At 44.6% G+C, this 42,703-nt stretch carries 44 protein-coding genes and 1 pseudogene; 37 read left to right on the top strand and 8 right to left on the bottom strand.

Translation table 11 applies throughout. The features are described 5' to 3' along the window. The first annotated feature begins 94 nt into the window (after positions 1 to 94). Complete coding sequence (gene ilvA, locus Q7V21_RS12600) at positions 95 to 1,609, top strand: threonine ammonia-lyase, biosynthetic (RefSeq protein WP_304917634.1); 1,515 nt, start codon at positions 95 to 97, stop codon at positions 1,607 to 1,609. 311 nt (positions 1,610 to 1,920) lie between these two features. Here the strand turns inward: ilvA and secD are convergent, their stop codons facing one another. Both secD and Q7V21_RS12610 read right to left on the bottom strand, forming a co-directional pair. Next, positions 1,921 to 4,440: a protein translocase subunit SecD gene (gene secD / locus Q7V21_RS12605; protein WP_304917635.1), complete on the bottom strand. Its 2,520-nt coding sequence runs from the start codon at positions 4,438 to 4,440 to the stop codon at positions 1,921 to 1,923. A gap of 55 nt (positions 4,441 to 4,495) precedes the next feature. Continuing rightward, a complete protein-coding gene (locus Q7V21_RS12610) occupies positions 4,496 to 4,894 on the bottom strand; it encodes a hypothetical protein (protein WP_304917636.1) in 399 nt (132 codons plus the stop codon). Positions 4,895 to 4,980: 86 nt separating this feature from the next. Here Q7V21_RS12610 and Q7V21_RS12615 point away from each other — a divergent pair, with 86 nt between their 5' ends. From Q7V21_RS12615 to Q7V21_RS12685, 15 genes are all read left to right on the top strand, one after another. After that, positions 4,981 to 5,952, top strand: a complete 972-nt coding sequence (locus Q7V21_RS12615; protein ID WP_304917637.1) for a glutathione S-transferase family protein — start codon at positions 4,981 to 4,983, stop codon at positions 5,950 to 5,952. 543 nt (positions 5,953 to 6,495) lie between these two features. Continuing rightward, positions 6,496 to 6,858: a diacylglycerol kinase gene (locus Q7V21_RS12620; protein ID WP_304917638.1), complete on the top strand. Its 363-nt coding sequence runs from the start codon at positions 6,496 to 6,498 to the stop codon at positions 6,856 to 6,858. Beyond that, positions 6,855 to 8,843, top strand: coding sequence for an LTA synthase family protein (locus Q7V21_RS12625; RefSeq protein WP_304917639.1), 1,989 nt, complete (start codon positions 6,855 to 6,857; stop codon positions 8,841 to 8,843). The genes Q7V21_RS12620 and Q7V21_RS12625 overlap by 4 nt, the downstream gene beginning before the upstream one ends. Before the next feature lie 146 nt (positions 8,844 to 8,989). Beyond that, on the top strand, positions 8,990 to 9,685 hold the full coding sequence (locus Q7V21_RS12630; protein ID WP_304917640.1) for a thermostable hemolysin: 696 nt from the start codon (positions 8,990 to 8,992) through the stop codon (positions 9,683 to 9,685). Further along, positions 9,682 to 11,160 (top strand): AMP-binding protein, encoded by a 1,479-nt coding sequence (locus Q7V21_RS12635; protein ID WP_304917641.1) that lies wholly within the window; start codon positions 9,682 to 9,684, stop codon positions 11,158 to 11,160. Before Q7V21_RS12630 ends, Q7V21_RS12635 begins: the two co-directional genes overlap by 4 nt. After that, positions 11,147 to 11,794 (top strand): TenA family transcriptional regulator, encoded by a 648-nt coding sequence (locus tag Q7V21_RS12640; RefSeq protein ID WP_304917642.1) that lies wholly within the window; start codon positions 11,147 to 11,149, stop codon positions 11,792 to 11,794. Before Q7V21_RS12635 ends, Q7V21_RS12640 begins: the two co-directional genes overlap by 14 nt. Further along, a complete protein-coding gene (locus Q7V21_RS12645) occupies positions 11,791 to 12,603 on the top strand; it encodes an SDR family oxidoreductase (protein ID WP_304917643.1) in 813 nt (270 codons plus the stop codon). The genes Q7V21_RS12640 and Q7V21_RS12645 overlap by 4 nt, the downstream gene beginning before the upstream one ends. Then, a complete protein-coding gene (locus tag Q7V21_RS12650) occupies positions 12,600 to 13,268 on the top strand; it encodes a hypothetical protein (protein WP_304917644.1) in 669 nt (222 codons plus the stop codon). Before Q7V21_RS12645 ends, Q7V21_RS12650 begins: the two co-directional genes overlap by 4 nt. Further along, positions 13,249 to 13,908: a response regulator transcription factor gene (locus Q7V21_RS12655; protein WP_304917645.1), complete on the top strand. Its 660-nt coding sequence runs from the start codon at positions 13,249 to 13,251 to the stop codon at positions 13,906 to 13,908. The genes Q7V21_RS12650 and Q7V21_RS12655 overlap by 20 nt, the downstream gene beginning before the upstream one ends. After that, positions 13,905 to 15,230: an ATP-binding protein gene (locus tag Q7V21_RS12660; RefSeq protein WP_304917646.1), complete on the top strand. Its 1,326-nt coding sequence runs from the start codon at positions 13,905 to 13,907 to the stop codon at positions 15,228 to 15,230. The genes Q7V21_RS12655 and Q7V21_RS12660 overlap by 4 nt, the downstream gene beginning before the upstream one ends. After that, positions 15,227 to 15,565, top strand: coding sequence for a cupredoxin domain-containing protein (locus tag Q7V21_RS12665; RefSeq protein ID WP_304917647.1), 339 nt, complete (start codon positions 15,227 to 15,229; stop codon positions 15,563 to 15,565). The genes Q7V21_RS12660 and Q7V21_RS12665 overlap by 4 nt, the downstream gene beginning before the upstream one ends. A 2-nt stretch (positions 15,566 to 15,567) precedes the next feature. Further along, the gene (locus Q7V21_RS12670; protein WP_304917648.1) at positions 15,568 to 16,347 is read left to right on the top strand and encodes an FTR1 family protein; all 780 of its coding nucleotides are present in this window, start codon (positions 15,568 to 15,570) and stop codon (positions 16,345 to 16,347) included. After that, positions 16,340 to 17,029: a hypothetical protein gene (locus tag Q7V21_RS12675; RefSeq protein ID WP_304917649.1), complete on the top strand. Its 690-nt coding sequence runs from the start codon at positions 16,340 to 16,342 to the stop codon at positions 17,027 to 17,029. The genes Q7V21_RS12670 and Q7V21_RS12675 overlap by 8 nt, the downstream gene beginning before the upstream one ends. Positions 17,030 to 17,414: 385 nt before the next feature. Then, positions 17,415 to 18,137, top strand: a complete 723-nt coding sequence (locus Q7V21_RS12680; RefSeq protein ID WP_304917650.1) for a class I SAM-dependent methyltransferase — start codon at positions 17,415 to 17,417, stop codon at positions 18,135 to 18,137. After that, entirely contained in the window at positions 18,131 to 18,916 is a 786-nt protein-coding gene (locus Q7V21_RS12685; protein ID WP_304917651.1) for a lipopolysaccharide kinase InaA family protein, read from the top strand. Before Q7V21_RS12680 ends, Q7V21_RS12685 begins: the two co-directional genes overlap by 7 nt. Before the next feature lie 178 nt (positions 18,917 to 19,094). Here Q7V21_RS12685 and Q7V21_RS12690 read toward each other — a convergent pair whose 3' ends face one another. From Q7V21_RS12690 to Q7V21_RS12700, 3 genes are all read right to left on the bottom strand, one after another. Beyond that, positions 19,095 to 19,406, bottom strand: a complete 312-nt coding sequence (locus Q7V21_RS12690) for a hypothetical protein (RefSeq protein WP_304917652.1) — start codon at positions 19,404 to 19,406, stop codon at positions 19,095 to 19,097. A gap of 199 nt (positions 19,407 to 19,605) precedes the next feature. Further along, positions 19,606 to 20,652 carry an NAD(P)-dependent alcohol dehydrogenase gene (locus Q7V21_RS12695; protein WP_304917653.1) on the bottom strand — a complete coding sequence of 349 codons (1,047 nt, stop codon included), beginning with the start codon at positions 20,650 to 20,652 and terminating at the stop codon, positions 19,606 to 19,608. A 272-nt stretch (positions 20,653 to 20,924) separates the two neighbouring features. Then, positions 20,925 to 22,328: a PLP-dependent aminotransferase family protein gene (locus Q7V21_RS12700; protein WP_304917654.1), complete on the bottom strand. Its 1,404-nt coding sequence runs from the start codon at positions 22,326 to 22,328 to the stop codon at positions 20,925 to 20,927. A 298-nt stretch (positions 22,329 to 22,626) separates the two neighbouring features. On the opposite strand from Q7V21_RS12700, the gene Q7V21_RS12705 reads away from it, so the two are divergent. From Q7V21_RS12705 to Q7V21_RS12765, 13 genes are all read left to right on the top strand, one after another. After that, positions 22,627 to 23,109 (top strand): MSMEG_0572/Sll0783 family nitrogen starvation response protein, encoded by a 483-nt coding sequence (locus Q7V21_RS12705; protein WP_304917655.1) that lies wholly within the window; start codon positions 22,627 to 22,629, stop codon positions 23,107 to 23,109. Between the two features lie 12 nt (positions 23,110 to 23,121). Continuing rightward, positions 23,122 to 24,141 (top strand): Nit6803 family nitrilase, encoded by a 1,020-nt coding sequence (locus tag Q7V21_RS12710; RefSeq protein WP_304917656.1) that lies wholly within the window; start codon positions 23,122 to 23,124, stop codon positions 24,139 to 24,141. After that, on the top strand, positions 24,104 to 25,216 hold the full coding sequence (locus Q7V21_RS12715; RefSeq protein ID WP_304917657.1) for an MSMEG_0568 family radical SAM protein: 1,113 nt from the start codon (positions 24,104 to 24,106) through the stop codon (positions 25,214 to 25,216). Before Q7V21_RS12710 ends, Q7V21_RS12715 begins: the two co-directional genes overlap by 38 nt. Beyond that, on the top strand, positions 25,213 to 25,806 hold the full coding sequence (locus Q7V21_RS12720) for an MSMEG_0567/Sll0786 family nitrogen starvation N-acetyltransferase (protein ID WP_304917658.1): 594 nt from the start codon (positions 25,213 to 25,215) through the stop codon (positions 25,804 to 25,806). The genes Q7V21_RS12715 and Q7V21_RS12720 overlap by 4 nt, the downstream gene beginning before the upstream one ends. Positions 25,807 to 25,808: 2 nt before the next feature. Continuing rightward, on the top strand, positions 25,809 to 26,768 hold the full coding sequence (locus tag Q7V21_RS12725) for a sll0787 family AIR synthase-like protein (protein WP_304917659.1): 960 nt from the start codon (positions 25,809 to 25,811) through the stop codon (positions 26,766 to 26,768). A 13-nt stretch (positions 26,769 to 26,781) separates the two neighbouring features. Continuing rightward, positions 26,782 to 27,081: an MSMEG_0570 family nitrogen starvation response protein gene (locus Q7V21_RS12730; protein ID WP_304917660.1), complete on the top strand. Its 300-nt coding sequence runs from the start codon at positions 26,782 to 26,784 to the stop codon at positions 27,079 to 27,081. Between the two features lie 28 nt (positions 27,082 to 27,109). Next, positions 27,110 to 28,384 carry an MSMEG_0569 family flavin-dependent oxidoreductase gene (locus Q7V21_RS12735; RefSeq protein WP_304917661.1) on the top strand — a complete coding sequence of 425 codons (1,275 nt, stop codon included), beginning with the start codon at positions 27,110 to 27,112 and terminating at the stop codon, positions 28,382 to 28,384. Positions 28,385 to 28,801: 417 nt separating this feature from the next. Continuing rightward, entirely contained in the window at positions 28,802 to 29,098 is a 297-nt protein-coding gene (locus Q7V21_RS12740) for a hypothetical protein (protein ID WP_304917662.1), read from the top strand. Positions 29,099 to 29,409: 311 nt separating this feature from the next. Next, positions 29,410 to 30,084 carry a hypothetical protein gene (locus Q7V21_RS12745; RefSeq protein ID WP_304917663.1) on the top strand — a complete coding sequence of 225 codons (675 nt, stop codon included), beginning with the start codon at positions 29,410 to 29,412 and terminating at the stop codon, positions 30,082 to 30,084. A gap of 107 nt (positions 30,085 to 30,191) precedes the next feature. Beyond that, on the top strand, positions 30,192 to 30,683 hold the full coding sequence (locus tag Q7V21_RS12750; protein ID WP_304917664.1) for a hypothetical protein: 492 nt from the start codon (positions 30,192 to 30,194) through the stop codon (positions 30,681 to 30,683). A gap of 117 nt (positions 30,684 to 30,800) precedes the next feature. Beyond that, on the top strand, positions 30,801 to 31,445 hold the full coding sequence (locus Q7V21_RS12755; RefSeq protein ID WP_304917665.1) for a class I SAM-dependent methyltransferase: 645 nt from the start codon (positions 30,801 to 30,803) through the stop codon (positions 31,443 to 31,445). 30 nt (positions 31,446 to 31,475) lie between these two features. Next, positions 31,476 to 31,901, top strand: coding sequence for a GNAT family N-acetyltransferase (locus tag Q7V21_RS12760; RefSeq protein WP_304917666.1), 426 nt, complete (start codon positions 31,476 to 31,478; stop codon positions 31,899 to 31,901). Positions 31,902 to 32,014: 113 nt separating this feature from the next. After that, positions 32,015 to 32,881, top strand: coding sequence for a serine hydrolase (locus Q7V21_RS12765; protein WP_304917667.1), 867 nt, complete (start codon positions 32,015 to 32,017; stop codon positions 32,879 to 32,881). 20 nt (positions 32,882 to 32,901) lie between these two features. Here Q7V21_RS12765 and Q7V21_RS12770 read toward each other — a convergent pair whose 3' ends face one another. Further along, positions 32,902 to 33,882: an LLM class flavin-dependent oxidoreductase gene (locus Q7V21_RS12770; RefSeq protein WP_304917668.1), complete on the bottom strand. Its 981-nt coding sequence runs from the start codon at positions 33,880 to 33,882 to the stop codon at positions 32,902 to 32,904. 292 nt (positions 33,883 to 34,174) lie between these two features. Here Q7V21_RS12770 and Q7V21_RS12775 point away from each other — a divergent pair, with 292 nt between their 5' ends. Next, positions 34,175 to 35,920, top strand: a complete 1,746-nt coding sequence (locus tag Q7V21_RS12775; protein ID WP_304917669.1) for a YdiU family protein — start codon at positions 34,175 to 34,177, stop codon at positions 35,918 to 35,920. 302 nt (positions 35,921 to 36,222) lie between these two features. Here the strand turns inward: Q7V21_RS12775 and Q7V21_RS12780 are convergent, their stop codons facing one another. Beyond that, positions 36,223 to 36,645 carry a hypothetical protein gene (locus Q7V21_RS12780; RefSeq protein WP_304917670.1) on the bottom strand — a complete coding sequence of 141 codons (423 nt, stop codon included), beginning with the start codon at positions 36,643 to 36,645 and terminating at the stop codon, positions 36,223 to 36,225. Between the two features lie 288 nt (positions 36,646 to 36,933). Here Q7V21_RS12780 and Q7V21_RS12785 point away from each other — a divergent pair, with 288 nt between their 5' ends. From Q7V21_RS12785 to Q7V21_RS12810, 6 genes are all read left to right on the top strand, one after another. Continuing rightward, positions 36,934 to 37,830 (top strand): hypothetical protein, encoded by an 897-nt coding sequence (locus Q7V21_RS12785; RefSeq protein WP_304917671.1) that lies wholly within the window; start codon positions 36,934 to 36,936, stop codon positions 37,828 to 37,830. A 12-nt stretch (positions 37,831 to 37,842) separates the two neighbouring features. Further along, the gene (locus Q7V21_RS12790) at positions 37,843 to 38,157 is read left to right on the top strand and encodes a hypothetical protein (protein WP_304917672.1); all 315 of its coding nucleotides are present in this window, start codon (positions 37,843 to 37,845) and stop codon (positions 38,155 to 38,157) included. Positions 38,158 to 38,336: 179 nt separating this feature from the next. Next, complete coding sequence (locus Q7V21_RS12795; protein WP_304917673.1) at positions 38,337 to 38,552, top strand: major capsid protein; 216 nt, start codon at positions 38,337 to 38,339, stop codon at positions 38,550 to 38,552. 408 nt (positions 38,553 to 38,960) lie between these two features. Continuing rightward, the gene (locus Q7V21_RS12800; RefSeq protein WP_304917674.1) at positions 38,961 to 40,148 is read left to right on the top strand and encodes a virulence factor TspB C-terminal domain-related protein; all 1,188 of its coding nucleotides are present in this window, start codon (positions 38,961 to 38,963) and stop codon (positions 40,146 to 40,148) included. Beyond that, a complete protein-coding gene (locus Q7V21_RS12805) occupies positions 40,145 to 40,420 on the top strand; it encodes a DUF2523 family protein (RefSeq protein ID WP_304917675.1) in 276 nt (91 codons plus the stop codon). The genes Q7V21_RS12800 and Q7V21_RS12805 overlap by 4 nt, the downstream gene beginning before the upstream one ends. Beyond that, positions 40,417 to 41,466, top strand: a complete 1,050-nt coding sequence (locus Q7V21_RS12810) for a zonular occludens toxin family protein (RefSeq protein ID WP_304917676.1) — start codon at positions 40,417 to 40,419, stop codon at positions 41,464 to 41,466. Before Q7V21_RS12805 ends, Q7V21_RS12810 begins: the two co-directional genes overlap by 4 nt. A gap of 71 nt (positions 41,467 to 41,537) precedes the next feature. Here the strand turns inward: Q7V21_RS12810 and Q7V21_RS12815 are convergent, their stop codons facing one another. Beyond that, on the bottom strand, positions 41,538 to 41,981 hold the full coding sequence (locus Q7V21_RS12815) for a DUF3653 domain-containing protein (RefSeq protein ID WP_304917677.1): 444 nt from the start codon (positions 41,979 to 41,981) through the stop codon (positions 41,538 to 41,540). A gap of 585 nt (positions 41,982 to 42,566) precedes the next feature. On the opposite strand from Q7V21_RS12815, the pseudogene Q7V21_RS17915 reads away from it, so the two are divergent. Then, positions 42,567 to 42,703, top strand: a pseudogene (locus Q7V21_RS17915) (4a-hydroxytetrahydrobiopterin dehydratase); the annotation flags it as partial.

Genomic DNA, 42,703 nt, shown 5'->3' on the forward strand with positions numbered 1-42,703 from the left:
TGGCTTGATTTATCCGGCCAATTATAGAGATAAATGGTCGGCAATGGTAACGTAGTCATCTTTGTTTAACTTAACAGACTGAATCTGGAACCCCATGCTCACAGGCTATGTAGAAAAAATCCTCAAAGCGCGCGTTTATGACGTCGCTATCGAAACACCTTTGGATTTAATGCCAAGATTATCCAAGCGACTGGATAATCAGATTCTGATTAAGCGCGAAGACTTACAGTCTGTATTTTCCTTTAAGTTGCGTGGCGCTTATAACCGTATGAGCCATTTGACTGAAGCCGAGCGAAAGCAGGGTGTAGTTGCCGCTTCAGCAGGCAATCATGCACAAGGCGTGGCATTGGCGGCGAGTAAAATGGGTATTTCGGCAATGATTGTCATGCCGATCACCACACCACCAATCAAGGTTGAAGCTGTACGCATGCTGGGCGCTGAAATTACCCTGCACGGAAACAGCTATGACGAAGCTTTTGATTTTGCCCAGCAAGTATCCACTGACCAAGGCCGGGTGTTTATTCACCCATACGATGATCCTTTAGTGATCGCCGGGCAGGGCACCATTGCGATGGAAATCATGCGTCAGCATCCGGACCCGGTTTACGCGGTATTTATTCCGGTAGGTGGTGGCGGCTTGCTGGCTGGAATGGCGGCCTACATTAAAGCGATTTGGCCGGAAATCAAGATTATTGCCGTTGAGCCTGCTGATGCGGCCAGCCTAAAAGCGGCTTTGGATGCAGGCGAGCGAGTTAAATTAGACCAGGTTGGTTTGTTTGCCGATGGAACCGCTGTCAGACAGGTAGGTGAAGAGCCGTTTCGTATTGCACAAAAGACAGTCGATCATGTGGTCACCGTTGAAACCGATGAAATCTGCGCCGCGATTATGGATGTGTTTGACGACACCCGCTCGATAGCTGAACCGTCGGGTGCGCTGTCGATTGCCGGTGCTAAAAAATATATCCAGCAAAATGGTTTACGTAATAAAACCATGGTGGTTATTAACAGTGGCGCCAATATGAATTTCGATCGGCTACGGCATGTTGCTGAACGGGCGGAAATTGGTGAACGTCGGGAAGTGTTGTTTGCCGCAACCATTGATGAACAGCCGGGCAGTATCCAACGGATCTGCAAAGCTTTGGCCGATCGTGGTATTACCGAATTTAATTATCGTTATGCGGATAAACAGCAAGCGCAGGTATTTGTTGGTGTGAGGATGTCGGGCCGTGACGAAGAGCGGCAAATTTTGTTTGAGAATCTGACTCAGGCGGGTTATCAATGGATTGATTTCACTGATAACGAAATGGCTAAATTACATGTGCGTTATATGGTTGGCGGACATGCACCGCAAGCTGACAATGAGCGTTTGATTCGCTTTGAGTTTCCGGAACGTCCTGGTGCCTTATTACGTTTTCTAACGCATATCGGACAACGCTGGAATATCAGCCTGTTTCATTACCGTAATCATGGTGCTGCCTATGGCAGGGTGCTGGTGGGTATCCAGGTAACGCCTGAATTCAATGAAGAATTTCAGGCGTTTCTGGATAATCTGGGCTATAACTATTGGCTGGAAACTGATAACCCAGCATATGATTTATTTTTAAAATAAGCCTAGGACCTGTTTATCTCTCATATCCACCACTGCTGGCAACTATTTTTGTGTCCGACAAGGCGGAAAGCAAGCAGTGTAGCCATCCTACATAAGTGATTGACAACGCAGCCGGCCGCAAAAATAGTCCCAGCCCTACGGGTTGTGACTGAAAAAGCGCCACTCTGCGTTGCTTGTCGCTTATTTAGAATAACTAAAAGGCGCTCCTCGTGCCTTGATTGACGCTTTTTCAGCTCACAACAGAGGCGGAGATGAAAGATAAACAAGCCCTACTGCTTTATTAAAGGCTTACCAATATTCTCTTAAGTGATCTACATAATGGCATCCAGTTTCTTTTGCATTTCTTCTTTGGTTGGACGTAACTGTGACAATCCTTTACGCAGTCGATGTTGTCCCATCCAGAACACAATTGGTGCCGCGATAAACACCGATGAGCTGGTGCCAATCACAATGCCAAACAACATCGGCAATGCAAAGCTGGCCACTGCACTGCCTCCGGCAACCGCCATCGGGATCAATGCCAGAAACGTCGTGACCGAAGTAAATACGGTTCGGGTCAATGTTGAGGTGATACTTTCATTGAGCAATTGCAGCATCGGTTTATCAGGTGTGAGCCGTAAGTTTTCCCGGACCCGGTCAAACACCACCACTTTGTCATTAACCGAATAACCTATCAATGCCAGTAACGCGGCTACTGCAGTCAGATTAAATTCCACCCCGGTCAGTACAAAGAAACCAATGGTTTTGGTTAAATCCAAACCGATGGTCAATGTTGCTGCCAAGGCAAAGTGATATTCAAAGCGGATCCACAGATATGCCAGCATGCCAAACCCAGCAAAGATAATGGCAAGGATGGTGGCATCACGGAAATCACCACTGACTTTTGGGCCAACCATTTCAACCCTTGGAAAACTGGCATCCGCCGATATTTCCACCACGGCAGTTTTTATCTCTTCAACAGATTTGCCACTGGCAACTTGTTCAGCACCTTCCATTGGCAGACGGACCAGATAATAGTCATCATCACCAAATTCCTGAATCGATGCCTGACCAAATCCTTTAGCCTGCAGGGCATGACGCACCTGTTCAACATCCGTATTGGGCGCCTGGACTTCCATTACCGTGCCACCACTAAAGTCGATACCGTATTTCAAGCCCGGCTGAAAGAACAGACCAATTGCCGCCACAGACAAGATGGCAGACACGGCAATACCGATAAAACGGCCTCGCATAAAGTCGATTTTGCTGTTGCTCAGACGATCCAGCGCTTTGATACCCGAAATACTCAGTAAATCCTGTTTTGGCATCCGGTTGATACGCCATTCCATTAACAAGCGAGTGAATGAAATAGAGGTAAACATTGAGGTTAACAAACCAATGGCCATTGCCACCGCAAAACCTCGTACCGGTCCACTACCAAACATAAACAGCAAACTGATTGCTATCAGTGATGTGATATTGGAATCAAGAATAGTGCTGTAAGCACGTCTGAAACCGGCATCCAGTGCAATCAACGCTCGTTTACCACGACGGGTTTCTTCACGGATCCGTTCATTAATCAGAATATTGGCATCAACCGCCATACCAATACTCAAAATAATCCCGGCAATACCTGGCAGGGTTAGGGTAGCGCCCAACAAACTCAATACGCCAAAAATCAAACCGATATTAATGGTCAGACTCAAACTGGCAATTAATCCCCAACTGCCATAAATCGCCAGCATAAATATCAGTACCAATATGGCACCAATTACCCCGGTGGTAATGCCCATCGAAATAGAATCGCTCCCTAAATCCGGTCCGACAGTACGTTCTTCAATAACATTAAGTGGGGCAGGCAGGGCACCGGCGCGCAGTAACAATGCAAGTTCATTGGCTTCAGCAACGGTAAACGAGCCGCTTATTTCACCACGACCACCGGCAATCACACTGCGGATCACCGGTGCGGTAATGACCTTATCATCCAAAACAATTGCCAGAGAGCGACCAATATTGTTTTTGGTCATTTCACCAAATAATCGTGCACCTTCCTTATCCAACTCAAAGCTGACAACAGGCTGGCCGTTTTCTTGGCTGAATACCAGATTGGCGTCTTTAATATGCTGACCTTCAAGTGCAACCCGTTCCTCTAAAGTATAGACTTCACCCTCAGTCATACCCTGAGCTTTGATGACACCAGACGATTCTGCATTAGCTGCCCAGTGAAAAGTCATTTTGGCAGTAGTACCAAGCAGAGTGCGTATATAGCTTGGATCATCCACGCCAGGCAATTGCACCAGAATGCCGTCATTACCTTGTTTGGTAATGGTTGGATCAACCAGGCCGCTTTCATTAAGACGTTGACGAACCACTTTTAAACTGTGTTCAACTGCATCTTTAGTGAGTTTTTCGCTATGGGCTTTGGTCGGCGTAATCGTCAGCTGGTTATTTGCATCATCCAGTGAAAATAACGCCAGACCGCCTTTTGGATCGTTAATAAATGTTCTGGCAAGTTGTTTGATATCCGCTAATCGGCTTGGATCTTTTGGCGTGATAACAAGGTGATTTTTAGTCACAGCAATCGGCTGAATAAAGATCCGTGCCTCGCGTAATGCATCGGTGATCTGTTCTGCCAATTGCTGATGATCGTTAAGTTGTAAATCATTGGTATCCACCTGCATCAGCAAATGGGAACCACCACTCAGATCCAGCCCTAAAGCAAAAGTATTTTCAGTAAACCAGCCAGGTAAATGCTGTGTAGTTGAAGTAGGTAAGACGTTAGGCAATGCACTAAGCAAGCCCACAATAATAATCAGACTGAATACCACAGCCCGTGAAACGAATGAACGCATACATAATCCTCGAAGATAACTTCGTGTTTAAACAAAAAAAGGTTTAACAGTGGGATTAGTATTGGGTTGGGGGCGCGCGGTAGAGTGGTAAATGATATTTGCCGTGACTGAGGATCAGTACTGTCAAATAATGCAGATCAACAGCAAGCAATAACGCCGCTGCAGGAAGCTGTAAAGCCGTAGAATTGTTTAACCAAGGCTGTTCGGTATCGCCATCACCTGTATTTGGTGCAGCCAGATTTTTGATATCCAGCAGTGAACGGAAATGATCACGATGATTGGCTAAGGTAAGCTGATTGAATTCAGCAACGAAACCGGAATTGCCGGGAACGGTTGCCTGGCGGAAATCTACCCAGCCGGTAAAGGCCAGACTATTGAGCAATAAAAGTAATACACACAGCCGCCAGTAAGGCACTGGCCGTTGGTCAAGCTGCTGTGATTGAGTGTGATTCATGAACTTATTCGCAATGAAGTGCACAAATTGTGAGCTTAGCTGGTAAAACAGTCAATCAAATTCCACTTTTTTAAGGAAGGTATTTTATGGGTTTATTAATGGAAGGCCAGTGGGTCGATCGCTGGTATGACACCGATTCAAATCAAGGCAAATTTGTTCGCAGCAAATCGCAATTTCGCAATTGGGTCACAGCAGATGGTAGTGCCGGACCAAGTGGAGAGGGTGGTTTTAAAGCTGAAGCAGGTCGTTACCATTTATATGTTTCATTAGCCTGCCCGTGGGCACACCGCACCTTGATTTTTCGTAAGCTGAAAGGTCTTGAGGAAATGATTTCGCTGTCGGTGGTTAATCCATTAATGCTCGAACATGGCTGGACCTTTGACTATGCCGAAGGCGTTATTGAAGATCCGTTGCATCAGGCAAAATTTCTGCATCAGGTTTATACCACCGCTGATCCTGAATACAGTGGCCGGGTCACCGTACCGGTGTTATGGGACAAACAACAAAATGTGATGGTCAGCAATGAATCCGCTGAAATCATTCGCATGTTTAACTCAGCGTTTGATGGCATCGGTGCCAAAGCCGGTGATTATTATCCTGAGGCGTTAAGAGAACAGATTGATGCCATCAATGATGAGATCTACGACAACATCAATAATGGGGTGTATAAAGCAGGGTTTGCCACCACCCAACAAGCCTATGAAGAAGGAGTATTTCCGTTATTCAAAGCATTAGATAAGCTGGAAGAACGCCTCAGCAAAAACCGCTATCTGGCAGGCAATGAGATTACCGAGGCCGACTGGAGATTATTTACCACCCTGATTCGCTTTGATGCGGTGTATCACGGTCACTTTAAATGTAACCTGCAACGTATTGAAGATTATGAAAATATTTCTGAATATGTGCGTGAATTATATCAATGGCCAGGTGTTGCTGAAACGGTAAATATGCAGCATATCAAAGAACATTATTACTGTAGCCATAAAACCATCAATCCAACTGGCGTGGTGCCAGCCGGACCGATTTTAGAGTTCGACAGGGCACATAAAAGAGTCTGATCAGTACATTGTGGCAAGATAAAACATGACACTAGGGCTTATTGATCTTTCATATCCACCCCTGCTGGCGGCTATTTTTGTGTCCGACAAGGCGGAAAGCACGCCGTGTAGCCTTCCTACATAAGTGATTGACAACGCAGGCGGCCGCAAAAATAGTCCCAGCCCTACGGGTTGTGACTGAAAAAGCGCCACTCTGCGTTGCTCGTCACTTATTTAGAATAACTAAAAGGCGCTCCTCGTGCCTTGATTGACGCTTTTTCAGCTCACAACAGAGGCGGAGATGAAAGATCAACAAGCCCTGACATCAACAAAACCAAAAGCAATAATGCCCATAACCAGATAGTGCCAAAAAGTCAGTTTATGTTTCATGACAACCTTAATTTATAACGATGAATTTATTTATCAATAGACAGCCATGAAGTTAAAAAATTTAACTGAATGAAATGATTTGCAACGTTGCTTAATAAATATTTCGTTTCTTAAGGTTCAGTTAAGTTTTGGCGTTATACCATCAGCCTCCCTTAATGCTTGCGAGGCTGAATTTTGCAGAAACATACTGGATACAAGCGATTGTTTTATGCGTTTGGTTTTTCATTTCAAGGCTTGGTCGCTGCTCTCAGGATTGAAATAGCTTTTCGTCAGGCATTTCTGGTTTTGATTATTGCCAGCGGTTTCAGTTTTTTCCTCGACGTCTCTGCGGTTGAACGATTAGCGTTAATAGTGTCGTTGTTATTGCTGGTGCTGGTTGAGGCACTGAACTCGGCTATCGAGTGTGTAGTAGATCGCATTAGTCCTGAACATCACCTGTTATCCGGTAGAGCCAAGGATTACGGCTCTTTAGCCGTATTAATTGCCATCATTATTGCTCTGGCGACCTGGCTGACCATTCTCTGGCCATTAATATGATGGGCAGAATAATGAGTCGTTTTAAACATTTTTTCGGTCCATATCAGGTATTTATCAATCTGTTGCTGGCCGGATTGTTTATCCTCAGTTTTTCTCGATTGGGGCTTGTAATCTGGCAATCGGAACGTGTCAGTGCGGCGAGTGATTTAACGACTATTCTGCTACAAGGGGTACGGGCAGACTTGATCATAATGGGCATGTTATTAGCCCCCTTAGCTTTATTAATGCCGATACTGGTAAATCGTTTGGGCTGGAAGCTTTGGCAAAATCTGGTGCTGATATGGGGTGTCATTACCATCGTCATCATCAGCTTTATGGAAGCCTCAACCCCGGCATTTATCATGCAATATGATTTGCGTCCCAATCGTCTATTTGTCGAGTATCTGCAATATCCCAAAGAGGTTTTTGCCACATTATGGCAGGGGTTTCGCCTACCTTTATTTATTGGTATTACCCTGACAATACTGTTTGGCAGTGTCGCTGTTCTGTTGTTAAAACGTTGGCTGGCAGATTACCAATTGAACTGGCCAGTGTGGAAATTATGGTTAACCTGGCCAATATTAGTGATCATCTTGTTTCTGATGATTCGTTCATCTATCGGACACCGCCCGGCAAATCCTGCCAGCTTCGCCTTAACGCCTGATGCTATGGTAAACAGTCTGATTTTGAACTCCGCCTGGTCGGTATATTTTGCCATTTACAATATGCAGCATGAATCAAATGCTGCCGATGTGTATGGCACGATGAGTGATGCTGAAATCATGGCGGAACTCCATGAAAACTACCCATGGATCACCGCTGACAGCGAAAAACAATTTCCCACATTAAATGCCAGACAAGCGACCGTCCAACGCGACAAACCACTTAACTTAGTGATTATTCTGCAAGAAAGCATGGGCGCCACATTTGTCAAATCACTGGGTGGAGAACATGCCGTCACCCCGGAACTGGAACGGTTGAAAAATAAGGGGTGGTGGTTTGAGCAGCTTTATGCCACCGGCACTCGTTCAGTACGTGGAATTGAAGCGGTGGTCAGTGGCTATTTGCCAACCCCGGCACGCAGTGTGGTTAAACTTTCTTTATCGCAACAAAACTTTTTCACCATTGCAGATTTATTGAAACAAAAAGGTTACTTTACTGAATTTATCTATGGTGGTGAGTCACACTTTGACAATATGGCGAGTTTTTTTATCGGTAATGGCTTTGAGTCGATTATTGATCAACATGATTATGCCAACCCGGTATTTAAAGGTAGTTGGGGAGCTTCAGATGAGGATTTGCTGAATAAAGCCCATCAACAAATCCAGCAAATGCATGACCAAGGTCAGCCTTATTTCAGTCTGGTATTCACTTCCAGTAATCATTCACCTTATGAATTTCCGGATGGCCGTATTGAATTGGATAATCCAGTCAAACAAAGTCAGACCAACGCAGTAAAGTATGCCGATTATGCACTGGGGCAGTTCTTCGATAAAGCCATGCAAAGTGATTATTGGCAGGACACACTGTTTTTAGTGATTGCTGATCATGATTTGAATGTCTATGGCGATGCTTTAGTGCCTATTGAGCGTTTTCAGATCCCCGGACTGATTTTAGGTGCCGATATTCAACCGCGTAACATTTCGACTGTTGCCAGTCAGATTGATATGGCACCAACCCTATTGTCGTTAATGGGGATCAGTGCAGAAACGCCAATGATTGGACGTGATTTAACTCTGGAAACTGAACAGCAATCTATCGGCCGGGCAGTGATGCAGTTTGCTGATTATTACGCCCTTATGCAAGGTGAAAAAGTCACCGTTCTCAGGCCACAAAATTCTGCGCTTGAAGGGCATTATTCACCCATGACCCGACAATTGGAAATTGTCGGGCCAGCATCAACGAAAGATGAACGCAAAGCACTTTCCCATGTTTTATTGCCATCCTGGTTATATCGGGAACAACGCTATGATATGCCTATGGGGCGAACTGACTTAATACCTTAAATATGTATAAGCCTGAAAACTAATAATCATTATTGTTTTCAGGCTTTTTTATATTTTTCTCAAGTCGGAATGAATTAAAAACAGCTTAAGTTTTTCTTAAGTTTCTGACTTTATTCTAGGCAACCATAAACATCAGGAGATGATTTATGGAAGCCACCATATTAAATAGTTCGACATCCACCACAGCGAGACATTGGCAACAACGGTTGTTGTTTCCGCATAAATCACTGTGTTTAATTGATAATCAGTCAATTGAACATATGGCGGTGCAAGCCTTTATCAGCGAGCGTTTTAATCAGACTTTTGGCGCTGAAATACAGCATTTTTTACCGTATTTTATTGCCAGTCAGATGGATGATGTAATTGATTCGGCGATTGGTTTCCAACCGGTTCAGCAGCAACCATTGTTTCTTGAACAGTATCTTGCACACCCCATCGAAAAAACACTGAAACTGCATGGTATTCAAACCAGTCGCTCGGACATTGTGGAAATCGGTAATCTGGCCGCCAGTTTCAACAGTGGCAGTCCGTTATTGTTTATTTTGCTGGCTGCCGTTTTACAGCAGGCTAATTATAAGTGGGTTGTGTTTACCGCAACGCGTCAGGTCCGACATCTCATCGCCCGGCTACAGCTCACTACATTCACTTTAGGCGAAGCCGATCCTCAACTACTGATTGATAAAACTCAGCAGTGGGGAAGTTATTACTCTCATCAACCCGTCGTACTTGCCGGCAATTTGCCGACAGCAATCGAGCATTTGCTACAACATCATGTCATTCAATCGCTATTGGATACCCATAAGGATTTTGTCCAGAACACAGCCAGGATGATCAGCAAATGAGCAGCAAAATTTTGCAATTTCTGGAAATGCTGACAACAGAGCATCCCGACAAAATATGTGTGGGTGATGGTCTTCAGCAACTGACGCGCCAGCAATTGATGCAGCAGGTTGAATCAGTCGCTGCAGAATTAATGGAATATCAACATCAGGTTGTGGGATTACTGGCAGATAACAGCGTGCAATGGTTGATCATGGATCTGGCCGCACAACGTGCCGGTATTATTTTATTGCCTTTGCCATTATTTTTTACCCCGGATCAGTTACAACATGCCTTGCAGAGTGCTGGTGCTGTTGGACTGATTCATGATCGCCCTTTAACGATAGACGCCGATGTTCTGGCTGAAAGCCATTTTGTGAACAGTCTGATGATGAGCTTTACGGTCTGTCGAGGTAAGTCTTACATCACATTACCTGCAGGCACAGCAAAGATTACCTTCACCTCCGGATCAACAGCCGATCCAAAAGGAGTCTGCCTGAGTAATGACAATCAGTACCAAGTCAGTCAGAGTTTATTAAGCGTACTGCAAATGCAAAACGTGCGGCATATGGCATTACTGCCATTAAGTACATTGCTGGAAAACATTGCCGGACTTTACACACCATTATTAAGTGGTGGAGAAGTCATATTACTCAGCATGGAAGAAACCGGCTTTTCCGGTAGCCTTTCAGGCAATCTCCAGCCATTACTGAACACACTTTCCCATTACCAGCCAGAAAGTCTGATTCTGGTTCCGGAATTACTCTCAGCTTTGCTATTAGCAGCTGAACAGGGTTGGCAACCACCAGAATCCTTACAATTTATTGCTGTGGGGGGAAGCCGGGTTGCCAGCGAACTGATTGAACGTGCTCGCCAGTTTGGGCTGCCAGTGTATGAAGGCTATGGCTTGTCAGAGTGCAGCTCAGTAGTCAGTCTCAACACACCAGCACAAGACAAGCCTGGAACAGCGGGCAAGGTATTGCCACATGTCGACATCCAGATTGAAGAGGGTGAAATCATGGTCACTGGCAATGCTTTTCTGGGCTACATTGGTATCAACTCACCCCAACAAAATAGAGTATCTACCGGAGATATGGGCTATCTGGATCAGGATGGATTTTTAGTCATTCAAGGCCGTAAAAAACAGCTGCTGATTTCCAGTTATGGCCGAAATATCAATCCTGAGTGGGTGGAAAGCGAGGTACTGGCACACCCAGAAATCCTGCAATGCGTTTTATTTGGTGATGCAAAACCATATTGCAGCGCATTGATTTATACCCGTTTAAGCAATGCCGAACTTGAAAATTGGCTATTAAAGGTCAATCACAAGCTGCCTGCCTACGCACAAATTATCAAATGGCTGCGCATTGAACAGCCACTGACAGCGAAAGCTGGTCTGCTCACGGCCAATGGCCGACCACGGCGCAATCATATTTTTGCTTTGTTTCAAAATGAATTGGAATCCATCTACCAGGAGCCACAATATGGGATTTTTTGACACCCTCTGCCAGCAGACAGATGTTGAACGACAACATTTGTTTTCTGCCCCGATTATCGATCAGACAATGCGTGGGGAAGTCACGCTGGATCTGTATATCGCCTTTCTTACCCAGGCCTATCATCATGTAAAACATACCGTGCCGTTACTGATGGCAGTTGGATCGCAATTGCCAGAGCAATATGAGTGGTTGCGTGAAGCCGTTGCCGAATATATTGAGGAAGAGCTGGGGCATCAGGAGTGGATCCTGAATGATATCGCTGCTTGTGGTCACAATAAGGAATTGGTGCGAAACAGTCGTCCCAATCCTGCCACCGAGCTGATGGTGGCCTATGCCTACGATACGGTTTTTCGAGTTAACCCACTGGGATTTTTTGGCATGGTCCATGTCCTTGAGGGCACCAGTATTGCTACCGCAGATAATGCCGCGACAGCCATTCAGAATGCGTTATTTTTGCCGGACAAAGCCTTTAGTTATTTACGTTCACATGGCGCGTTGGATCAGGACCATGTGAAGTTTTTCGAAGGCTTGATGAATCGAATAGACGATCCATTGGCACAACAGCAGATAATTCACAGCGCAAAAATGTTTTATCAGTTGTACGGCGATATTTTTCGGAGCCTCACGATATGAGCACTTCGCTGAATTCAAAACCGCTGACTGTGGTGTTAACTGGTGCAACGGGCGGGCTGGGAAAGGCTTTGGCAAAGGCATTATCTGCTCAAGGGGTTTTACTGGTGTTATGTGGACGCGATAACGTCAGACTGGAACAGCTTAATCGGCAATTAGGTGGCCAGCATCATTATGTCGCCAGTGATTTAAGTACCAGTTCTGGTCGTCAGGCAGTACTTTCCTATTGCCAACAGTTTCCCCGTGGAATTGATGCGTTGATTAATAATGCCGCCAGCAATCATTTCGGTCCTCTTAAAGAGATGAACGAAATCACCGTGCAGCAAATGCTTATCACTAACTTAATAGTACCAATCGAATTAACCCGTTTATTACTGCCGCTAATGGGAAAAACAGATAAAGCTCAGATCATCAATATCGGTTCGGCTTTCAGCCGTCTCGGATTTCCGGGATTCAGTGTTTACAGCGCCTGCAAGTTTGGTCTGCGAGGATTTACCGAAGCGATGCGTCGTGAATTGGCTGATACCACTATCAAGGTTCGTTTATTTGCCCCGCGCACCATTAGCACAGCCATGAATGATGACAACGTGACGGCAATGAATAAAGCCCTGGGAAATCATAGTGATAGTGTTGAAAGCGTGGCGAACCAGTTCATCGATTTTTTCCAGCAGGCACAACGCAGTGAACAATTCTTAGGCTGGCCGGAACGATTTTTCGGTTGGCTGAATTCAATCAACAGTCGATGGGTAGACCAGGGTCTCGCCAAAAAACTACCGGTGATTCAACGTTATTGGACAGGAGCAGCAAAATGAAAAAAGTATATGTGACTTTTTATAGCCTGGCATTCGGGATTTTCAGTTTATCAGCCCAGGCAATATCGCCTGAAGCCTTGCCATTACAATCAGCCTGGGAACATGCCAATTATGAGTTAACGGACAAACAGCAGATCGAGGCATTTGAATTATTAACCGCCAAGGCGGACGAAATTAAAAAACAATCACCTCAACAACCTGATGTATTAATCTGGCGAGGGATTATTTATGCCAGTTATGCCGGTATAAAAGGCGGGCTTGGCGCGTTATCAATGGCCAAAACGGCCAAAGCCGATCTGGAAAAAGCCATTGAAATTGATGATCAGGCATTGAACGGTTCGGCCTATACTACCTTAGGCACACTTTATTATAAGGTGCCAGGCTGGCCGTTAGGTTTTGGGGATAAGGCAACTGCAGAAACGTTGTTAAAAAATGCATTGAGATTAAACCCGCAAGGCATTGATAGTAATTACTTTTATGCCTTGTTTTTATTGGATAAAAAGCAATACGAACAAGCTGATTCATATCTGTTATTCGCTAAAAAAGCAGCGCCCAGAGCAGATAGACCGCTGGCCGATAAAGGTCGTTTAATGGAAATTGATAAAGCTTTAGCTGAAGCAAAAAAACATATGAATGGCCAAACGCATGCAAATACTGTTAATTGAAGATGATCTTCTATTGGCGCAAGGACTTATCCGTTCCCTGCGCCATGATCGATTTACCGTCAATCATTTAACATTGGGCCGTCAGGCAATTAACAGTATTAAAACCACGCCACCTGATATGGTTATTCTGGATCTGGGATTACCCGATATGGATGGCACTGAAGTGCTGGCAGAGATCCGTAAGCACAATGCTGCCGTACCGATATTGGTGCTCACTGCACGCGGCAGCATTAATGATCGTGTTATCGGTCTGGATGCCGGTGCCGACGATTATCTGGCCAAACCGTTTGATATCGATGAACTACTGGCCAGGTTAAGAGTATTTGAGCGTCGTCTAAGCAGTAAGCAACATGCTGCGTTGCAAATTGGGTCAGTCAGCTTGGACAGTAAAACCATGCAATTACACGTCGATAATGTGCTGATTGAATTACCGCGACGTGAATTTATGTTGCTGAAAATCCTGATGGAAAATGTTGGCCGTGTGCAGACGCGGGATAGTCTGGAATCCAAGCTTTATAGCTGGGGCGAAGAGGTTGCCAGTAATGCAATAGAAGTGCATGTGCATCATTTACGCAAAAAGCTTCCAGAAGGCTTTATCAAAACCATCCGCGGTGTCGGCTACCAGATAAGTAATCAATGAAATCCATCCGACTGTATTTACTGCTGATATTGGTCGCCACATTAATATTGGTAATGTTTGTGTCCTTGCTCAAAGGCTATCAGTCCAGTATCGAAACGGCACAGCGGTTGTTTGATGAACGTTTAATCAATACGGCTGAATTAATTGCCTCTGCTCATACTGATCAAACTACTGCTGATTCATCCCAAAGTCCCACCAGTGATTATCTGTTTTTTCAGGTTTGGGATGCTAACGGTCAATTGTTAACTCGATCGAATACTGCGCCACATATAGCGCTAAGCCGTTTTGAAAAAGGCTTTTATGACGTTAATTTCAAAGGCTTTCGCTGGCATAATTATGTGCATCCTGACCCGCAGTCACAGCGGTGGATTATTGTCGGAGAACGTAGTGATGTTCGCAGTTCTATGGCAGAAGATATTGTTTTGGCGACGATTTTGCCAGCCTTTTTCGGCATTGTTATCGCCGCCATTTTAATCTGGTGGCTGATTGGGACAGGCTTAAAGCCCTTGAAAACACTTTCTGGTCAACTTGCCAGTAAACAGGCGGATGATTTAAAGCCAATTCAACTGGCTGATCTGCCAAAAGAAATGAGCCAATTAGTAAAAATTATTAACCAGCTATTCTGGCGACTTGATCAGAGTTTTCAACGTGAACAACGTTTTGCTGCAGATGCGGCGCACGAATTACGTACCCCTATCAGTGCTCTGCAAATACATCTACATAACCTGCGGCAGACCTATGGTGATGACAGCGAAGATTGGCAACTTATGCAAGCGTCAGTCGACAGAATGGGACATCTGGTAAATCAGATCCTGATGCTGTATCGCACAGCACCAGAGCAAATTGCTGCTAAAGCCGAAAGCATTGATATGTATAAATTGACCAGCGAGATCATTGCACGTGATTATCAGCAATTTGAAAAACGCCAGCAACATATTGAATTGATTGGTAAGTCAGCCATGCTACAAGGGCATGGTTTTGCATTGGAAACTTTGCTACAGAATCTGCTGGATAATGCCAGCAAATACGCTCCAGAAAAGGGGCATATATTGATTAATGTTCAGCCAACCGAAAAAGGCGTGCGTTTAATTGTTGAGGATGATGGACCGGGAATTCCTGCAGACCAGTATGAGCGTATTTTTGACCGGTTTTATCGCTACCAGAATGAAAACAGCGATCTGCAGTTACCCGGTTGCGGTCTTGGGCTGGCTATTGTTCAGCATATTATTGAAATGCACCATGCTGATATCAAACTTACCAATTCAACATTTAAAAGCGGCCTTAAGGTCGTGATTGATTTTCCTGCAGCGTTGAATACGTGATGAAAAAGTTATTTACATGCATTGCTATCTTTTTGATTTCATTGAATAGCTATGCTGAAGTGCCGATGTTTGAAATTATTATTAAGGATCATTTGTTCTATCCTGATGAACTGGTTATCCCCGCCAATACCAAAGTTAAATTACTGGTCAAAAATCAGGATGCAACGCCCGAAGAGTTTGAGAGTTATGAACTCAATCGCGAAAAGGTCATTCCCGGAAATACCCAGGCGATTATTTTTATTGGGCCTTTAAAACCCGGTGTTTATCCGTTTTTTGGAGAGTTTTTCCCCAAAACAGCTCAGGGCAGAATCATTGTCAAAGAGGACGGGGAATAACCATGCTGCTGAATAGCGTTATTCTGGTGTTACGTGAAGTACTTGAGGCGGCGATGGTGGTCAGTCTGTTTATGGCATTTACCACGGTTAGCCAGCAATCACGTCGCTTTCTGATCAAGGCCATTCTGCTGGGACTGATTGCCGGTGCAACGTATGCGTATTTCTTACCGGAAGTTTCAAACTGGCTGGAAGGGGTTGGTCAGGAAATAACCAATACTGCTATTCATATAGGTATCTATTGTTGCCTGACGATTTTTTTATGGCTGATATCAAGGGATATTAACTTACCAAACCAACTGGTCAAAGGCATGATGATGGCCGCAATTATTCTGGCCATCAGCCGGGAAAGTGCTGAAATCATGTTGTACATTTCCGGCTTTCGCAGTGACCACTTTTTAATGCAATCTGTATTGTCAGGCAGTTTGATTGGATTAGGTATTGGGGTCAGCTGCGGTATTTTTTTATATCACCTGATGATTGCTTTAAAACCTGCGGCAGCAACCAAATTTATCTGTGTTCTGGTGGTAATTGTGGGTGGCAGCATGATGTCTCAGGCCACTCAATTTCTGATTCAGGCCGACTGGTTGGCAGCGACAGAACCCGTTTGGGATAGCTCCCATATTATCAGCGAACATTCGTTACCCGGTCAGTTACTGTATGCCTTGATGGCCTATGAGGCCACGCCAACATGGAGCCAGATTCTGGTTTATCTGGCCAGCTTGTTGCTGATGCTGATTGTTATTATTTCCGGACGATTTTCCAGGCCTGTTCAACATGATTAATCTTCGAATCACCTTAGTTTTTTTAATCCTTGTCGCACCATCTAATAGCTATGCTGACGGTAATCCGGTCGATAAAGTCTATGCACCTTATGTACAGCCATTAGAACGCGAAATTGAATGGCGAATGACAGATTCTGATGGAAAACAAGTTCAACGTCTGGGTATAGGTAAAAGCCTGACGGATCGCCTGTTTATTGAAGGTTACTTGATTGGCGAAGATAACCAGAATAATGATCTACGCCTGCAGGCTTTTGAAATTGAAGCGCTCTGGCAACTCACCGAGCAAGGCGAATATAGTATCGACTGGGGATTGATTACCGAACTTGAGCGACAACGTAATGAGAATAACTGGGAAGCATCCGCTGGTTTAATCGCGTTGAAAGAGTGGGGCAGATGGGTAGGTATCGCAAACTTCTGGCTTAAATATGAATGGGGGCAAACTCAGGACAACGAATTTGAAACAGCCTTGTCATTGCAAACGCGTTATCGGCTTTCGCGGTATTTTGAACCTGCTATAGAGTTTTATGCGGGTGAGGATACACGCGCTTTAGGCCCGGTTTTCTTGGGTGATATCAGTCTTTCTCCGGGTAAAAAACTGCATTGGGAGATCGGTGTACTCACTGGTCTTAATTCCAAAACAGCCGATACAAATTGGCGTGGTTTGCTGGAGTATGAATTTTAAATTGAGGGGACGATAAAATTGGAAGTATGAAGATAGTGAGCAGTGTAGAGCTGATCAGGCCACTGATCACGACGATTAATTGGATATGCTGCAGGGTATTTTTCCAAAACGTTCTCACACTCCAAAAAAACGACCAACCAAAGCCGTCAGTCCCATTGCCAATGCCCTCCCAAACATAACCCGTGAGACGGCTTTTGCAATTGATGCTCCCCCAATCCATGCTGATAATGCACCTAAGACTGCTAATGCGATTAGAGCACTGATGGAAACACTCCATGCCAATTGATTACTTGAAACCAAAAGTACAACGCCCAAGTATTTATTTTCTTCCTTGAGTAAGTATCAAATAACAAACTTAAGTTTCCCTTAAGTTTCATGTCTGACAATGCTGTTTCCTTATCTTATTGGGCAACAGCACATGTCAGACCAAACTACCCATCAACTTGAATTTGCAGAAAAATATAATGAGCCTCATGCCAAGGCTTATTTTTATAAGCATACCGATGGTTTAGCAAGGAAATTGTCAAACTGGCGTGATCAGCAGATCGCCAGAAAAGCCTTAAAGATTGCTGGTGACCCCTTGAGTGTGCTGGATGTCCCTTGTGGCACAGGTCGCTTTTGGAAGGTGCTGACTGAGAACTCTGACAGAATTGTTTACGCCAGCGACAACAGTCAAAAAATGATTGATATCGGCTTACAATATCGTGACAAGCAACTTACCAAGAAAATACAAACGTCTAAAGCTTCTGCTTTTTCGTTACCGGTGAGTGATGGTTATGTCGATACTATTTTCTGCATCCGTTTATTGCATCATATTGGAGATGCCGAAGATCGTCTTGAGTTGTTAAAAGAATTTTATCGTGTGACCAAATCAACAGTGATTATCTCGTTGTGGGTGGATGGAAACTTTAAAGCATGGAGAAGAAAAAAACTCGAATCAAGCAGAACTGAACGACAGTATCAGAACCGTTTTGTCATTCCCCGTCATATTATTGAAAAAGAATTTAACGAGGCAGGTTTTCGTATAAAAGCCTATCTGGACTTCCTGCCGAAATACGCGATGTGGCGGACTTATATTCTCGAAAAAGATGAGAATATGTCATGCTAAATAACGTCAATCAAATCAGTTTGTTATGTTCTTCTGCAAATCAAAGTAGTGAAGCTTTCGAAGTTTTTTGGCGTAATAACTCACCCTGGTTTGAGGCGCCAAATATTCGTCGGGGAGGGTGGAGTGGCGTTGTGAAATGTATGATTGATAGTTTTGGGCAACCGGAAAAAGTCTTTATCAAGCGCCAAGAAAATCATATGACAAGGACGCTTATACATCCAATTAAAGGTATTCCAACATTTTTGCGTGAATACCGTAACATTCAATCACTTCACGCCAAAAATATACCAACACTGGACGTTTTATATTTTGATACAAAAGCCTCCAAAGCTGTTCTGGTTACTAAAGCATTAGAAGGGTATATCAGTTTGGATAAAATTGAACTTTCGACTTTAGTCCCTCAAGACAAAAAAGCACTGATATCCAGCATAGCTAAAATAATCCGTCATTTACATCATTACCACTACCAACATAATTGTCTATACCCAAAACACATCATGGTTAGACAACATTCAAATGGTTGGTATGTAAAACTTATTGATCTTGAGAAGTTGAAATATCGTTTAGTGAAAAAGCGGGCAGTCATCCATGATTTAACAACCTTTCTACGGCATCTAAATGGGATTTGGTCTGCGAGGGATATGGTGATTTTTTTTCAAACTTATTTTGAACAATCAAAACTATCGTGTCATTCAAAAAAAATCATTCACGTGGTGTGCAAAAAGATTAAATGGAAAGCCGATGTCAGAAAACAATTTGAATCAGTACTCATCCCTTGATTGTGAATTTACAGGAAATGAGAGACACCTAAATCAGAATGATAGATTTAATCCCCAAACCGAACTTATATTAGGGATTTACAGTTTAGAGTCGAACCGCACAGGCGAAACTGTAAGTTTCTATTCAAGTCCGCCCGTTAGTCCAGAAAGTCAGTTTATGTTTCATAGCAATACTTAATCACGGCTGCTGAGCAACACATTCTTCAAATGTTTTTCTTTTGAAGTCATCAATTGCCTGCTGCTTACCTTCATTGGTTTCCGCCACCGGTTGTTGATAGGCGCTAAGCAATAAGCCTCGTGTGACATTGCCCATAGCGTTTTCCATGGCTTCATGGATAGGCGTGTTCATCTGCCTGAACAACATATATGAACCAGCCTTACTGGCCCAGTCTTCACATACTTGGTTCTCTGTGGTTTGTTCAGCCTGAACGGTTAACGTATTAAGCGATAACAAAAAGCCAAAACAAATACTTACAGATAACTTTTTCATCTAATCAGCCTATATCTTTTAATAGACGAGAAAATAACCCGATTAAGATGAAGATTATGTCAAGGAGCTTAAAACAAACCTTATTAACGATATCGTTGCAGCGGTTGTGGGTTTGGCTTTGTCTCGTCTAACTTTAAACGGAAAAAGGTCAGCATTGGACTGACCTTTTTCGTTAGATTCTTAAGATTTTCTGATATTTTTAGGCTGTTAATGACGCCATATCAATCACAAATCGATAGCGAACATCGGATTTTTCCATTCGATCAAAGGCTTCATTAATCTCATCCATTTTGATCATTTCGCACTCTGGCAAAATATTCATTCGTCCACAAAAATCCAGCATTTCCTGCGTTTCTGCAATGCCGCCAATCAATGAACCCGCAATGCGACGTCGACCAAAAATCATCGGTGCAGTATTAGGTCCTTCTACTGGCCCAATTTGGCCTACCAATACCAGCGTTGCATCGTTATCCAGTAATGGAATGTAGGGATTTAAATCATGATTCACTGGCACCGTATCGATAATCAGATCAAATGCTGAACCGGCAGCCGTCATGGCTGCTTCATCTTTAGATACCAGAAACGCATGGGCACCCAGATCCATTGCATCCTGCTTTTTGTTTGGCGAAGTGCTGATAACGGTCACATGAGCACCTAATCCAACCGCCAATTTAATCGCCATATGACCCAAGCCACCCATTCCAACCACACCGACTCGACTTCCAGGACCAACATTCCATTCTCTTAAAGGCGAATAGGTTGTAATGCCCGCGCAGAGGAGTGGGGCAGCAAGCGCCAAATCAAGGTTTTCAGGGATGCGTAATACAAATTCTTCTCGCACGACCAAATGCTTTGAATATCCACCCTGTGTAATATCACCGGTAATTCTGTCCGGTGAACCATAGGTCAAGGTAAAGCCATTGCGGCAATACTGCTCATGATCGTTATGGCATTCATCGCATTCCTGGCAGCTATCGACCATACAACCCACAGCGACGTTTTCACCTGGTTTAAATTTCGTCACCGCAGAGCCAACTTCGATGATCCGACCAACAATCTCATGACCAGGAACTACCGGATAAATTGATCCACCCCAGTCATTTCTCGCCACATGTAAATCGGAGTGACAGACCCCGCAATAAAGAATTTCTATCGCAATATCATTGGCTCTTAAATCACGTCGCTCAAACGATAAAGGAGTAAGGGGTGATTCAGAAGAGTTTGCTGCATAACCGATTGTTTTCATAATGACTCCTATTAGAACTAGAGGGGGAATGGTGACCTGACATATCAAGATAAATCCAGAATCCTGAACCTGCTTAAAGATACCGCAGCTTTAATTAACTTATTATTAAATTCAAAATTTAAGATCGGTGAAGATTGAGCTAAACAGAGTGTTCAGAAGCATGTTTTGATTAACGGGCGCGTCAACAGTTGTATCGCAAAAATGCTCAGCTTTTAAATTCTGAGCCATTTTAAAAGACCAATCCTTTTTTGTGTAAAAGCAATATTCTCAGCCTAGAAAACAATATCAGCAAGATGTTGTGGGCCATTCAGCATTTCCTCAACTAGTAATAATTTTTCTTTGCATTCGTGGCGTTCGTAGGGGCCGCCCAGGCATAGTCGGATAAAGTGGTGCGGTTTGTTATCCAGACTAAATGCTGCACATGAAACGGCGCTGACACCTTGGTTACGCAGTTTTAACGCTAATTCAGATGGGTTTAACTTGGCGATCTTTGGCACGCTTAGCCACAAATGAAATCCTTCCGGATCGGCATAAAACTGCTGATCGAAGAAAATATCTTCAGCCATTTTCTGCCGATGTTTTGCCTCGGTACGAATCTCTTTGATCATCAAGTCTACGGTGCCATCGGTGATCCACTTTGTAGACAGTGCGTTGGTTATCGGGCTGGACATAACGGTCAATGCACGAAGTGCCGCATTCAGACGTTTGGTCAGACGTGGATTCGGTGACTGAATATAGGCGATGCGTAATCCAGGGCCAAAACATTTGGATAACCCAGAGATGTAGTAGGTCAGATCGGGGGCCAGTTCTGCAAATGTCTTGATTTTTGTACTGGGCAACATGGCATAGGCGTCATCTTCAATGATGGGAATGTTATAACGCAGTGCAACATCTACCAGCGCTTCACGGCGATGTAAGGGAATCGTGGTGGTGGTGGGGTTTTGGATAGTTGGGTTGATATAAAGCGCTTTGACTTCGCCACTTTTACAGATGGTTTCAAACGGTTTTACCAACGGCCCGCTGCTATCTGAAGCAATTGAGTGCAGCTTAATATCCAGCTGTGCAGCAATGGCTTTGAGGCCGGGATAGGTCAGATTGCTGCTGCAAACAAGTCCTCCTTCTGCTGTCAGTATGGTTAATATCGCCATTAGACTGGAGTGTGCGCCCGGACTCACCAGGATCCGTTCATAGTCAACGTTTGGTAATCGTCTGCCCAACCATTGCATGCCGGCTTCTTTATCAACTTCACTGCCACCAAACTCGTCATAACGCAGCAAAGAGTAGATTTCCCGTTCGCTAAAAACGTCTTTGGCACCAGTAATGATTTTGTTTATCAGCCCAGGAGATGACGGCTCGATAGACATGTTCATTGTCATTTCTGGTCGGCGATTATCCGATAATTTGATATTTGGAACATTTCCCTTAACAAAGGTCCCGGCACCGGGACGTGAGTCGATGAGACCGCGATTTTTGGCTTCTTTGAATGCCCTGGCGATGGTGGTGTAATTTAAATCAAGCGCTTCAGCGAGTTCTCTCAAGCCAGGCAGTTTATCCCGGGCTTGCAAATTGCCATTTTTCACATCGGTTGCAATCAGATCCGCGATAAACAGATACGCCGGTTTATTGTTTACTTCCTTGAGCTTTGTTGCCCATCTTTTCATATCAACTGTATTCATATAAATCCAATCAATTATCCAATTAACTTTCCAATCAATGCACCATAATGCAACATATTTGGCACCTTACAGCACCAGCAAAGTGCATATAATCTGCTGATTTGTATGGTTATATCACCAGACAATCTAGTAGTTACCTCAGATTAAAACTTTTTTCTGCAGTTTAAAGTTTTAGTGCTATTTGTTGATTGCATCTTGATTGCATTTTTGATGCCAAAGCATGGCACAGCCGTTGCTCCAGTTAAATTGAACACTGCATTGCAGTGATTGTTATCCAATCAATTTTAAGGAGTATTTAATGCCTACCGTTACAGTACCGAAACATCAAGATGGTGACTTTTTTGTCGATTACGAAGAAAAAGTCTTTGAAGACGTTAAAGCCAATCCCGGTGATAAAGCCCTCGTTACTTTCCATACAGTTGCTTTTGAAGGCTCTATCGGTTTCGTCAATATGTTGCAGGCAACACGTTTGCTACGTAAAGGTTATGAAACCTCCATTCTGCTTTATGGCCCTGGCGTTACCTTGGGCTTACAACGCGGCTTTCCGACACTGGGTGATGAAGCATTTCCTGGTCACCTGAACTTCAATAATCAGTTGAAAAAATTCATGTCTGAAGGGGGCAAAGTCTATGCCTGCCGCTTTGCGTTACAGGCGTTGTATGGACATGGCGAGCCATCTTTAATTGAAGGTGTCACCCCAATCAATCCGCTGGACGTGCTGGATCTGAAACTGCTGCATGTCAGAGACAATGCCTTGATCATTGATACATGGACTGTCTAACCAGGAGCGGTCATGACAACTATTCCTCGAATTGTTAAGGCTGCTGCTGTTCAGCTCTCTCCGGATTTGGAGAGAGCTGATGGTACCGTGCTTAAAGTGCTGGACATGATTGATGAAGCGGCATCAAAAGGCGTTCAGATCATCGTCTTTCCAGAGACATTTGTTCCGTACTATCCGTATTTTTCCTTTATCACTCCGCCAGTCAGTGCCGGAAAAGCCCATCTGGCTTTATATGAAGCTTCTGTTGTGGTGCCAGGCCCGGTTACCGACGTTATCGGCCAGCGGGCTAAAAAGCATGAAATGGTCGTGGTTCTGGGTGTTAACGAACGGGATCATGGCAGTTTGTACAACACACAGATCATCTTTAACACTAATGGCGAAATTGCTTTAAAACGTCGAAAAATAACCCCGACATACCATGAACGAATGATTTGGGGCCAAGGCGATGCCTCCGGGCTAAAAGTTGCCGAAACCAGTATTGGCCGAGTCGGCGCGCTGGCTTGTTGGGAGCATTACAATCCACTGGCACGCTATGCCTTGATGACCCAGCATGAAGAAATCCATTGCAGCCAATTTCCGGGCTCATTGGTCGGGCCAATCTTTGCCGATCAAATTGAAGTGACTATCCGGCATCACGCACTTGAATCAGGTTGCTTTGTGGTCAACTCGACAGGTTGGTTGACCGATGCCCAGATTGAATCCATCACCACTGATCCCAAAATGCAAACAGCACTTCGAGATGGCTGCAACACGGCCATTATTTCACCTGAAGGCAATCACCTGGCTACGCCAATCAAAGAGGGCGAAGGTTTAGTGATCGCCGATCTTGATATGAGTTTGATTACCAAGCGCAAACGCATGATGGATTCGGTTGGGCACTACGCCAGACCAGAGCTGTTAAGTCTGGTCATTCGTGATCAACCTGCCAGCTACAGCATGCCAATGCCAGCCACCACACAGCAGACCGACACTACTATTTCGGGAGAAGTCAAAGATGAATACAGCACTTTCCAAACAACGTTTGCTGACTGAATTACAAAGCTCTGGGATCCGTCTGACCTCAACTGACACTCAGCATGTCAGTCGACGAGGTGGGGCAGGGCCATCTGATCATCAGGCCGTCACTATTGATGGCACCACGATCATGGTCCCGGTTTATACGCACTCTGCCCGAGATTCTGATTTCACCATTGAATCGGACAAAGGCGCTTTGCTAAAAAAATCTATTCCGATCAGTGTGGTGGGTTTTTCTCAAACACCCAGGTTTTATGCTTTATCAACGGCAGAAGGGATCCCTTATTCACATATCGCCACCTTGCACAGTAAAGATGTCTTAGCGACCACCGTTTTACAAACCTGCATTCGCTATGAAAGCCGGCGAAAAGCCTGCAAATTTTGTTCGATTGGGCAATCGCTCGACGCAGGAAGAACCGTTGCCCGTAAAACACCTGAGCAATTAGCCGAGGTAGCTAGGGCAGCGGTTGAACTGGATGGCATCAAACATATGGTAATGACCACTGGCACACCGATAGGCCCAGCGCGTGGCGCGGATGTGCTGTGTGACAGTGCCAAAGCCATTAAAGCTGCTGTGAATATTCCGATTCAGGCGCAATGTGAGCCGCCTGCCGATTATGGCTGGTTTGAAAAAATGAAATTGGCCGGCATTGATTCGCTAGGTATGCATCTTGAAGTTATCACCCCGGAATTGCGCCAAAAACTGATGCCCGGCAAAGCTGAAGTCAGTCTGGATACCTACTATGAAGCCTTTGAAGTGGCTGTAGAAGTCTTTGGTCGCGGTCAAGTCAGCACCTACATTCTGGCTGGACTCGGCGATACACAAGAAGTATTGGTCGAAACCGCTGGCAAATTGATTGATCTGGGCGTTTATCCATTTGTGGTGCCGTTTGTACCAATCCACGGTACGCCACTCGAAGATCATCCGCCGCCATCTGCTGACTTTATGGAGTCTGTGCTGGGCCCCATCGCTTCCATGTTGCAGCAAGCCAATATGCTGTCTGCAGATATTAAAGCCGGCTGCGGCCGCTGTGGGGCCTGTTCAAGTTTATCCAGCTACGAGCGAGCAGAAACAGTGAGTAATCAGCTATGAACAAACCATCACCGTACTCTGAATTTACGATCAAATGGGCCACTCTGGAGTGGGAGAAAGCACAGGCGTATCAGTTGAGAAAACAGGTTTTCTGTGACGAACAGGCGATGTTTGATGAAAGTGATTTGGACGATATCGATAAACAATCCCATCTGATCGTTGCCATCGGCGGCTATGGTGGCTGGCATGAAGAAATTGTCGGCACAGTACGTATTTATCAGGCAGAACCTGGGATCTGGTACGGCTCTCGATTGGCCGTCAGCAATGATTTCAGGCGACAAGGTCAATTAGGTCCGGCCTTAATTAAACTGGCCGTCAGCAGTGCGCATGCGATTGGCTGCAGTCATTTTTATGCCCATGTACAGCAACAGAATCAGCGGCTGTTTGAGCGAATGCATTGGGAAAAAATTGGTGAAATGATTATTCGTGAAACAAACCATGTGGTGATGCAAGCCGATCTAGAGCATTACCCACCCAATTTCATTCCTGAAAAAGGTTTTATGGTGAGAAGTCGTTCTCATCATCGAATTCAGCATCTCGCACCCTGCCTGTTACCGGAACACACGCTCAACCTGCAGCAGGCCATCTAAGCATGAACCTGCTATTGGAAAACGTAAAACAGCGAAGTGGTATCGGTCAGAAAAAAGATATCGCTGCTGTCAGCCGGATGTTAAGTCAGCAAACAACCGTGCTGGATTATCCCAATGGTGATGATTGCGCCGTAATAAAACGTGATGACGGTTATGGGCTCGTTGCCATTGAAGGCTTTATGTCTGATTTTGTGAAACGGGATCCGTGGTTTGCCGGCTGGTGCGGCGTTATGGTGAATCTCAGTGATATTGCTGCAATGGGCGGCAGAGCAGATGCCGTGGTCAATGCGTTATGGGCCAAAGATGAAGCCGCGATGGTGCCGATCATGGAAGGGATGGTTGCCGCCTCAGATACCTATGGCATTCCGATAGTGGGTGGCCATACCCATCTGAAAGGCAAAAATCAGCAACTGGCTGTTTCCATTGTTGGACATGCCAAAAGCTTGTTAAGCAGCTTTGCCGCCAAGCCAGGGCAAAACCTGATAGCAGCGATTGATTTGCGTGGCAGCTTCCGCAAGCCATTCCTCAATTGGAATGCCGCCACGACAGCACCGGCAGAAAGATTAAGAGGCGATATCGCCTTACTGCCCCAGATCGCCGAATCTGGTCTGGCGATCGCGGCGAAAGATATCAGTCAGGCGGGATTGTTCGGCACCATTTTAATGTTGCTGGAAAGCTCTTCCGTTGGCGCTTCCATTCAGTTAGGCGCTATCCCTAAACCTTTAGGTGTTGATTGGGAAGACTGGTTGTGTGCCTTTCCCAGTTTCGGTTTCATCCTCACGGCAGATGACGAGCAGCTGCCTCAATTACTGAGCTGTTTTGAAGCACGTCAGATAGCAGCAGCCAAAATTGGTGAAATCACTGACAGCGAACAGCTTTGGGTACATGGCGATGGCAACGCACATTTGTTCTGGGATCTCAACGAAACCTCACTCACAGAACTTAAACAAAACTTTTTATGAGAAGGAAATAACCATGCCTCAAATGTACTTTCATGTGAAATGGCCGGATGAAAAAATCGATTACTGCTACTCACCATCATCAGTGATCCTTAGCTATCTTGAAGTCGGCAAAACCTATGCGTTAAACGAATTTATGCAACGTGCTGAAAACGCCCTTAATGAAGCAAGTGAACGTGTTAATGCCAAATATGGCTATCACTGTTCCAGTGCCATGGACCAACTCAGCTCGCTCAAAACCAAAGCGAAACAGTTTAATGATCACCAAAGCCCTGAGGTCACCGTGCTCAATATTACTGATCAATTAGCTCAATAACGTTCAAAGCATTTGGCAGGAGACAAATATGACAAAAGAAACCATTAACGCGCATCACAGTGTGATCATTGTCGGCGGCGGTCAGGCCGGTTTATCGGTTAGCTACTATTTACAACAAGCCAAAATAGATCATCTGGTGATTGAAAAAGACACCATGATGAGCACATGGCGAGATCAACGCTGGGACAGCTTCACACTGGTCACGCCAAACTGGCAGTGTAATTTGCCGGGACACCCATACGATGGTGACGATCCCAAAGGCTTTATGAATAAGCAGCAAATCATTGATTACCTCGGCCGGTTTGCCGAGAAGGTCAATCCACCGGTTATTGAACATGTTGCCATCCTCAAAGTTACTTCTGATCATTCCGGGAAATATAAGATTGAGACAACGGCGGGATGCTATACAGCCGATCAGGTCGTAGTCGCATCAGGTGGTTATCGGGTGCCGATTATTCCCCGAATGGCCGAAAAGATCCCGGCATCAGTGATGCAAATTCATTCAGAAAAGTATATGAACCCACAGCAACTACCGGATGGTGCAACCTTGGTCGTTGGCTCAGGTCAGTCCGGAGCTCAAATCGCAGAAGATATTCATTTAACCGGTAAAAAAGTCTATCTGGCCACCGGAGATGCGCCTCGTGTTGCCCGGTTCTATCGCGGCAAAGATGTAGTGGAATGGCTGCACGACATGAAATATTACGATATCTCTGTTGATGAACATCCCTTGCGTGAAGGCGTTCGTGATAACACTAACCACTATGTCACCGGCCGTGATGGTGGTCGCGAAATCGATCTACGTAAATTTGCCACCCAAGGCATGGAACTGTTTGGCTTAATGCAAGATTTTGATGGCGAAAACCTGATTTTCAAACCGGATCTACAGGCGAATCTGGAGCATGCCGATAAGGTTTACCTGAATATAAATGCGCGTATCGATAAATATATTGAAGAAAACAACATCAATGCACCGGTCGAAGCGCCCTACAAAACGGTATGGCAACCCGAAACAGAACGAGAAAAGCTCAATCTGGTCCAGTCAGGTATTACCAGCATTATCTGGTGTATCGGTTTCAGCCCGGACTTCAGTTGGCTGGATGCGCCGGTATTCAATGGCAAAGGACATCCACAACATACCCGTGGTGTCACCAACAAACTCGGCTTGTATTTCATCGGCCTGCCATGGCTTTACACCTGGGGCTCAGGTCGTTTTTCTGGCATAGACCGCGACGCTGCCTATCTGGTCGAGAATATCGTTGATACCCAAAAAAAGCTGCAACAGCAACTGGAGCTTAGCGCCTGAAATGATAAGGTTTTACCAATATGATAGGGTAGCCACCCTGTGCTTTTTGGACTTGGAAGGAGGATAGTAGCTGCGGTACTTTTGGCGAGGTAGTGAGTGAATGCCGAAAACAGAGAACGCACCTAAAAAAACAATCGTTATTGAAATACGATAAGTCCCACACAAGTCAAAAACACCAAATGCATCGTATAACTATGTGTAACACCACGACAAATGTGGTTAAACTCAGCTCCATCTGACTTGATGGAGCAAGACATGGAAGCCCAGCTCATACCTATATCCCCTATAGCGAAAAATAATCGTGAATCATTCACGATTATTTTTTATGTCTGAGATGACTACCTTTAAATTTATCAATTTTTCAATAGGTTATGAAGAATGGACAAACTTGATGAAAAAATATGATCCATTCACGTTATGAATACACTACCTAAACACTGGAAGACCTTAAGCGAGGAAGAGTCGCTTAAATTCTCAGACGAGCTTCAAAAAGAGGTCAACGAGGCCCACTCTTTGTATGGAACTCCAGCACGCGCAATTGCACGCCATGAAAAGCTAGATGATTTCTTATTTGAAACGCCCTCATCAGTCACTCCATACGTTGTGGTTCATCTAACCTGGCAAAAAGAAAGCTCGCCAAAGTGGCCCACCACAGTAGCCTTTTCAAGCCTTGAAGATTTTGAAAGAAATGGCTATGAGCGGTTGTATGAGTGAGCAGCTAACAACTGGTTCAAGCCACTCGCTTCGCTCGCTCGGGACTGCGTTCCGCAGCCCCTTAACCAAACGTCCGAATAAGGTTCCGAGAAGTTAAAGGTGGCTGTCCAATTGGCTAATGCGTCTATTCCAAAAGCATATCCTCTGTTAGACATTTTCATGCGAGAGGTCGATGTCATTGACCCTTCGTACTCAATCGAAGCCCGAGAAAATGCATAACAATTTCAGGCACAGGGACAAAATTTTCGCTGCGCTACAATTTTGGCGTTATGTGTTCTATATAGGTTTTTAACATCAGTGTTGGGAGAAATATGATGTCAAGCGAGATAGAAACCCTCGGGAGGTTATATTTATGGCAAGTAGCACTTAATAGAATTAATGACCTTTTGGCACTTAGACTACGAGTTGATCGTTTCTGTAACACAGGAAGACCACAGAACATCACTGAAATATATGATAAAGAGCGCGCAAGGTTAAAAACCGGTCTGCGACTTGAAGGAGAAGCATTAGATAGCTTTGAAGATGAACATGGCTCTTTATTCCCCGATATCCATGATGTTCATCTGATTGATGAGTTGATCACTGAAGAAATAATCATCAAATTTTGCACTATTTTTAACGGAGGTTATGGGAGGCCAGGAGTCATTTCTGATAATAAAAAAACATTCTGGGAACCCATTCTTGATGAGGTGATTTCAGAGGCATTTTCTGACGACGTTAAAGAAAGTTTTTACGAGTTTATAGAAAAATCCAGAACATATCGTAATCAGCAAGGCGCTCACTTTGACCAAGGGAGTTTTTATATGGCACATGGTAATGAAGACGGGCTTGTATATCACGTGGGCTGGAGTAGCGCTTTGCTTAGCTTTAACTGGGGTTTTGTAGCTGAAACTATTCCCAAGTTTAATAAATCTTTAAATGGCTATATTAAAAAACTACAACAAGAATATGTTAGACGTGAATTAGATGGTAGCTCAAACACATAACAATCGCAGGCAAGGCGACGGTTTTTCCGATGCGGCTACGCCTTCACTACAAAACCGCCCTTGCTGCGGGCGCGTTATGTGCCAGATGAAGTTAAAGGACACGGATAATGTCAGGTAAAAGTTTAAACGCTCGGATATCTGCCTACAAAGAGGCTTTCGCGAGCGGAGAGATTCAAAAAACCTACCAAAACTTGGTCGGTATTGTTCAAAATCTTAGAACTGATTTTTCAAAAACGTATATAGGTGAGTACTCAGTAGCAAACGTGCTGCATGGCTATATAGATTTCACTTATTTTTATCTGCAAAATGATTACCTTAAAAAGCACAAACTTAAGCTAGCTATCGTACTTAATCATCATCAAGCTCACTTTGAGCTTTGGCTGCTTGGACAAACAAAGCACGTTCAGATTGGTTACTGGGAAAAATTGAAAGGTGCGAAGTGGGTAAACGAAAATACAATGCCGGAATGGTCAATTTTTGAAATTGTAATGCTTGCCAATCCTGATTTTGACAATACTGAGAAGCTATCAGAATCTATTCACAGTTCATTTAGAGTTCTGTCAAAAGATATTTTTGACACACTCACGGCATACGAGTAGTGGCATATAACAAGTTGCTTAATTTCGTTTCGGCCACAAACAGCGTGGCCTCCACGGGGCTGCCTACGCTACGCTGCGGCGGCGCATCAGCAAAGCGTTAGGCATTAAGGAAGTCATATGGAACCACATTTCCTTGCATCCCAGTTGCGCTGTCCCAGTGGTACGGAAGCGTTAGATGTTGCGCAGAAGATGAATGAAGCCAACGGGTCGCTCAACCATAAATGCATCGATCTTTTGCAACTAAGGTCATCAGATTCATTGTTGGAAATTGGTCCGGGCAATGGCGCATTTGTCGGCGATATTTTTAATGCGGCTGACAAAATCTCCTATGTGGGGATCGACTGGTCGAGTGAGATGGTTGCCGAGGCTGAACGTCTCAATGAACATTTGGTTGAACAGGAATGTGTGCGGTTTCAGCAGGGAAGTTCTGATCAGCTTCCCTTTGAAGCTGGTTTTTTCGATAAAGTTCTGACAGTTCATACGTTGTATTTCTGGGAAATGCCCGGAGATCATCTTGCGGAAATTAGGCGGGTAATGAAACCAGCGGGCCTATTTTGTATTGCCTTCGGAGATAGTTCCTTTATGAAGAAGCTGCCGTTCACGCCATATGGCTTTCATCTCTATGATGAAGCAGAAGTTTGTACACTACTGCGTTCTTTCGAATTTCAAATAATGGACACTTATCAACATAAAGAAAGCGGGTTCAGTAATGCAGGCGACCTTGTGGACAAGATCTTTAATATCATTGTTTGCAAGGCCTAACAATGCCATGCACGCGTTACACATAAATTTATGACCATAACTTATCGAATTGCTCAAGCCGTCGATGTTCCTAAGCTTGTACATTTGATGGAGGAGCTCGGATACAGCACCAGTGACGTGGCGCTGGGCGAAGTGATAAGCGCAATTCGTCAAGGCCACGGCGAAGTGTTTGTGGCAGAGTCGGGTGGCAGCGCTGTAGGCTGCATCAACGCCATAATCGATGTCAGGTTGGCGGAAGGTAAAGTTGGCGAAATCGCAAGCTTGGTTGTCCTGGAGAACTATCGTGGCAGGGGAGTAGGCAAGATGCTGCTTGAGTATGCCGAACATTGGCTGAGTACCAGAGTCAAATCGGTCCGCATCCGTGCCAATACTAAACGGGATGACGCACATGGCTTTTATGCGGCTTCAGGCTACACCCATATCAAAGACCAAAGGGTGTTTATTAAAAATGTGTAACAAAGCGAACCAATCGCCGCTTTCGGTGGCTGGGACGCTCGAAAGATCGCGCCCTTGTGCGCGGCGTTAGAAGTCAATTCGTGCCAAGAAATAATGCCCGAGGGTTCAAGTAGATGATCAAGAGCATCATTAAAAAATCTGAAATCATTTCTGATGGAAATGACAAGGTCGTGCCTTGGTGGAGTTTTACAAAAACGGTTATAGCGTGTGCCATATTGAAGTTTTCTGAACAAGGTAAAGTTAATTTGGATGACTGCCTTGAAGGCAAAAACTTTACCTATAGACAATTACTTCAACACACATCCGGATTAAAGGATTACGGCGCGCTACCTGAATATCACCAAGCTGTCGAAAGAGGCGATGAGCCTTGGTCTGTCAGAGAGTTATTTGATCGGCTTAACGTAAATGAATTAATGTTTGAACCTGGTCAAGGGTGGAGCTATTCCAATATTGGCTACCTCTATTTAAAGCGTGAATTGGAGCGCATTGGAGATAGTGATCTGGCCACAGTTTTAAATTCAATTCTATTTACGCCTCTAGACCTAAACGATGTGGTGTTAATTACAACACCAAAAGAATTCACAGAACTGGCGTTATCAAAAGCCGATTACGATCCGGGATGGTGCTTTCATGGCCTGATTGCTGGAACAACTGCATCAGCAGCACGGCTCTTGCATTCGTTGTCTTCTGTCGAAATTATAAAAGCCGATACACTATCTGAAATGTTGTCCCCCTATAAACTCAATTTTGATATGGGAAATCGTCCATGCCGTAATCCCGCTATGGGGCTTGGTCTAATGATGGATTATGACGATGATGTAGAGAGTTATGGACATACGGGGCAAGGGCCAGGAAGTACGATCGCTGTCTACCATTTTACTAAGGCTGAGCCTATAACGATTGCTGTATTCGAAGAAACAACCGATATGGCTGTAGTAGAAAATGAAGTGGCTAACAATGCACTACTTAGCCGAAGCTAACAAACCCGTATTGTAGGCGTTCAAGCCATTGCTTGCGCTGTAATTTCGATAGAACGTTGCCGCTTTGAGGTATCAAAGATATCGGTGACGATCATTAGCTCATCAGCTTCCGTTTTTTCGATAAGCTTATGCAAACCATCTTGTACGGTCTCACGGCTACCAATGACACTGCAATCTAGCATTTGTCCTGCTTGAGCCTTTTCCTGCGGAGACCAGTAGGATTCTATATCGTCGATTGGGGGCTGCATCAAGCCACGAGTACCGCGGAAGAGGTCAGTAAAGGACATTTGCTGTGATGTTGCCAAGTAGCGAGCTTCCTCGTCAGTTTCGGCCGCGATCACATTGACTCCGATCATTGCGTATGGCTTATCCAGCTGTGCCGATGGTTTGAAATTCATACGATAGACCTTAAGCGCCTGATGCAGCGCTTGCGGTGCAAAATGAGAGGCAAAACCATAAGGCAGCCCCAGACTTGCCGCCAGTTGTGCACCGAATAGGCTGGAGCCCAATATCCAAATAGGCACATTGCTTCCTGAACCGGGTACTGCCTCAATTCGTTGGGAGGCTCCTTTGGGTGCAAGAAAAGCTTGCAATTCCTGCACATCTTGTGGGAAATGATCCGCGTTGGCGGGATCTCGACGCAAGGCTCGCAAGGTCATTTGGTCAGTCCCGGGAGCGCGGCCCAATCCAAGATCGATACGGCCGGGGAAAAGGGCTTCCAATGTACCGAACTGTTCGGCAATCACATATGGCGCGTGATTAGGCAGCATGATGCCACCGGCACCAACGCGAATGCTACTAGTCCCCGCGGCGATATGACCAATGACGACCGAGGTAGCCGCAGTAGTAACACCAGGCATATTATGATGCTCCGCTACCCAAATGCGATTGTAACCCAGTCGCTCAGCATGCTGAGCAAGCGTCCGGGCATCATTAAGAGCCGTTCGGCGGTCAGAGCCTTGGCGTACACGGCCAAGTTCCAGAATAGATAGCGGAATCATATGTAATTTCAACTCATTTTGTGTTGTTGACTCTGACTACGGTAACACTTGAGATCGAGTTTGTAAGGCAATCCATAAAACTTACCGCTAACGATTAAATAGCAATGACTTGCAGAACTATGTTGAGGATTAGCAGGGAAAGTTAAGTATCAATTCTGTAGCGACAGTCAGAGATGCGAATCCTTTCAAGTGAAACTGAGGCCGGGATCCTAAGTTATACTTACAAGTCTTGCCCCGCAATCGAACAAGCAGCGGGGAAACAGCCTTTTTTCCCGCCGCATCTGGAGCACCAATGATAAAGCCACCGCCCCAGCAAACTGAGTCTATGGACACAATCTCTAATCTCGACAATCTTGCAAAGTTGGCAAGCTACTCGTTTATGGACACGCTCAACTCTGATCCTGATGTAACATCAAACGGAGCTGACCACTATCCCCGTCAAGTCTTCTCCGGCCACTATGTGCCTGTCAGTCCCACGCCACTCGAAAACCCCGAGTACGTCGCACATAGTAAAAACCTGTTTCGCGAACTGGGTTTCGCCGACAACATGGCTCAGTCGGCTGACTTTATGCGTGCGTTCTCCGGTAACCTTGCAAACGTTCCGGAGCCGATGCGTAAGATTGGATGGGCGACTGGCTATGCACTCTCTATATATGGCACCGAATACAAGCAGCAATGTCCTTTTCAGACCGGCAACGGATACGGCGATGGTCGTGCTATTTCGGTGCTAGAGACCGTTATCAATGGTCATCGCTGGGAATTGCAGCTAAAAGGGGGAGGCCGAACGCCATACTGCCGCGGTGCTGATGGACGTGCTGTTTTGCGGTCAAGTGTTCGAGAGTTTCTGGCACAGGAGCACATGCACGCGCTTGGCGTTCCAACTTCACGGTCTCTGAGTTTGTACGTTTCTAAAACCGAGAAAGTAAGGCGTCCGTGGTACTCAGAAGGCTCACGCTCTAAGGATCCAGATACGGTTATATCGGAGCCAGCGGCTATTTCGACAAGGGTTGCACCGTCTTTTATTCGGGTTGGTCAAATTGAGCTGTTCGGTCGCCGTGCCCGTAGCAACGAACACCCGAAAGCGATGGAAGAGCTGGAGCAGATAGTCTTACACCTGATCGAACGTGAGTATGGAGATGTCATCGACCAAAGACTGAGTACCCCCGAAAAAGTATTGTTGGTCGCACGCGAGTTCCGAAAACGCTTTACGTCGCTTATTGCGAATTGGATCCGTGTCGGCTACTGCCAGGGTAACTTCAACAGCGACAATTGTGCTGCAGGTGGATTTACACTCGACTACGGCCCATTCGGATTCTGCGAACTGTTTGATCCGCATTACCAGTCATGGACAGGGGGAGGTCAACACTTTGCGTTTCTGAATCAACCCGCTGCAGCAGAACAAAACTTTCGCATGTTTTGTACAGCGTTACGGCCATTGCTGACTTCGCATCAGGACTCTCAGCAAGAACTGGACGAGATACAAAGCAGCTTTGTATCAGTAATGCAGGTGGAAATGGAGAAAATGTGGGCAGCCAAACTTGGCCTTGATAACTTTAACGCGGAGTTATTTAGCGAGCTTGCATCGCTGATGATGGAAACATCAGTTGATTACACCATTTTCTTTCGTGAACTCTCAATGGTGCCCGACGATATTGGTCCACTCAAAAAAAGCTTTTATAAGAACACGACATATACGAAAGACCCCGAGCGAATGAATATTCGCTGGACACAGTGGCTCACTAAATGGAAAGCGCTTGTCGTTAAGGCCCATTCTAATGCTGCTCAACCTTTCTCAAGTGAGGAGCTTTGTAGTCAGATGAAACGGGTTAACCCAAAATACAGTTTGCGGGAATGGTTTGTGGTACCGGCTTATCAGCAAGCGATGGCGGGGGACTACTCTCTACTTCGAGAGCTGCAAGAAATAATGACCAAGCCTTACGACGAACAATCCAAAGAGGTAGAAGAGAAATACTACAGGATGAAACCACTCGAGTTTTTTGAGATGCCAGGTGTAGCGTTTTATAGTTGCTCGTCCTAGTTTACTGAGCCTGCCAGTCGTAATTGGAAAATTACCTGCCGGTTACAATCCTGTTAATACGTATCTATTAAAGCGGATGGTAAATCATATGAATAAGATGACAGTTATCTATCAGCTCGTTAAACGTTAAATGAGAATTCAATATTTGAAAAAATAGTCCACAGCTTTTAAATCTTTATAAATTTAACCATTCAGAATTTAAAATCTTGTGGGGTTTGTATGGTAAAAACTCTCAGATTTTAAATTCTGAACCATCTTAGAAAACTAATCTTTTTGTCATAACGCACATTATCGGAATATCTCTAAACTGATTTCCGGGTGAGAGTTCTACTCAATTTCTTGCCGATCCATAAGTTCGTATAATGTATATTATTTCCGTTTAACTCACCCGCTGAAACCGTTGATACAGCAGGGTTCACCAACATTGGCACTACGTTTAAACTTAAAGCAAGCATCCCAGCAACACCTGTAGATTTAGCCAGCTGAATCCATTTGTTTCTGGTTACATCGTCTTTTGCTCTCTGAGCTTCCATATCGGCAATAACTGCCAGAACAGGCACGTCTAAAACCTCCGCAACTTGTAGTGCAGCAGCATTATCCATTCCTTGTCCATCACGATATTGGTAAATTTTATTAGGCTTCCATCCTAGCTTGATAGCTACTGCGTAATCAGTGTCTAAACCGTTGCGGCGCTTGATTTCTTGTATGTATTCGTAACTATTCATGATGGCCTCCAATGTGAACCTGTTCATATTCTATGCGCAAAGATTATACCTTGGGTATTGAATATATACTTTAACCAAGGTATATATCATGCCCAATGAATAAGCAGCCGGACAAAACAACGTCCTGAACCGCTCAAGGTTTCTTTACGGTTGCTCTAATGAGCGGGGATGGGCACCTACACAGAGCAACCGTAATGACTCGATTAGAACGCAATACACAAGCTTTCCTCTTTGGCCTTGGTCTGCCATTCCTCGTTTTTTCAATCACAGTTTTACTCGGTTAAGACCATGAAAACAGCGAGCCACGAAGTGGCGAAGCCTAGACTTGAACTGGGAACACTTAATGACGAGCGGGTTAAAACCCCACTAAATACAGACACTGAGCTATCTGGTCTTAGAACACTGAACGATGTTTATTCGATAATTTCAGACGATAGAAATTCAGGTAAAGGCTGGTACACAAAAGTAGTTGCTTTTAATTCTGGCGATGTTGAATGCATTGCACTGAAACTCGATTCAGACCAAAGCATTCGCAAAGGCGGCGGTGCAAAACGTTCGAACACTCAAAAATCCGAAATGGACGAAATCGTTCTACAAAAATCTCAAGCTCGTGCAAAAAAAAACGTTCGCTATAAATCACTCATGCTCAATGCAGACCGCATGTTGACATTGACCTATCGAGAAAACAAAACTGATTTAGATTTAGCTCGTGCTGATTTAGCAAAATTCAGCCGGGCTATGAAAGATACATTCGGCAAGCAATGGCAATACATTGCCGTACCAGAATTTCAGAAACGTGGCGCTGTTCACTTCCACTTAGCTATCAGTGGTTTTTACCCAGTTAAAACCGTTCGATCAATCTGGCGTTCTGTTGTAGGTGATGGAAACATAGACATCACCTCACCAAAAATCGCGATTGGCAAAAACTCATGGAATCCACGCCGCATTGCTAATTACTTAGCTAAGTACATCACAAAAACTGATTCTGTCTCATTCAATAAACGGCGTTATTCATCATCAAACATACCTTCACCGCCATTCGTAACCGGATGGCTACCAATCACAATCGGTCTGTGTCCTGAAATCATTATGTGTCGCATTATCCGGATGCTTTCCAACCGTGAACCAACTGACTTTTATGAAACGTCAGAATCTTACTACCCATTAATAATCGTATCCACTTAGGAGCAACCTAAAATGAAACCACGTATTGAATTTACTGAACAAACTCGACTACCAACACAGTTATCAAATTTAACTACCCGCAACGATGAGCCAATCTATCAAGCTCTACAAGTTGCCTACTTGCATGACGGTGGCAAATATCCAACACCATTTAACTACCGCCTTTATCAAGGCTCAGATAAAAACAAAGCTGATGCAGCTAATCCAATGCCTGTAGGTCACTACACACTGAAAGATTCAGCCGTAGGTGTTGCCTACCAGAATCTAAATTGCGACTTCTCACAAATTGAACCTTTACCAGTTCAGCAAAAACAAACAGCCGCATAAACAATGACCATGTTCACTGAAACTGGCTTTCCTGAAACTGAAATAGATGATGAGTCATTTCATCTGTATCAGTCTCAATTCAACGAATTTGCGACATGCGCATGTGACGGAAGGAACATGCGAATGACGCAAACGGGTGATGACCTTCATCAATAACTTAACCTCTAGGAGTAACAAAAATGAAACTTTTAAATCAAGCTAAAAAATTCGGCTCTAAAGTAGCTGCTTCAACAACTGCTCTAGCATTAACAGCTGGAACTGCAATGGCTGAAGTACCTGCTGCCGTTCAAACCAAAATGGATGCTGCTGAAACTATCGGTATTGCAATCGCAACTGCTGTGCTTGGCATCATCGTTGCCATCGCAGTGTACAAACATATCCGCCGCGGCGCATAAGTGGAAGGGGAGTCGAAAGGCTCCCCGTTCTTATCATGTACCTATATAAAAATTTCTGTTATGAAACCATCGACGAAGTTGCAGACTCGATTTACTCGGAAGTTTTTCTGGGCAATGGCGACGCGATTAATTCGGTTACTGTGGCGGGCAATACTGTTCAGATAACTGCCTCTAATCAAAACAGTTCATACCTGGTAACCACAACACCACCGTCATGCACTCAACCAGGTTTCAATAATTCATTCTTTGGCGTCGACGTAGACACTGCCGCCGAACTCGGTTTCATGTGTGCATTCGCTGTCATTTCAGTGTGGTGCATCAAAATAGCAAAAAGGGGTGCCTAATGGATTTCTACGCCGTAGCAATATTCGCAACAATCATGATTTGCGTATTAGTGGCCATGTACTAATGACCAGAATATTACTCCGCATCTGGCTGGTGATTCTTGGCCTATCAGTTGCCGGAATGGCAATTGGTTTACTCATATTTCTAACCACTGGTAATGCACAAGCCAATGCTGTACTACAGCAACCATTCCAACCAACCTCAATAAATCGCATGGTCTCCAGTTCATCCCTTGTGACAGCTTCAACCAGGTTTGCCGGTGTAACCGCTTCAAACCAATCTGTCTATGCTGTTCGTGCTGTTGAAATTGGTAAAGCTTCTGTTGCAAATGCAATCAAAACTAGGTCTTTAACACCTTGGGGAATCGCGCTTGTAACTGCACTAACTGCTGCTGATTACTTCTATAATCCTGAAACTCAGCAATGGGAGACCACAACCAGACCTGATGCTTGGGACATTGTAAATGAACAAAACCTCTGTGAATCCCCTGGTATCGGCCCCGGAAATAGAATGGCTGGAATATCAATGGGTACATGTTTCAATCACGTTCGCTCAACTTTCGGTAATTTTCAACCTGCTGGCGTTATCCTGCACCCAACTGGCAACCAATCTTCATACCCATACATACAATATTGCCTACAGCGCGTCGGCGCTTCTGGTTGTGGCAATGCAAATTTTTTCCGATTACCTCGTTCCTTGCAGCAACCTGCAGCACCCTTTAATCCGTGGCCTCAACCTGCATCTAATGACCAGCTTTTTGACTTTTACCGCAATCTATCACCATCACAACAGGCTGATTTACTAACAGACCCATATACCGGCTTTCCTGATGCAGCAACTATCCCCGAATTCCAAACGGCTGCTGACCAAATTAGCTCAAACTGGAATGCTAACAACGATGGCAATCCAGATACCGTCCCAAATCCTGACCCAACTGAACAAACATCAACCGAACCATTCCCGGAAGAAGCTCAAGAGCAGGATATCTGTAAAGCAAATCCTGAAATTCTAGCTTGCCAGGAACTTGGTGAAACTCCCGACGAAACACCAATCGACGAACAACAATTACCATTTGACTACCAGCCAGTCAGCTTTTCCGGAAACGCTTCATGCCCTGCCTCAATTCAGATGGGTGGTGGCATTCAATATGATTATGATGCCGCTTGTTCATTCGCTTCCGGAGTCAAGCCCGCTGTTATCACAATGGCTCTATTAACTGGCGTATTTGTTATGGGAGGCTTCAGACGATGAAAGGCTTAGCTAAATTACTATTCGGAATGGTCGACCTGGCACCTGGTCGCGTACTTGCTGCACTCGGAATGGGGTTCATCTCATTCGGTGCCATAACAGCAATTTTAAATGCCCTGGTTTCACAAGCCCAAAATTCCTGGAACAGCCTTGCCGGTGTTGCATTACAAATTGCATCCCTTGCAGGCATTCCTGAAGCTCTCGGAATCGTATTCGGTGCATCCATCGCCAGAGCAGCAATTGAATTCTTACCAAAACTCGGAAAACTCGCATGATTAACCTTATTACAGGTACACCCGGCTCAGGTAAAACCGCCTATGCACTAGATTTCATGTTGAAATCAGTTAAAGAGGGCAGAGCTCTATACGTCCACGGCATTCCTGATTTGAAATTACCGCATATTGTCGCTTATTGTGATTCACCATCATGCGACGTTTGTACCCATTACACCCAGGAAGAAAAAGAAACAAAAATGATGCCCGCCAATGAGTGGCATAAATGGGCACCTGATGGTGCCGTTATGTTTTTTGACGAAGCACAGAATATTTACCGTCCACGTTCAAGTGGTGCCAAAGTTCCTGAAAACGTTGCAGCATTTGAAGTTCATAGACACAAAGGTCTGGATTTCTTCCTGATAACACAATCACCACGATTAATTGATAGCAACGTTCGCGCCCTGGTATCGCGTCACATCCATTTACGTGTCAACTGGAAAGGTCGAAAACAATTCGAATGGCCTGAAACAAAAGATAATCCACAATCAACAAGTGATGCTGTTACATCATCCTATACGCTAAATAAAAAGATATTCCCGCTATATAAATCAGCATCACTACATACCAAGCAACAACGTAAAATCCCTCCAGCCGTATTTTTCGCCATAGCCGTTGTGTGTGTTACTGCATACTCTTTTTACAGAGTATTTTCCGGAATTACCGCCGCACAGCAGCCCGGCGCCTCAGTAGAGGAGTCGGGCAGCCCCGACAGACAAACAGCCACCTTCCAGCAAACTGTAGCCAGGGTAAATCCTCCGACACCAAGTATTGATACTCGATTTGATTTTCGACCAACTTTCCCAGGGATACTCGAATCTGCACCCGCATATGCCAGTATCGTCACAGTTAAAGACTTTCCACGAATTGCCGGCTGCATATCGCGTCCACCTAAATGCACTTGTTACACACAACAAGGCACTGTTTATCCAACTACACCAGACAAATGCAACTCCCATATAAACTCTGAACCACAATCATTCAATCCATATATTGAACCGCAACAAATAGCACAATCTGAACCGCCTAAAGAAACGCCTAAACCGTAAAACCTTCGGCCTGATTAACGCCAGGCCTTTTTTTTAATTCTATCTTTTGTGGCACGTAAGCCATCCCGCATCTACTCAGAATCCCGTCTTTCAATCGCCCGTAATGCAATCCTGTTTACCGTTGGAAAGGGTATTACATTTGATGTTTTTTCTGGTCCTGAAAAATCCTTACTTTTGATAAGATCACGAAGCTTTCCATTTTCCCGTTCGTAACCTCTGATGATATCTCTATCAAGCCTAGCTGCTCGAATGTCACCAGGTGTAAATGGATGACCTTCAGGAGTCCATAAAAAGCCATTGAAAAAAGCCCAGCCTTGCCAGCCTGATTTTGCTGACAATTCCGGGCAGTCACCTGAAAGTAATTTTAAAGCGGGAATAACGCCGGTCGGGGTTTTATTAATTCTGTACCAGCGTTCGACAGTTTGAATTGAAACATTAAAGAATTTAGCAGTTTCTTTTTTAGTTAAACGAGCACGAAGCAAAACCTCTCGATAAGTCATTTTTTCGACGTCCATAATTCAAAACTGATGAGTATGCAAATTTCGTTCTTGCACTTAAATTTTCGTACCAACGGCGTCTTCTTAGCATTCTCATCAACTTCGTATAATGTATATTATGTTAAATTATATATTTAAAAACGATACGTATATGGTATGTGAGTACTTAGCAACTTAATATTTGCAAAATCAGCCCTTCCTTATTAGTTGGAATCAAAATTGGCGTTTAGACATCGTCCTGCCTATTGTAAAAGTAGTTTCGGTTTGTTAAACATTACGATGACTTTCATTAATTAATAGCGAAACCAAACCATGAATGCTGATTTGATAAAAATACTATCTCTATTGAGCAAATTATTTATGAAATGAATACCTAACCAACTTAGTTATTTAAGAAAACAAATTAGATGGTCGCAAAAAAAGCTCTCCCACTACGGCGTGGTATAGAATCCAAATAGGATCGGTTTATTAATGTGAGAACAACACTAATGTTGAATTATTGAAGCTGTGACGGTTCCAAACAAATTCTACTGTAAGTGTGAAAACTGATAATGCTTTACACTGTCAGTTCACAAGGTCGTTATTAGAAATGAGGTATTAACAATGAGCTGGAGAGAAACTGAAAACGAAAAAACCTATTCTGATGCTGAAGTCGAACAGCGGCTTAAAGCTGAATTACCTAATTGGTATCTGGAAAATGGTTGGATCCGCCGTAAATACAAAACCAGTGGCTGGAAATC

It is taken from the genome of Methylophaga sp. (assembly GCF_030651745.1).

Bases quoted from the DNA above. Each gene is read 5' to 3' on its own strand.
- ilvA (WP_304917634.1), top strand. From the start codon at position 95: ATGCTCACAGGCTATGTAGAAAAAATCCTCAAAGCGCGCGTTTATGAC.
- secD (WP_304917635.1), bottom strand. From the start codon at position 4,440: ATGCGTTCATTCGTTTCACGGGCTGTGGTATTCAGTCTGATTATTATT.
- Q7V21_RS12610 (WP_304917636.1), bottom strand. From the start codon at position 4,894: ATGAATCACACTCAATCACAGCAGCTTGACCAACGGCCAGTGCCTTAC.
- Q7V21_RS12615 (WP_304917637.1), top strand. From the start codon at position 4,981: ATGGGTTTATTAATGGAAGGCCAGTGGGTCGATCGCTGGTATGACACC.
- Q7V21_RS12625 (WP_304917639.1), top strand. From the start codon at position 6,855: ATGATGGGCAGAATAATGAGTCGTTTTAAACATTTTTTCGGTCCATAT.
- Q7V21_RS12630 (WP_304917640.1), top strand. From the start codon at position 8,990: ATGGAAGCCACCATATTAAATAGTTCGACATCCACCACAGCGAGACAT.
- Q7V21_RS12635 (WP_304917641.1), top strand. From the start codon at position 9,682: ATGAGCAGCAAAATTTTGCAATTTCTGGAAATGCTGACAACAGAGCAT.
- Q7V21_RS12640 (WP_304917642.1), top strand. From the start codon at position 11,147: ATGGGATTTTTTGACACCCTCTGCCAGCAGACAGATGTTGAACGACAA.
- Q7V21_RS12645 (WP_304917643.1), top strand. From the start codon at position 11,791: ATGAGCACTTCGCTGAATTCAAAACCGCTGACTGTGGTGTTAACTGGT.
- Q7V21_RS12650 (WP_304917644.1), top strand. From the start codon at position 12,600: ATGAAAAAAGTATATGTGACTTTTTATAGCCTGGCATTCGGGATTTTC.
- Q7V21_RS12655 (WP_304917645.1), top strand. From the start codon at position 13,249: ATGCAAATACTGTTAATTGAAGATGATCTTCTATTGGCGCAAGGACTT.
- Q7V21_RS12660 (WP_304917646.1), top strand. From the start codon at position 13,905: ATGAAATCCATCCGACTGTATTTACTGCTGATATTGGTCGCCACATTA.
- Q7V21_RS12670 (WP_304917648.1), top strand. From the start codon at position 15,568: ATGCTGCTGAATAGCGTTATTCTGGTGTTACGTGAAGTACTTGAGGCG.
- Q7V21_RS12675 (WP_304917649.1), top strand. From the start codon at position 16,340: ATGATTAATCTTCGAATCACCTTAGTTTTTTTAATCCTTGTCGCACCA.
- Q7V21_RS12680 (WP_304917650.1), top strand. From the start codon at position 17,415: ATGCTGTTTCCTTATCTTATTGGGCAACAGCACATGTCAGACCAAACT.
- Q7V21_RS12685 (WP_304917651.1), top strand. From the start codon at position 18,131: ATGCTAAATAACGTCAATCAAATCAGTTTGTTATGTTCTTCTGCAAAT.
- Q7V21_RS12690 (WP_304917652.1), bottom strand. From the start codon at position 19,406: ATGAAAAAGTTATCTGTAAGTATTTGTTTTGGCTTTTTGTTATCGCTT.
- Q7V21_RS12695 (WP_304917653.1), bottom strand. From the start codon at position 20,652: ATGAAAACAATCGGTTATGCAGCAAACTCTTCTGAATCACCCCTTACT.
- Q7V21_RS12700 (WP_304917654.1), bottom strand. From the start codon at position 22,328: ATGAATACAGTTGATATGAAAAGATGGGCAACAAAGCTCAAGGAAGTA.
- Q7V21_RS12705 (WP_304917655.1), top strand. From the start codon at position 22,627: ATGCCTACCGTTACAGTACCGAAACATCAAGATGGTGACTTTTTTGTC.
- Q7V21_RS12710 (WP_304917656.1), top strand. From the start codon at position 23,122: ATGACAACTATTCCTCGAATTGTTAAGGCTGCTGCTGTTCAGCTCTCT.
- Q7V21_RS12715 (WP_304917657.1), top strand. From the start codon at position 24,104: ATGAATACAGCACTTTCCAAACAACGTTTGCTGACTGAATTACAAAGC.
- Q7V21_RS12720 (WP_304917658.1), top strand. From the start codon at position 25,213: ATGAACAAACCATCACCGTACTCTGAATTTACGATCAAATGGGCCACT.
- Q7V21_RS12725 (WP_304917659.1), top strand. From the start codon at position 25,809: ATGAACCTGCTATTGGAAAACGTAAAACAGCGAAGTGGTATCGGTCAG.
- Q7V21_RS12730 (WP_304917660.1), top strand. From the start codon at position 26,782: ATGCCTCAAATGTACTTTCATGTGAAATGGCCGGATGAAAAAATCGAT.
- Q7V21_RS12735 (WP_304917661.1), top strand. From the start codon at position 27,110: ATGACAAAAGAAACCATTAACGCGCATCACAGTGTGATCATTGTCGGC.
- Q7V21_RS12740 (WP_304917662.1), top strand. From the start codon at position 28,802: ATGAATACACTACCTAAACACTGGAAGACCTTAAGCGAGGAAGAGTCG.
- Q7V21_RS12745 (WP_304917663.1), top strand. From the start codon at position 29,410: ATGATGTCAAGCGAGATAGAAACCCTCGGGAGGTTATATTTATGGCAA.
- Q7V21_RS12750 (WP_304917664.1), top strand. From the start codon at position 30,192: ATGTCAGGTAAAAGTTTAAACGCTCGGATATCTGCCTACAAAGAGGCT.
- Q7V21_RS12755 (WP_304917665.1), top strand. From the start codon at position 30,801: ATGGAACCACATTTCCTTGCATCCCAGTTGCGCTGTCCCAGTGGTACG.
- Q7V21_RS12760 (WP_304917666.1), top strand. From the start codon at position 31,476: ATGACCATAACTTATCGAATTGCTCAAGCCGTCGATGTTCCTAAGCTT.
- Q7V21_RS12765 (WP_304917667.1), top strand. From the start codon at position 32,015: ATGATCAAGAGCATCATTAAAAAATCTGAAATCATTTCTGATGGAAAT.
- Q7V21_RS12770 (WP_304917668.1), bottom strand. From the start codon at position 33,882: ATGATTCCGCTATCTATTCTGGAACTTGGCCGTGTACGCCAAGGCTCT.
- Q7V21_RS12775 (WP_304917669.1), top strand. From the start codon at position 34,175: ATGATAAAGCCACCGCCCCAGCAAACTGAGTCTATGGACACAATCTCT.
- Q7V21_RS12780 (WP_304917670.1), bottom strand. From the start codon at position 36,645: ATGAATAGTTACGAATACATACAAGAAATCAAGCGCCGCAACGGTTTA.
- Q7V21_RS12785 (WP_304917671.1), top strand. From the start codon at position 36,934: ATGAAAACAGCGAGCCACGAAGTGGCGAAGCCTAGACTTGAACTGGGA.
- Q7V21_RS12790 (WP_304917672.1), top strand. From the start codon at position 37,843: ATGAAACCACGTATTGAATTTACTGAACAAACTCGACTACCAACACAG.
- Q7V21_RS12795 (WP_304917673.1), top strand. From the start codon at position 38,337: ATGAAACTTTTAAATCAAGCTAAAAAATTCGGCTCTAAAGTAGCTGCT.
- Q7V21_RS12800 (WP_304917674.1), top strand. From the start codon at position 38,961: ATGACCAGAATATTACTCCGCATCTGGCTGGTGATTCTTGGCCTATCA.
- Q7V21_RS12805 (WP_304917675.1), top strand. From the start codon at position 40,145: ATGAAAGGCTTAGCTAAATTACTATTCGGAATGGTCGACCTGGCACCT.
- Q7V21_RS12810 (WP_304917676.1), top strand. From the start codon at position 40,417: ATGATTAACCTTATTACAGGTACACCCGGCTCAGGTAAAACCGCCTAT.
- Q7V21_RS12815 (WP_304917677.1), bottom strand. From the start codon at position 41,981: ATGGACGTCGAAAAAATGACTTATCGAGAGGTTTTGCTTCGTGCTCGT.